The sequence below is a fragment of the Vibrio cholerae genome (genome assembly GCF_008369605.1).
Lineage (GTDB): Bacteria > Pseudomonadota > Gammaproteobacteria > Enterobacterales > Vibrionaceae > Vibrio > Vibrio cholerae.
Genome location: NZ_CP043556.1, coordinates 57672 through 115342, shown reverse-complemented (window position 1 = coordinate 115342; position 57671 = coordinate 57672). Strand labels below are relative to the sequence as shown.

Below are 57671 nucleotides of genomic sequence, written 5' to 3'. Positions count from 1 at the left end.
GACAAATCGCCGACCGCCTGTTTATTTCTGAATCTACCGTCAAAGTGCACATGAAAAGCTTACTGAAAAAGCTCGATGTGCCGTCACGCACCGCCGCCACGATTCTTTATCTAGAGCGGTATGCTAATGCTTAGCCTCAACAACAAGAGCTGACTTTTTGGGGGAGTGTCTTCCCCCAACCGTCTAGGATTTGAGTGTACTTTTACGTTGGATTAATTTGGTCGGCACCATTAATTTGACCAAGCTCTGATTCCTAGTGGTAATCTGATCCACAATAATTTTGACCGACTCGCGAGCTAGCCGCTTAAAATCTTGGGCAAAAGTGGTGAGTTGGTAACTGAGCCATTCTGTTTGAGGAATGTTGTCAAAACCAATAACTTGTATGTCGTCTGGTATCCGAAGTGAAAACTCGAATCTTGCAATGTCCATGACGGCCATCGCAAGGTTATCTGTTGCGCAGAAAATGGCCGCGGGTCGAGACGAGTCAGCAATCAGACGGCGTATGGTATCAAGTGATCCGGTGTAGTCATAAGTCGCTTTCACCACAGGCGGGGTGAAACCGGTCAGTGATTTGAATTCACTACAAAAACCTTGTTGGCGTTCATCATTGGTAAAAGTGGGTACTTCACCTGTTAAATAAACTGCAGATTGAGCTCCCGCTTGATGTAACAACTGAGCCGCTTGTCGACCTGCTTCATAGTTATCGCTGATCACATAGCTACTTTTGGTGCCTTCAACGACTCGCGCGTATTGCACAATGGGAATATTGAATTCTTCACACTCTTCATAAAGAGTTTTATTGAATGTTGCAGAAGCTGCAATCACGCCATCCACTCGATATTGGAAAATATTCGGAATGGAGTGGTTATCTTGTTCATCCACTTGCCAAGGGATCAGTACGGCCGAATAACCCACCTGTTGCAATTCGCTAGAAATTAACTGCAACGTTTTCATATGGATAGGGTAATCTGCATCTGGGAAAACCAAGCCGATCAGTTTGGACTCATTTGTGGTTAAACTGCGTGCAAACGCATTAGGCCGATAGTTAAGGACTTTAGCAGCTTCAAAGACTTTCTGTTTCGTTTTTTCAGATACCGAGCTACCCGGTACAAAAACGCGTGATACGGTAGATTGAGAAACCCCAGCTAACTTGGCAACATCTTTGGAGGTGACGGTGGCTTTTTCAGAATGCATAACTCGTGATTTATCAGTCATTAGAACCGACTACAGCCTAGCATAAATAGTTACGTAGTCATCAATTCAATTAACACAACGTCACATAATTTAGAGCGGTAAACGGTTATTCGCTGTTTATTTTGGGTTATACCCAAAATAAACAGCTCTGAGATATCCATAGTAAGAAGATCGCCTCGTCCATGAGGTGATATAGAGGAACTCTCCCAGATCTTAGGGAGAGTTCATTTCATCGAGAGAGTGTGAATCCAGATCGCAGCTTACAAGGCAGGATTCATGATCTTTTGAGTGCGTTCAAACACATCCAAACCTTGCTGTTTTAACCAATAAGGGAGGTCAATCAATACCCAGTTCTCAGAGAGCTTATTACCGTCGCGATAGTAGACATCAACAACCTGCATATCGGCGCGGATCTCTCCTCCCGGCATTCCCAAGAAACCGCCAATCGGCGTATTCGAAAGGTTTGGCCAACCAAAGAAGCACGCAAAATTACCCTCTGCAAATCGGCAGACATGGCCGTTAAACTTCTTATCTTTTAAGTTGTTACGGAAAGGTAATTGGTGTTGTTGTTGGTAGCGAGGGATAGTGTACGAAGCCCCAATCCCACAAGGACCATACCAAATCATGTCTTTTGACCAGCTTTTCTCAAGCACTTCCGGAGGACAGCCCATAGCACCGCTATCGTTCAGAGCGGAAAGGTCTGCAACCATTTGATTCACAAGATCTAAGGTAGCCACACCTTCTTCTGGAGCCGCATCTTCAAATAGCAGTCCATTATGATGACGTGGGCCAGGATAGACAAAATGCTTGCCCGTAGATGGCGGTAACGGATAGCAGCCCGCTTGATCCATAACACCCAATAGATCGAGGAAAAGTCCCGTTTTGCTGATCTTGCCATTTTCAACACAGTTAAACTCGGCATAACGAATATTCATGATTTTGCCAGTTGGACGCATGCCTAAGTATTCAGCATCGAACAGCCCCATAAAATGGCCCATGCTCATTACCCAAATTTCATCTGGATTAATTTCGTTATTACCTGCAATGAAAATATCTTGACGACGCTGCATTCGAGTCATGGATTTCATTAATGGAGCCCAAAAAATATCGGCCGCCGCTTGTGCACCTTGCTGTTCACGGAATGGATAAACACCACGCCATAAATAACCTTCGGTGGTATGGGCTTTTAAAACTTCAGCAACATTTTCATAGGATGCGTTTTCGATTGCATCAAAGTATTCACGAACAATGCGTTTTGCTTGTTGATATTTTGTCATAGTAAAACTCTCTTTTTGCTGTTTGAGTCAGCATGGGGAACAGGACTCATTGAGATGAAAGGGCGGATGAGAGTCATCCGCGCCTTGAATCAGGTTTACGCGTTAGCCGGTTGGTTGCTCTTACGTTTATCGAACAAACCGCCTTTTAATGTTTCTGGAAGAGATAGCCATAATAAGCCAGCCACTATCCACACAATCGGTGAGCCCCACATTGCAGTCTGTAAGTCGGTGCGCTCTTTGATAAAAATGAGAACCATAGGTGCCCACATTCCAATAATTCGCCCGCCGTGGAAGAGTGCAGCACCATAACTGCGCAAATGAGCAGGGAATAATTCTGAGAAGTAGCCACCCCAAACCGCTGAAGACGAGAGGCCAAAGTTATAAATTAAGCCCAAGATTGCCAGCATATTGAGGCTGCCAATCATCAGATCGCTCGGGGCGATGAAAAAGATAGAAGCCATGATGCCCGCAAGAATGAAGCCAAACGCATTCACTTTACGTCCAAATTTGTCGGCGACCGCGCCCCAAACCCAAGCTCCAAATAGAGAGCCAAAAGCGGAGATTGAGAAGATCACACCGATTGTTGCACCATCAAACTGACGAACTTCTTTCAAATACGTGGTGACGAAACCGCTAAAGAATTGAAAACCGTAAAAATTAAGTCCAGCTAGAAGCAAACAGGTGATGGTAAGGAGCCGATAAGGTTTGCTGAGCATTTCACCCCAAGAGCCTTTATTCGCAAGTGTGTTTTGCCCTGTATTAGCCGAGGAATCTTCTTCGCCGTAAGCGATGACGTTTTTATCGCTAGGTAAGACAAATACCATGGCAAATGCGGCAGCTAAAGGCGGAATTCCACCAACCCACATCAAACTTTCCCAGGGTGCATCAATGCTAGAGATAAAGGCCGCGTATGCCCCCATTACCATTAAAGCTACAGAGAACATGGATGAGGCAAATGCGGTCAGTTTGCCGCGAACCGTTGGGGTAAAGAGGCCAATCATTAAGCTGACAGCGACGGTAAAGTAGCCGCCCAGTGACAAACCTATGATGAAACGCATCGCTGCCCATGTCGCGTAGTCAGTAAACATCATGTTCACTATGGTTGCACCGCCGTTGAGTGCAGTAATCGTGATCAAGGTGTATTTCTTGCCAAAGCGGCCAGCAAACCAAGCGCAACTTAATGCGCCAATCAGCGCCCCAACGGATTGCCATGTATAGAATTGAGCAGTATCTGAGAGGCTAATGCCATCATAAGCCTCAACGATGTAAGGGCGTACGTAGTCAATAATTACAAAGTTATAACAATAGAAAAAGTAACCAACCAAGATCGCCAGATAGGCGGCTACTCTTTGAATCATAGGAACTTCGCTCATGTGTTTTTTGGTAGTCATGACCGATAAACCTCTGTTTTAAATTGATTTAAATATAATTCAACAGTGTGATTGAGACGGTTTCTCCATCTTTTTCAACCTTTACTTCGCGAAGAAGAATAGATTTATTTCGCGATAATGATCCGTGATCAAAATCAATTTAAAAATGAATGCGTACCCATTTTGTGTGTTTAGTTGATCGATGTCTCATAAATGGCTTGTTTTGGTCATGGTGTGGAAATTATCACTTATGATGAGCGCTATGTTTGCTCAATTTCGGTATTTTTTGGCCGGAATTATTGCTCGATTAGAAGCTTTTTAGCCGTGTAATTGATGAGATAGAGAACGGGAAAAATCATAATGGTTACGTATTCAACTTTTATTGTTATCGCGATTTATCTCATATTGACCATACTAATCAGCTGGTTTGTTAACCAGAGGAGTATTGGGAATACTGATTTTTCAACTGGTGGAAGACAGTTTGGGTGGTTTACCGCAGGCGTTTCTATTTTAGCGACATACATCAGTGCTATGACTTTTATTGGTATGCCGGGATGGGTTTATCAATCGGGTATGGAAGCGTTAAGCATCCATTTGAATTATCCGATAGTCATTTTTTTCGCAGTTGTATTTTTTATCCCCGTTTTTTATCGAATGGGTTTTACGTCCATTTATGAATACTTAGAACACCGCTTTGGTGTTTATGCCCGAACCATTAACTCCGTGGTATTCATATTGGTTCAATGTATTTCGTCTGGAGTTATTCTTTATGCTATTGCATTGATTTTAATTCAGATTTTACCCATATCTATTGTTGAAGCGATTGTTTACATCACTTTATTTACGGCTTGTTATACCTATGCTGGTGGTATCTCGACCGTTATCTGGACGGATATGTTGCAGTCAGCAGTATTAATTGCAGGGAGTGTGGCAATCTTCGTTCTACTCCTCCTTCAAGTCGATGGGGTACATGGAGTTTCTCGGGAGCAACTGAATATCATCAATCTTCAGTTCGATTTGGGTGTCGACACCACATTGTGGGCGGGAGTGGTGGCTGTCAGTTTCTTACACATGAGTGTGTACGGTACCAATCAATTGATCATCCAAAGAACATTAGCCACGAGATGTGAAAAAACGGCACAAAAGTCGATGTTACTGTGCGGTTATGGTGCTTTTTTTATTTACTTCTTTTTCGCTTTGCTTGGCGTCTTATTGAGCATTTTTTATCAAGAGCGACATTTTACAAACAGTAATGAAGTGATACTTGATTTTGTGTTTCACCATACAAACCCTTGGGTGATAGGTTTAATTATTTCTGCGCTAGCTGCGGCGGCAATGTCCACTCTGGATTCTACCTATAATTCGATGGCAACCGTTGCGACGTTTGATCTTTATCAGCGCTTTATTCGACGAAATGCACCTGACCATCACTATCAAGCGGTCGCTCGTAAAATGAGTTTGGTGGCCGCAGGCTTAGTGGTGATACCTGCTTTGCTCGCGGTATCGAATGAGTCAGTGCTTAAAACGATCGCGAGTTTAACCTCGATTTTTGTTGGTATCCGCCTAGGCTCATTTGTTCTTGGTCTTTTTTCAAATCAAGCCAATGAGAAAGGAGTTATCGTCGGCAGCATAATCAGTATCGCCGCCGTGCTTGGTGCTAGGCTCATGGATATTGCTTGGCCTTGGTTTGCTCCTATAGGAACCGTGTTTTTCTTGGTATCCGGAGTGGTGATAAGCCGATACTGGGGCGATAATTCTATTCAACAGCAAGCGTTTATTGCGCGTCAGAAGCATCTCTTCGCAACGCCGACGATGAGCCAGTATGGTTTGTTGGTTTTCGCGGCTGTGACAATTGCGGCTTGTGCCATCATACCTGATTGGCTTTATAACGCTTTATCTTAAGGGGAAAGTTATGCTCTCAATCTTTGATATTTACAAAATTGGGGTTGGCCCTTCCAGCTCGCATACCAATGGGCCGATGATTGCAGGTTACCGTTTTGTGCAGCAGTTATTGCCACAGCTGAATAAAGTTGCTCGCATACAAGTGGATCTGTATGGCTCGCTGTCTTTAACGGGGAAAGGGCACCACACTGATCGTGCGACCTTACTGGGCTTAATGGGGAATCAACCTGCCACCATCAAGATTGGTGACGCTAATCAGACTCTACGTGAAGCGTTGCAAACGGGTAAGTTGCGTCTCAATGGTCAGCATGACATTGCCTTCGATTACCATCAGGATCTTCTTTTTCATCAAGATAATCTGCCGCTGCACGAAAATGGTATGACGTTGAGCGCGTTTGATACTCAAGGACAACAGATTGATTTTGAAACCTATTATTCAGTCGGTGGTGGCTTTGTTGCGACCGCTGAGCAGTTGCAAAATGGTACCGCGACCGCCGATGTGACGGTGACTTACCCCTTTACCAGTGCCGATGAAATGCTGCACCAAGCTGAAAAACATGGTTTGAGTTTAGGTGGAATGATTCTGCGTAATGAACTGGCTTTTCAAGAGATGGCGGTGATTGATGCCAAGGCCGATCAAATCTGGCGAGTAATGAGCCAGTGTATGGAGCGTGGTTTTGCGACCGAAGGCATTTTAGAAGGGGGATTAAATGTCACTCGCCGTGCGCCGAGTTTGCTGAAAAAACTTGAAGCCAATGCGGCGATTGAAAATGATCCGATGGAAGTGATGGATTGGATTAACCTCTTTGCTTTTGCGGTGAGTGAGGAGAATGCCGCTGGTGGACAAGTGGTGACATCGCCCACCAATGGAGCCGCGGGCGTGATCCCTGCGGTTTTGATGTATTACCACCGTTTTATCAAAGCGCTCGATACCAAGCAGCTTAAGGATTTTCTCGCCGTGTCTGGCGCGATCGGTATCTTGTATAAAACCAATGCCTCCATTTCCGGTGCTGAAGTTGGGTGTCAGGGTGAAGTGGGCGTTTCTTCCTCCATGGCCGCCGCAGGCTTAACGGCTTTGCGTGGTGGCAGTAATGAGCAAATCTGCATGGCGGCAGAAATTGCTATGGAACACTCATTAGGGATGACCTGCGACCCGATAGGCGGTTTGGTGCAAGTGCCTTGTATTGAGCGTAACGCGATGGGTGCAGTGAAAGCGATCAATGCTTCGCGCATGGCGCTCAAGCGAACCAGTAAATGTCTGATTTCACTCGATAAGGTGATTGAAACCATGTATCAGACTGGGAAAGATATGAATAAAAAATACCGCGAAACTTCGCTCGGAGGATTGGCGCTAATCCATCTCGCGCCCCCTTGTGAATAATCCAGAATTGGACATGTTTTTACGAGTTGCTTATACGACTCAAAAAGAAAAGGGCGTGATTTCACGCCCTTTTGAATGTCGGTCATAACACGGACAGTTAAGCGTGCATAGGTACCAGCACCATAGTGCCGATGATCACCGTAACAAGACCCAGTAACACAGGCACAGAAGTACGCTTTACCACTTCGAATGGGCTGATTTTACCCATACCCGCGGTAGCTACTACCACACCAGAAACCGGAGAAATGGTACGGCCAAGGTTGGAGGCTTGCAGCATAGGAATAATCAGGAATGCGGGGTTGAGTCCCATTTTCGCAGCCAGTGACGGAGCCAATTCCACAAACGCATAGAAAGGCGCGTTACCTGAGCCGGTGGCAATCGCAGCGGCGACGGTTAAACCAGTCAGAATCAACATCAGAGCAATACCGCCAGCCCCCGCCACTTCTGCTAAGTGCAGTAGGTTGTCAATCGCACCAATTGACATCAAACCTTGTGCAAATACGCCTGCTGCAACCAACAACATGACTACGCCTTTAAAGGCATCCGCCATGCCTTCGTAACAGGCTTCAAGATCTTCCAACGTTTGCTTACCGTTGAAACGTTTAGTGATGTAGTCGACCAGCACGCCAATGAAAATTGACAGTACAACGATGGTATAGATATCCAGCGTAATGCCAGGCAGCGTTTCACCATTGAACACAAACACACCGATGATGGGTAAGAATGGCAGGACTGCATAATAGGCGGGTGATTTAACCTCCATTTCAGACAAATCCACTTTCTCCATTGGTGTATTGTCTTTCTTATCAAGGTATTGGTTCCAGAAATACGCGGCGGCCGCCATCACAATGATCGCGCAGATCGAAACAGGCAATACGGTTTCTACGGCGAATACGTGCAATGGCAAACCGGATTTTTCTGCCGCAATGACCACGTCACCTGAGGTAGGCGAGAGAATGATCGCAGCCGGGGAGGCACACACCGCTACCGCCGCAGGGCGAGAAATGCCCATCGCGGTCATCATTGGAAATAAGGTCGCCATTAATAACACGCCAAGGCCGGTGGCTGAACTCACTGCCAGAGACATCAAACAGGCAACAAGATAGGCCGCGACCAACAAGATGTAGGGTGATTTAATAAAAGAGAGTGGTTTAGAAAACTGTTTTACCACTACGTTGTTGGCACCGATGTGCGTCATGTATGACGCAAAACCACACAGCAACATAATTTGCATACCTAAGCCGCCGCCACGGTTTTGCAGCATGTATTTCACATACTCCATTGCATCGGTGAGTAGGTTACCGGTTGATTCCATTTGTCCAGGTAGGACTTTGTGTCCCAAGATACCGGTTAAAATGAGTAGCAAAATCCCTGCGGTGAGTAGGATACCCGCAGGCTTATAGCCTTTAACGATGAAATAGCCGACCGCAAAGGTCACGACTAAGCCAATCAGAAGCTCAAGCATAGCAATCTCCAAAAATGTCCGTTTATTTCAAACTGTAAAATGTATGTCAGGAATTTACTGAAAATTAATTTGTAGCACGAGTTCAACTTGCACTTTGCATGATCTAAAGCAATAAAAGTATCAATTAATATTGGTGATTAATTCTTGTTAAAGGCGGATTTTATTTGAATTTATCTGTCTTTTGGTTAGATTGTTGGTTATTTGCTCTGTGAATGGGTGTTTTTACGATGTTGGCATGACAAGGATGGATAAAACTTGTTCTATGGATAGCAGAGCATGCTACAACGTTTCACCAAGAAGCTGGATCGCTGTTCTATGCTCACCTCAGTCAAACAGAAAAAAAGAAGAAAGGCTCATCAAGAGCCTTTCTGTGAGTTCAGGAAAGTCAAGCTCAGTCACGATTGGTGCGAAACTCTGCAACCGCTTCATCCATTGCATGGGCTTGGCGTGACACTGTATCGACCTCAGTAAGGCATTGCTGTGCGGAGCGCATATTGTTGTCTGAAATCGTGTTCAGCTCAGCAATTGACTCACTGACATGGTTCATCACACTGCCTTGTTCTTCAATCGCTGCCGCGATGCGCTGTGAGTTATCTTGAATCGTATGCATGTCACGCAGGATCTGCTGCAAGCTTTCATCAAGTTGACGAGAGGCGCTTAGTGTTTCCTGACCTTGGTTGTTACACAAATCAATGTCATCGACCACTTGACTCATTTGTGACTGGATATTGGAGACAACGCGAGTGATCTCTTCCGTCGATTGATGGGTACGAGTCGCGAGTGAGCGTACTTCATCGGCGACCACCGCAAAACCGCGTCCTTGTTCACCGGCACGTGCGGCTTCAATCGCGGCGTTTAAGGCGAGTAGGTTAGTTTGTTCTGCAATCCCTTGAATGATGCTCACCGCACCACCGATTTTTTCAACAAAGGCATTCAATGAGCCGATAGAGTGTTGGCTTTTCTGTAGGGTAGAGGAGAGTAAGTCAATGTTTTTCACCGTAGTCACCACCACGCTGCGGCCTTGTTCCGCATTGCGCGCTGCCTGATTAACGCCATCGACAGCAATGTTAGTGCTTTCCGAAATCTCACTAATGGTCGATACCATCTGTTGTACCGATGTCGCCATCAAGCCCATGTGTTCAGATTGAACATTAAATTGCTCAATCACTTGCTCAAGCTCGTCATGCATGCTCGAAGTGCTGCTGTACAATTGGTGAGATTTGGTCTGTGAACTGCTGATCAAATGCTCAAATTTATCCAACAGGCTATTGAAATAGCGCGCCACGGCGGTGATTTCATCATTCCCTTTGAGCTCGGCGCGCAGAGAAATGTCGTTAGATTGCGCAATTCGTTGAATAACCAGCAACAATTGACTGACTTGTAAATTGATTGAGCGGCTGATTTGGAAAATCACCAACAAAATAATCAACACCACAGCGATGGTCACTGAAAGTTTAGTGGTGGTCATTGTTTTCTGTTTATCATCAACCGCTTGCGTTAGGGTTTTAGAGAAGGCTTTAAACATCTCTTCGACATCGTGAGAGTGGGAACGCGTGGCACCCAGTAAGCCTTCGTTGTATTTCAAGCCAATCACTTTTGCTTGGTTCACCACGGCTTGAGCGGATTTGATCAGGTCAGAAAATTGGTTCAACGCGCTTGAGTTGGCGGAGCCTGCTAATACCTGCTGATGGAAATCCACTAGGGCTAACAGCTCTTCAGCGGAGGCTTGTTGTTTGGCTTGCTCGAGCGCCTGATAGTAGCTTTTCCACAAGCCACTTTCCTGATTAAGGCCGAGGGTTTGATAGGCTTGCACTAACTGTTCAAAACCCTGTTTGTATTCCAGTAGGTCAGTACGTAAAGCGTTGGAGTCACCCAGCTCATATTTGAGCATGATGGCGTCGAGTTCAGTTTGTAAATTGAGGAACAGGTCAGTATTTTTTTGAAAGGTATCCAGATATTTGGCATCGCTACGCAATAAAAAGTCTTTTTCGTTGCGTCTTAAATTGAGTAACCTGACTTCCAGTTTATCGACTTGATTGATAGCTCGATTAAGTTCATCGTTGGTCTGGGCAAACTGTGAGGTTGTAAAGAAAATGGCGATGGAGCCCAGTATGGCAATGATGCCCAAAGTATAAAGTTTATGGCGAATATTCATGGTGTTACCTACTTGTTATTTTTATTCCATTGACATCCCATCAATGAGATAGGTGTCTGAGTGCAATGCGTGCAGCAGTGTACTGAGAATAATGAAACTATCAATACTAGTGTCGTTCATCGCTTTCAGCTTTATATGAAATATTAATGACAAATTTATTACAAAGAATTGGAGATGCTGTGACTGTTGTCAACTTTAGCCTTTATGAAGGATTCATATTTGATATGGATGGAACCCTGCTTGATACCATGCCTGCGCATTTAGCCGCTTGGGAAGCAACGGCGAAGCATTTTGACTTCCCATTTGATGCCCAGTGGCTCTATGGATTAGGTGGGATGCCAAGTGCAAAAATTACGACGCACATCAATAAAAAATTAGGCTTGGCGCTCGATCCCGATCGCGTCGCAGCCTACAAAATGGATTGGTTTGCCAGCATGGGGCTGCAAGCGGAAGTGATCCCCGCCACCTATGAATTACTCTACCAATGGCAGGGTAAGAAGAAAATGGCAATAGGGACGGGGAGCCAACGTGATAGCGCGCTGCGTTTATTAAGTAATGCGCAGGTGTTGGATAAATTTGATGCAGTTGTGACGGCCAGCGATGTGCAACAGCACAAACCGCACCCCGAAACCTTTCTGATGGCGTGTGAGCAACTCGGCTTGACGCCTAAACAGTGTTTGGTGTTTGAAGATACCCAATTAGGACTTCAGGCAGCGCACGCGGGTGGGATGGATTGCATGCTAGTGACCGAGCAAGGATTGGTTTTCTACCCCTTTGCTCATTGAGGTAGGCAGAGCGTGAGCATATGAGACAAAAAAGCGAGTGAAGGCACAGCGTTCACTCGCTTTTTGTTCAACGTGAGAACTTACTCAATCGCCAGTAGCTCGACGTCAAAGATCAGTACAGCAGAAGGTGGGATTGGGCCTGCGCCATTTTTGCCATAACCCAAGTTGCTTGGGATATAGAAGCGAGTCTTTTCACCGACTACCATGAGTTGCACGCCCTCTTGCCAACCTTTGATAACTTGATTCAAGCCAAAACTGATGGGTTCACCACGTTCAACCGAGCTATCAAACACCGTACCATCAAGCAACTCACCATGGTAATGCACTTTCACGCGGCTTTTGGGCCCCGGATGTTCAGTCCCCGTTCCCGCCTGCAGCACTTCGTATTGCAAACCACTATCGGTAGTGATGACGTTTTCGCGTTGTCCATTCTCAGCCAAAAACTGCTGCCCAGCAGAAAAATTGGCATCTGCCGACTTATGATTAGTCCAAGTACGGTAAATCATGAAACCTGCGAGCAAGAAAACAACTAAAGGGATAATAATTTTCGACATAAAATGTTTGACGTCCTTTAACAGCGATGACTTTCCCCGTTTAACAGTTAGCAGAGACGCGAGTCGCCAGCTTTACTTATGAGGGAATAATGAATGGCGAACATTCTAACCACGGATTATGTGATGGCAAGCAACCCATTTGTAAATTGTTGTTGATGACAGATAAAGTTTTTAGAAACATGCCGATAAACTATAAGAAGTTCAATAACTGAGTGTTTGAGATGAAATTCTGGGTGTTGTGCGTGACGTTTTTGCTAACAGGATGTGGTTCGCTGGTGACTGACCGCATGTTTAACGACAATCTGCTCGATGTTGCCCCGAAAGGCGATTTCGATGTGCGTTATCCAGAGTGGGGTTACGCACCGCAAAAGAACACCAGTGTGATGTCCAATGCAATGACCCAGCAGCGTTCGGCCAGTTACGAAGATTTACGTCAGTATTTATTGAGTAACGGCATTCAGCATGAAGTGGTGCCGGGTGACTACCCGATGATTAAGTTGAACAATACCGTTCGGTTTGAAACAGGTTCAGCGAAAGTCTCTATGGCTTCCAAACAATGGTTAGACACGGTCGCTCGATTTCTCGCTACCGAGTCAGGGATTGATATTGTACTCGAAGGGCATACGGATAATACCGGTTCAGAGAAACTGAACGACAAGTTAGCCGAGCGACGGGCCAATGCGGTCAAAGCGGCTTTAGTACAGAGTCGAATGGCACAAAATGCCATTTACACTCGTGGATTTGGTGAGAATGTTCCTGCGTGCACCAACAGTACTAAGAATGGCCGAGCATGTAACCGCCGAGTAGAGATCCGTTTCATCCTCGCGTCTAATTAAGGTTAATATTCAGTGTCTCTCTTTTGAGACTGTTCGCAGAACAAATCGAAATATCGCAAGAGTGGAATTTCATAGCATGAGGTTCCGCTCTTTATTCTTTTCTAAGTATTAACCCTAGTGTTTTTGATGTAATTCACGTTTGCGTTGCCCACGAGTCTCCAGAGTTTGAGTTTTTAATAACAAGTGTGTATACATTTGCGCTCATAAAAATAACCGAAGAACAACAAGCCGAAATGTCAGCCTATACTCCCTCTGCTCAACAAGAAGTCCTTGTCGGCGACCATGACCAATTGGTATCAACGACGGATTTAAAAGGTGTCATCACCTACTGTAATGATACATTTTGTCGTATTGCTGGGTTCCAAGCCGATGAGCTGCTAGGAAAAAATCACAATATCGTTCGCCATGCTTCGATGCCGAAAGCGGCGTTTGCCGATATGTGGCACCACCTTAAGCAAGGGCATGCTTGGCGCGGAATCGTGAAGAATCGCACTAAATCCGGCGGGTTTTACTGGGTTGACGCCTATGTAACGCCGATTTATCAACAAGGCCAACTTACAGGTTATCAATCGGTTCGGGTAAAAGCTGAGCGAAAGTGGGTAGAGATTGCCACCAAAGCCTACCAAGCGTTATTAGTGGCTGAAAAGGCCGGTAAAAAAATCCAATTTAAGCTGCATACTTCGCTGCGTTACGCCTTGTTGCTCGGTGCATTGATGTCACCAGCATTGGCACATGGGTTTCAAGCTCCTGAACAGTGGCAATGGTTAGCCAGTCTTTTACCAGCGGGAGTATTAGGTTTGTTGTTTCGGCAAGAGCTAGTGCGTACCCCGCAACAGCTCAAACAGTGGCAAAACGAGTATGACAGTATCAGCCGTTTGATCTATTCGGGCGCTGATGCTTTTTCTGTTGCCGACTACCATCTAAAAATGGCTTCCGCTCGGATCCGTACCATTCTCGGTAGAATGATGGACTCGGCGCGTCCATTGGGTGAACTGGCCAATCAGCTGCATTTGACGACGCAAGAAGTGCATCAAGCGTTGGCGGCACAAAACAGCAACATCCAAGCCGTAACGCAAGCCACCGATGCTGTCGAGAGCGCCGCTGAGCGGGTTTCGAGCCATACTCACTCGGCTCATCAATTGATTGATCAAGTGCAAAATCATTGTGCCGAGACCAAACACAGCATCAATGTCACCCATCAGAATTTACAGCGACTGGCTACGCAAGCTGAGAGTGCTGCCTTGACGACACTAAAACTGAGCGATCAAGCGCAGCAGGTCGGGCAATTAATGACTGAAATTGGCGGGATTGCTGAGCAAACCAATTTACTGGCGCTGAATGCTGCGATTGAAGCCGCTAGAGCGGGTGAACAAGGTCGAGGGTTCGCCGTTGTGGCGGATGAAGTGCGCGCATTATCGGCTCGTACTCAGCGTGCCACACAGCAGATCCAAACCAGCATTGATACTATGTTGTCCACTATTGAAGCGTGGCGAGGGGATATCACTGCAAGTCGTGATCAAACCGAGCAGTGCGCTCAAGATGCGAATACCACGCTGCAGCAGTTGCAGGATGTAGAATGCGTAATGAGTGACATGCTGCGAGTTATCGGTGAGGTCGCGAGTGCTGCGCAACATCAACGTGAGCTCACCTGCGAGGTTAACCAACATATCCACTCTATCGCCAGTGTGGCAACGCAAAATTCCGCGGCCACCCATACCGTAGAACAGTTAGCGATGGCGATGAGCGGTAAAGTGGCAGAATTTGGAGCGCTTTCGAAGCAGTTTGCACAAAAATAGGCTCGAGGAAGGGCATAGCCGATTCTGAGCCCAAAAGAAAAAAAAGAGAAAAAGACAAATGGCCACGTTATGTGGCCATTTCAGTTTCAGCGAGTGCTTGGATTTTACACGGTCGCTTTTAGCGGCTGATCAGCGTGGAATTTCTGCTGTAAATAGGACTCCACTTCCTCAACCACACTTGTATCGTGATTTAAGCCGAGTTTGCTTCTGCGCCAGAAAATATCTTGTGCATGGCGGGCAAACTCTTTCTCACACAGATAATCGATCTCTTTTTGGTAGAGCTCACCGCTGAACGCGATGCCGAGATCTTCAATGCCTGTCACACCTGCCAAAAGTTGCGTGGTGCGGCTGCCATAGCTGCGCAACCAACGCTCAATCACTGACTCAGTAATAAAAGGAAAGGCCACCACCAGCTGGTTTTTTAAGGCTGCATAGTCAAAGTTTTCACCACCTGGCAGAGGAGCATCCGCTGTCCAAGGGGCTTTCATTTTCGGGAAGAAAGGGGCGAGATGTTTCATCGCCGCTTCGCCTAGTTTGCGATACGTCGTGAGTTTGCCACCAAAAATGGACAGCAGCGGCGCTTCATCAGCTTGTTGATCCAGAGACAGTGTATAGTCACGAGTAATGGCCTGTGGCGAGTTCGATTCGTCATCGCACAGTGGGCGTACACCACTGAATTCAGCAATGATGTCTGAACGCGCGATTTCGCGCATAAAATGTTTGTTCACAATCGAAATCAAATAATCACGCTCAGCATCGGTAATCGCCACTTTTCTTGGGTCGCCTTTGTATTCGACATCGGTTGTACCAATCATCGAGTAGTCATCAAGATAAGGGATGACGAAGACAATACGTTTATCTTCATTTTGCAGAATATAGGCCTGCGGCTCATCGTGAATGCGCGGCACGATAATGTGTGAGCCTTGGATTAAACGAATGCCGTAAGGGGAACTGACGTGAGCATTCTCGTTTAAAAACTGCTTTACCCAAGGGCCTGCGGCATTCACAAGTGCATGACTACGGCGCTCAAAGCGTTGTTGAGTCTGCTCATCCAGTAGCGTCACATGCCACAAATCGCCCATACGCTCAGCTTTTTCGACGGTGCAGTAGTTCAATACTTCTGCCCCTTGTTCTTGAGCTTGCATGGCGTTGAGGATAACTAAACGAGCATCATCAACCCAGCAATCGGAATACTCAAAACCAATTTGCATTTCAGGTTTAGTCACGCTGCCCGCTTTTAAGTTGACTTTGTGACTTGCAGGTAGGGAAGTGCGTTTGCCCAAATTATCATAAAGAAACAGACCAGCGCGGATCATCCATGCTGGGCGTAAGAAAGGACGATGTGGCAAACGAAAACGCATCGGCGTTACGATGTGCGGTGCTTTTTTCAAAAGCACTTCGCGTTCCGCCAGTGCTTCACTGACTAAGCGAAATTCATAATGTTCTAAATAGCGCAAACCACCGTGTACCAGTTTTGAGCTGGCGGAAGAGGTTGCACTGGCAAAATCTTTGGCATCGTATAAGCCAACTTTTAATCCCCGCCCTGTTGCATCTGCGGCAATGCCAGCGCCATTAATGCCACCGCCAACAATAATCAAATCGAGCACTTCATCTTGGGTAAAACGTGTTGAGCGAGCGTTCATTTTCTATCTCCGCGCTTAATTGTTTTCGTTTTTGTTCTTTAATGTTCGTATGAAAGCATTAAAACATAGGAATGCGCAATATTTCTACTATGAATTTTGATCTTGATCATAAATGAACGAGGGAAATGGGTGTAATGAGCGCTCGAATATTCCATTTTTACTGGAGGCGCATGTGTGTGGCTGCTGTACCAATCCGTTTGGGGATGGGATGAGACGTGATGATTCTCCAGTTAGGTAACGTTCCCGAAAAAGTAAAGAGAAACTTACTATAGAGTTCACAATCTCTATTTAAGCTCACAGAAATGAGCAATTCCTGACCTGAACTCGAATATGGCAGTTTTCCCACTTGAAGGCTTTGGTTAGACTCAGCTCAAACCACATTTTCAGGAGTGATTCTATGTCAAGAGTATGGCTGACAGGCGATGCGGTGGTCGATCTGATCCCAGATGGGCAACAGCATTATTTAAAGTGTCCGGGTGGTGCACCCGCTAATGTTGCCGTCGCGATCGCCCGTTTATCCGGTCGCAGTGCTTTTTTTGGTCGAGTCGGGAACGATCCCTTTGGCCGATTTATGCAACAGACACTCACTGACGAGCAAGTGGATTGCCAGCACTTGCATTTCGACCCCGTACATCGCACTTCCACTGTGGTCGTTGACCTTGATGAGCATGGAGAGCGCAGTTTTACCTTTATGGTGAAACCGAGCGCGGATCAATTCCTGCAACTCAGTGATATTCCCTCTTTTCAAAAAGGCGAGTGGCTGCATGTTTGTTCGATTGCTTTGGCCAATGAACCGAGCCGCAGCTCGACCTTTGCCGCAATTGCGCAAATGAAAGAGGTGGGGGGATATGTCAGCTTTGATCCTAATCTGCGTGAAGAAGTATGGTCAGAGCCGCAAGAGTTACAGGCCACTGTCATGCGTGCCGTCGGTTTGGCGGATGTGGTGAAGTTTTCGGAGGAGGAATTACAGTTTCTAACCGGGACTCAGTCGATTGAAGAAGGATTACAGGCGATAGCTGACTTCCAGATCCCTCTTGTTGTCGTGACATTAGGCGCGAAAGGGGCGCTGGTGGTAACACCAAACTCGCGGCAAATTGTGTCGGGCAAGGCAGTCAAACCGATTGATACGACGGGCGCGGGAGATGCGTTTGTTGGCGGCTTGCTCTATCGATTATCCGTGGCGCAAGATTGGCATAACCAAGCCACGATTTTAGATGCGGTCAAATGGGCTAATGGCTGTGGCGCTTTAGCGACCACACAGAAAGGAGCCATGACCGCACTTCCGAATCAAGCGGCGCTGCATGCCTTTTTAGAATGAAATATGGCCAGAGTGAAGATTGACTCTTCGCATAGTGAGATATATCCCCTGCAACTTGAAGCGGCATACCTGCAGCTCCAAGTTGTTTGGGTATCATGGCTCAAGACTGCGCATTGACTTCTAGCTTAAATGGCGCAGATGCAGGAGCCATGTAGTACAGCCTTGCGTCTACGCTCGCGCCATGCAATGAAATACCGGTTGCATCCAGTGGGGTAAAGATGCGGCTGGTCATCACATGTTCGCCTTGATTGATGAAAATCTCTAATGAGGATTGATCAGCCAAGATGCGCAGCTCAACCGTTGGGCTATCGAGCTTCAGCTCCCGAATGGTGTCCCCTTGGCGAATTTGAGTCGCAGAGCGATCGAGGCGTAATAGTCGATTTTCTGCATCTAACGTTAGCGTGACGCAATACTGCGCATTTTGCATCAAGCGTAGCTCACATCCCCAAGGCAGAGTCACTTGCAGATCAAAGCTCTTGGTTTTTAGCTCAGTGACGGTGTCACTCAAAAGCAAGGTGTGCGGTTCACTTTGCAGTGTGTCGAGTTCACGCAATGGGTGCTGATAAATCTTGCCTTCACGCCACTCTAGTTCACGGAGTGCGGTCAGTTGATGAATCCAGCCTTGGTCACAGCTAGGGTGCTGCGTTTCATCGGGTAGCCCCATCCAGCCACACAATACTCGCCGTCCATCGGCAGTTTGCGCGGTTTGCGGTGCATAAAAATCAAAGCCTTCATCCAGTGGCCAACCCTGCAGTAACGCTATTTCGCCTTGTGCATTCTGGGTCGCTCGAAAGATCCGATTTTGATGTTCAATGGTGTGATGAGGATTCGCCGATGCGATGCCTTGTGGCCCGAACACAAAAAAGTCTTCACCTTGCAGTTCAAACCAGTCAGGGCACTCCCACATATACCCGTAATCGCCGAGTTCATCGCCATAGAGCTTATCGAAATGCCAATGGAGTAAGTCATCTGAGTGGTAGACCGCCAGTCGTCCTTGATGAGCGAGCGTTTGCGCGCCAATTAACATGTGCCACTTTCCTTGGGTGTAAATCACTTTAGGATCGCGGATATGTTCGGTCACGCCTTCAGGTAAACACCGAATCACAGGTCCTAATTTTTCAAACTCACCATTGGCGTTCATGCGCGCGGCGCACTGCATGGTTTGGCGTTGGCGATCTACGCCTAAGCGCGTGTTGCCGGTATAGAAAAGCCATAAATCTTGTTGATGACTGACCGCATGACCTGAGAATACCCCGTGGCTATCAAACCAATCCGAAGGTGTCAGGGCGACCGACTGCCACTGCCAATCGACTAAATCGAGGCTCTTAAGATGCACCCAGTATTTATCTTTGTGTTCGCAAGCGAAAGGATGCCATTGATAAAAGAGGTGGTATTCCCCTTGATGATAAATAAAGCCGTTGGGGTCGTTGAGTAAGCCCTGTGGTGGTGAGATATGCCACAGGGGCCGATAAGGGCAGTCTAAGGCTGTTTGATAAGGGAGCGTTTCAAGCTTTTGGCGCTCGGCAATTGCTTTACCTATCGCGGCGAGTTGCTGATCGGACACTTCAGCAGTGCGTTGGACAGAGAGTTGCCACTCTCCAAGTACCGATTGCAAACTCACATCATCAGGAAGGTGAGGGGTATGCGGGGGATGTTTTAGTGCCAAAACAATTTGCCCCTGTGGAGCTAAAATGCGCGTGACATTGTTTATTCCACCCACGAGTTCGAGCAGCGTATCTAATAACATGGACTTACCTAACCACTAAATTCGGGAACGTTCTCAATTTAGCGCTGCAAAATCGGGAAAGCAAGTGTTTCATGGTTAGACTGGGCAAGTCTCACGTTGAATGTTTTGGAAGGTCAGTACCACTTTGCTCATCTCTTGTCCACGTCCGGCGATGCGTTCTAATAGCATTTTTGCAGCGTTTTCTCCTGCCTTATCAAAGGCATAGTTAAAAGTGGAGAGTGGGGGATTGCTGACATAAGCCAACTCATCATTACCGACACCGAGCAGTTTGACTTGCTGTCCAACGTGAACCCCAAGCTCTTGCAAGGCTTTAATGGCGCCAACCGCTAGCCTGTCGGTGGCACAGAAAAGGCCATCGAGCTGTGGATAGTCAAGGTAGGCTTGTTTTGCCATTTGGTAGCCCGATTCTATTGAAAAATTACCGCGCGCATGAAACAGCAACGTTTGTTGATGGAACCCCAGAGCTTGCTGCAAGCCTTGTGAACGCAGCACATCAACTGCAATGTCATCACTTTGTACCCCAATGAAACCGATCTGTTTGCAGCCTGCTTTGACTAAGCGTTGTCCTGCTTCGAAGCCGACACGGTGATCGTCATGCACAATACTAGGAATGTTATACAAAGAGCCATCTTGGCCAACCAAAACCACAGGTACCGCCGAGTGTTGAATCGCATGAACCAGCGGCTGATCAAGGTGAGTGGCATAAAACACAATACCTTCTACACGCTTTTGATTAAATATCTGAATATATTCAATTTCCTTTGCATGGACTTGATGAGTATTGGCCAGTAAAACATGTTTACCTGCTTGCTCAAAGATAGCGGTAAGTCCATCCACGCCTTGTGCTGTTGCGTGAGAGGAGACGCGCGGCACAATCACGCCAATTAAGTTGGTTTTTTGTGATTTGAGGTCTTTAGCGACTTGATTGACCATATAGCCACACTGCTCAACCGCCTTTAACACTTTGATTTTTGTAGACTCTTTCACGCCATATTCATCATTAATGACGCGTGAGACGGTGGACTTAGAGACACCCGCTAAACGGGCGACATCATGCAAACTGGCCATAACGTATCCTGTAGGCTCAAAAACTGGGATGGATTGCAGAAATCAGTACAGCAATCAAACGAATGATCGGATTTTAACCCCGTTCTAAGGTTTATCCTCACGAAATTTGGCGATCCTATTCACATTTTCACTGTGTTTATTTTGACCATCACTCCGAAAAAGACAAGAATCAATTTTGCAAACGTTCCCAAAACCAATATCGAAACCAACGAATCATTCAATTACACAACAACATCCAAACGACTTGGAGCAGTAGGTAATACAATTCAAGTTGAAAGGGGATAACTACCGGGGTGAGTTATGGACTATCCAGTCATAGCAAAACAACTTCTTGAGAGCTTGGGTGGCAAAAGTAATATCCAAGCACTCGCGCACTGCGCGACTCGTTTACGTTTAGTGCTTAATGATGAAACGCAAATTAATGAGAGCGCCATTGAATCACTGCAAGGTGTCAAAGGACAATTTAAGGTTGCAGGACAGTATCAAATCATTTTCGGCTCAGGCATTGTCAACCAAGTCTATGCTGAGATGGCGAAATTGACCGGTTTGGTTGAGATGTCAACCAATGATGTCGCTTCCGCGGGTGCCGAAAAGCAGAACTGGGCACAGCGCGCAGTAAAGGGATTGTCCGATATTTTTGTCCCTATCATCCCCGCGATCGTGGCGGGTGGTTTATTGATGGGACTGTTCAACGTATTGACTGCCCCGGGACTGTTTATTGAAGGTCAATCGTTGATTGATGCCAATCCGGGATTGGCTGATCTCGCGAGCATGATCAACACCTTCGCGAATGCCCCTTTTGTCTATTTGCCTGTATTGTTGGCTTTTTCTGCCTCGCGCAAGTTTGGCGGTAACCCCTTTTTGGGCGCTGCGCTGGGTATGCTGATGGTGCATCCCGATCTCTTGAACGGCTGGGGTTTTGGCAGTGCATCCGTATCTGGCACCGTTCCAACTTGGAATATTCTTGGTTTTGAAATCGAAAAAGTGGGTTATCAAGGCTCGGTTTTGCCCGTGCTGGTTTCCGCTTACATTCTGGCCAAAATTGAAAATGGCTTACGCAAAATCGTACCGTCCGTACTGGATAACTTGCTTACCCCAATGCTGGCGATTTTTATCACGGGTTTTCTGACCTTTACTGTGGTCGGACCGCTAACGCGTGATGTCGGCTTCATGTTGGGAGATGCACTGAACTGGCTGTACGACTCGGCAGGGTTTGTCGGTGGCGCACTGTTTGGCTTTATCTATGCTCCTTTTGTGATCACTGGGATGCACCATAGCTTTATTGCGATAGAAACTCAGCTACTTGCCGATATCGTGACTACAGGTGGTACCTTTATTTTCCCTATCGCTGCGATGTCTAACATTGCGCAGGGTGCCGCGGCTTTAGCTGTGGGTGTGATGACGAAAGAGACCAAACTCAAAGGGGTTGCGATTCCTTCGGGTGTGACCGCGTTGCTGGGGATCACTGAACCTGCCATGTTTGGCGTGAATTTGAAATTGCGTTATCCGTTTATTGCTGCCATCTGTGGTGCGGCTTTAGCCAGTGCTTTCATCACCTTATTCAATGTAAAAGCCCAAGCGCTAGGCGCGGCTGGTTTGCCAGGGATCATTTCGATTAATCCACAGCAAATTGGTTACTACATCATGGGTATGGCGATCTCATTTGTGGCCGCCTTTGCGTTGACTGTCCTGCTTGCGATGCGTGAAAAAACCAAACAAGCGGCTCAGGTCACCGCGTAACTGCCTCCCCCTATCTTGGCTACACAGCCCACTCTTTGAGTGGGCTTTTTTGATAGTTCAATACCAAGGTGAATCTCTGGAAGATAGAAAAACGAAGGAGCGCTTTGGCGCTCCTTAGTTATCTTTTTGCCTTTCAAACACGAATATGCATGAGGGCTAGGTTTGCTTACTTAGCAAACACGTCTTTGAAGTCACGCTTCAGAATCGGGTCGCGGCGGGCTTTTTTGATCTGCTTAACCATGTCTTTCACACAGTTGTGTAGCACTTGATCAAGCAGTTGAGCGCGGTACGCGTCTTTATCTTCTTCGCTCATCTCTTTAGGAAGGTTCAGCGTTGGGAACTCTTCCATCACGTTTAGACCAGCAAACGCTTGGCTTACCGAGATCAGTGCGTGGAACTGTTCAAAGTTATCCAGAATGTTTTGCGCGCTCGCTGGCAGTGAATCCCATGCTTCGCGAACCACTTCTTCAGAGACTTCATGGATTGAAGTCACCATATGGAACATCGCTTCAGGCACCTGATCAAACTCTAGAACCTGACGCAGTTCAGGAGAGATGGATTCGAGATCCACTTTTGGTGTTTCGGTTTGGTTTGTCTCAGACATGGAAAATTCTCATTAGAGTAAAAAACGCCATGCTAAAAACTTATCCCAAAATGTCAATACAACAGCGATAAATTGCCGTTTAGAGCACGTTTAACGTTGCTTTTGTCACCAATGCCTTCTTTTATTCTGTCACTTAGCATGACGGGAGAGCATAAGGATCTCCATTTTCTTTTCAGAATCTTTTCTTTGTGGCGTTGAGTGCCTGAAATTTTAAATCCACCGATTCGGTCTAGAGTAATAAGTACAGTGAATGATTGGTTTGGATTGATTTATGGAAGCCGCTTTTAGCGAATGGCTCACCTTGCATAGCTGCTCACCCTTTTGGGTGTTTCTTGGCATCGTTGTGCTTTCTTATTTATTAGAAGATGTCGCGATCGTTACGGCGGCGGGGCTCGCCAGTCAACAGCTCACGCCCATGCCTTTCGCTTTGCTGGCGATATTTATCGGCATCGCAACAGGAGATATTGCGCTTTATTACCTTGGGCGTTACAGCCGTTATTTTCGCGCAATGCGCTACCGATTATTGACCAATCCATATTTTCGACAGGTCCGTCGCCGCTTATTAGCCAGACCTTTCATTAACCTGTTTACGATTCGTTTTATTCCGGGGCTTCGCGCGGTCGGCTATACGTTAAGTGGTTATGTCGCTTTGCCGCTGCGGCTATTTACGGCTGCGGTATTGATGGCAACCGCTTTGTGGACGGTGGTCGTGTTTTTCGCCATCTATCAATTAGGCAGTCAGGCTTGGTTTCAGGCCAGTGAATACCGCTGGTGGTGGCTGTGCTTATTGGTTGTGTTGTTACTCGTTTTTAATCGCGTCTTCAGTGCCAAAATGATTAAGGAAACCGCATGACAGTTCTTTCTCCCGTGGCATGTATTGCCGAGCATAAAGTGAATGCGGGTATGCCTCTTTTAGTTGAGGCCGCCAACGAACGGGCGATCTCGCCTTTTGAATTTCTGCCTAGCTGGTTTTGTTACGCGCCTGTGGTGGTGCAAAGTGTGCTGCTGGGGCTTTATTACCGTGATTTACGTCTGCCTTTGGTGGCGAATCCCACCATTTATTTAAGCGGTATGGTCGGTGAGTCCAAGCACGATATTTTGAGCCTAGCTGGCGACCAAGCGCGACGTTGGATCTCGCCGTTTATCACTTGCACGGTAAACGATCTGCCGCTCACCGAACAGGTAAAAGCCATTGAGCAACGTTTACATGACGCAGATTTGCGCTTTCCTTTAGTGGCTAAGCCCGATCTCGGTTGTCGTGGTGTGGGGGTAAAACTCATCCAATCCCATGAACAACTGAGCGAGTACCTACGCCGTTTTCCTGTCCAAGCGCGTTTTCTTTTGCAGCAAAAAGCGCCGTATAGCGCTGAAGCGGGGATTTTCTACGTGCGTTTTCCCGGTGACGCGCAGGGGCAAATCATCTCAATGACCTTGAAATACGCTCCGAGTGTGATGGGGGATGGCGTGCGTACGCTGCGTGAATTGATCCACGCTTGCCCGCGATCTGGACAACTGGCGCACCTCTATTTACCACGCCACCCTGACAAGCTCGACTGGGTAGTTCCGGACAAACAAGAGTTCCAATTAGCGTTTGCGGGCAGTCACAGCCGGGGTTCGATTTTTCGTAATGGCAATCGCTATATCACGCCTGCTTTAGTCGAAAAACTGGATGCGATATTTGACGATTTCCCCGGTTTTCACTACGGGCGACTCGATGTGAAATTCAGCCATATTGATGCGCTCATGCGTGGTGACGCGTTCACCATTCTTGAGGTCAATGGCGCGAGCAGCGAAGCGACGCATATATGGGATCGCGAAACGCGGCTCGGTGAAATCTTCACTACGCTACTTAAGCAATATCGGATTTTGTACGCGATTGGCGCTGAGCAGAAAAAGCGAGGCCACAAACCGCCAAGTTTGCGCGCTTTATTACGTGCTTGGCGGCAGGAAAAACAATTGATCCAGCACTATCCAGAGACAGATTAGCGGAACGCATGAGCGCCGAATGCTCTGGAATAACCATAACCAGATATTACAAAGACCGGATATTGAATAAGACATTGAAGGGGATTTTATGCTTGCTGTGACAACCTTAGCGCAACCATACCGATACTCAGCCGCCATTCATGGCTGTTTGGAGACACTAGAACAAGGGCGCGATTTTTTAAACATGATTGGAGACGATCACTATACCTACGTGGCGAAACCGCATGTGAGCAGCAGTATTGGCCAACATTTTCGCCACTGGTTAGACATTTTCCATGCGCTGTGCGCTGCGCCAAACACCGTCGATTACAACCAGCGTCGACGTGGGCATCCGGTTGAGTTATCCCGCCAAGTAGCACTCAAGGAGATTGATGCGCTCATCGCATGGTTAGAGTCTGATTTACTACAGTCACCTCAAATGGCTATTGATGTGGTGATGGAAGTGTCTTTATCGCAAACCGAAAGCTGCACCTTTCATTCAACCTTAGAGCGTGAATTGGCCTTCGCTGCGCTGCATGCGAATCACCATTTTGCGATGGCAAAAGTGGTGACCAGTTTACTGAACGTGCAAACGCCGAGTGATTTTGGTTTAGCGCCCGCGACTGCCACTTTTTTACGAGGCAATGCCTAATGTGCTCCGTCACTTGGTCTTTGAGCGACACCGGTTATCAGGTGTTTTTCAATCGCGATGAGCAAAAGAGTCGAGCCTTAGCGCTGCCTCCCGCCATCTATGATCGACAAGGAGTTTCAGTCATGATGCCGCTCGATCCGCAAGGTCAGGGCAGTTGGATTAGCCTTAATCAGTTCGGGTTATCGCTGTGTCTGCTCAATAACTATCAAGGCCGAGTGCCAGATGGAACGCTGATCAGCCGCGGATTGTTGCTCAAATCCCTTGCGGGATCCTCTTCGATTGAACAAATCACGCTTGCGTTTGAAAAACTGGCGTTGTCTCGTTTTGCTCCCTTCACTCTGCTGGCTTTTGATCCTTTGCTTACTCAACAGCAAGGTGAGGTATTGGCTTATGCATGGGATGGCGAACAATTTTGCTCAGGTGTGACTTCATCACCCCTTTTTTCATCCGGTGTTGCGCTTGACGAGGTGCAGCGCTATCGCACGCAGGTCTATCAACACCTCACTGCCGATGGAGTAACACCGGAAAAGTTGTTGGCGTTTCACTGCCATCGGCACCCACAGTGGCCGCATCTTTCGGTGGCGATGCAGCGAGATGATGCCCATACCGTGAGTTTTACTCACATCAAGGTCAGTGATGGACAACTGGGAATGAGTTATTTCTCTGGTCGCCCAACGCAACTGACAGAGCAGATATTGCATCAGCCGCAATATCCATTTCCTCAAATAATATCTTTGGTTTCTTAAGGAGTTCGTAATGAAATATTGGTTTGGTTTAATCCTGTTCTTTTTCAGCACATTCACCATGGCGCAAGATCCGATTTACACTGGCACGTTCAGCAATAAAGCGCTGGATGGGTATGACACGGTCGCTTATTTCACCGAAGGCAAACCCGTTAAAGGAGCCGCGCAGTTTAAAACTGAGTACCAAGGTGCCGAGTGGTTGTTTGCCTCTAAACAAAACCTGGACGCGTTTTTAGCTGACCCTGAAAAATACGCGCCGCAATATGGTGGCTACTGTGCATGGGCGGTATCTGAGAAGAAGGATTTCGCGCCTGGTGATCCACAATACTGGGCGATCGAAGACGGTAAGCTTTATCTGAACTACAACAATAAGATTAAAGGATTGTGGGAAAAAGATCGGGCGCATCATATCGCTCAAGGCGACCAAAATTGGCCTGCGCTGATTGGGACAAGCGAATGATGCAAACCCAGCCATTTCGATTGCCGCGCTTCACCCCATTTGGGGTGATAGAAAAGGGGGTAGAGTTAGCGACAGGGCTTAGTCAGCTAGAGCGCTATTACCAACAAAGGCCAACCACGCGTGATGGTTTTGAGTTTATGCGTTACACCCTTGAAGCGCTCAATGTGCATTACCAAGTGGATAGAGGCCGTGTTGAACAGATCCCCACACAAGGGCCGGTGGTGATCGTAGCTAACCATCCGCTTGGTGCCATCGAAGGGGTGATTTTGGCCGATTTGGTTGGGCAAGTACGCAAAGATGTCAAAGTGCTTGCCAATCAACTACTTAAACGCTTACCTGAAATTGAACCACTGTTCATTGGTGTGGATGTGTTTAATGGCGCGCAGGCGAGTAAAACCAATGCACGAGGTATTCGAGAAGCACACCGACATTTAGCGGAAGGTGGCGTACTGATCGTATTTCCCGCCGGTGAAGTTTCGACACCGCAAAAAGAAACCGGACAGTTGAGTGATATTGACTGGAGTCAATCCGTTGCAAAATTCATTCAGCGTAGTCAGGCGACATGCGTGCCGATTTACATTCATGGTCGTAACAGCGCGTGGTTTTATCGCGCTGGAAAAATTCATCCGCTGCTGCGTACCGCCATGTTAGGTCGAGAGCTTTTGAATAAAAGCGCGAGCACCATTTCTCTTTGCATTGGTCAGCCGATTCCTTATGCGGAATTAAAAGAGTTCACCGAAGATGAAGATGTGGTCAATTACTTGCGGCTCAATACCTATTTGATGAGCCCGCATGGCCAAGTTGAACCGGCAAAAGTCTCTTTTACGACTCCGGTGATTGATCCTGTACCTAAAGCAGATCTCATCGCAGAACTTGCTCAATTAGATATGCAAGCCAAGTTATTGGAGCAGGGCGAATTCACCGTGTACTGCGTACCTTCAAGCCACATTCCCTGCATGATGCAAGAAATTGGTCGTGTGCGTGAAATCAGTTTCCGCGCGGTGGGGGAAGGCAGCGGACAGGCTTGCGATGTGGATGCGTATGATCACCATTATTGGCAACTGTTCGTTTGGAATCGAGAGCAGAGCGAGCTGGTTGGTGCGTATCGCATGGGCTTGGTCGATAAAATTGTCGCAGAAAGAGGGCTGCAAGGCCTCTATTCCCGTAGCTTGTTTCATTACGATCACGCTTTCTTGGCGACCTTAGAGAATGCGATTGAGCTTGGTCGCTCAGTGGTGGCTGAACAGTATCAACGTAATCTCAACTCATTGCTTTTACTCTGGAAAGGCATTGCGCGTTTCGTAGAATTGAACCCACATTACACCCATTTGTTTGGCCCGGTCAGCATCAGCAATGATTACAGCCCAGCGGCTCGACAACTGATGGCTGCGACCTTATCCATCCATCACTATGATCAACATAAAGCGGCTTTGGTCAGTCCATCAACCCCTTTGCGTGCCGGAACAGAAGTGTTTTGGCAAAAGAGCTTGCTATCGGCACTCGCCAGTGTCTCTTTGCTCTCAAAAGTAGTTGCGCGGATGGAGCAGGGCAACGGGCTGCCTGTGTTGCTGCGCCAATACCTCGGTATGAATGGCAAGTTGGTCTGTTTTAACGTTGATCCTGCTTTTAACGATGCGTTAGATGGCTTGATTGTGGTGAATTTGAAGCAAGTACCACTGAAAACGTTGGCTAAATACATGGGTAAAGAGGCTGCGCAGCATTACCTTTGCTCAGTGACGTAGCAAAGATAAGACAGCAAAATCCACAGAGTTTGACTATGGTGATTGAGAATAGATTCGGTCTCGTGGATTCTCTGTTTTTCTGCGGGATAGGGACAATCAAAATAAAGGTGACATCATGCTCAATAATCCCGTAGGTTGGTTTGAAATTTATGTGAATGATATGGAACGTGCAAAAACGTTTTATGAGACGGTTTTGAAGGTTTCTTTGGAAGAAATGCCTAATCCAACGTCGATGCCGATTAAAATGCTCACGTTTCCTTCCAATATGGAAAAGTACGGGGCATCCGGCGCGTTGGTCAAAATGGAAGGCATTTGCGCTGGTGGCGGCGGTACACTGATTTATTTCTCGAGCGACGACTGTGCCGTGGAACAAGAGCGAATTGTTGCAGCAGGTGGTCAAATCCATACGCCGAAAATGTCGATCGGCGAGTATGGCTTCATTACTTTAGCGGTCGATACCGAAGGTAATCTGTTTGGTTTGCATTCGATGCAGTAAATGCAGCAAGCCGCACCATCAAAATAGAAAAGAGATGGCATGTGCCATCTCTTTTGACTTTCTGTGTTCCGATTCTGTCTGGGAACCCTAACTTTAAGCCTTAGCAAACTTGTAAGTACGGTAACCCCCAATCAGGTTGCGTGCTTTAAAGCCGTTATTGACCAGTTGACGGTACGCTACGTTACCGCGTAACCCAACTTGGCAATAAATCACAATCTCTTTGTCTTTTGGCAGCTCGTTCATGCGCTGGCGCAACTGGTCAACAGGAATATTGATTGCGCCGGGCAAATAACCCATGTTTTGTAACTCCATCGGGTTACGCACATCGAGCAGCACTTGCTCATCGGTGAGGTTATCAATCTCATCAAAATGGATCGCTTTCGCATCACCTTTCATCAGGTTGGTGGCGACAAAGGCGGCTTGGTTAATCACATCTTTCGCGCTACCAAACGGTGGAGCGTAGGTCAGTTCAAGGTGCTGTAACTGCTCAACCGTCATGCCTGCACGCTGCGCAACCGCCATCACGTCGATGCGTTTATCGATACCATCTTTACCCACGGCTTGTGCGCCGAAGATTTTGCCTGTCTGGGGATCAAACAACATCTTGAACGACACCACTTCCGCACCCGGGTAGTAGCTCGCATGGCTTGCGGTGTGCACATACACTTTTTCGTAAGCAATGCCTTCACGCTTAAGTTGCTTTTCATTTTTACCGGTCGAAGCGACCGCTAAATCAAAAATCTTACAAATCGCAGTACCTTGTGTGCCTTGGTAGCTTTCGTTGCGGCCAAGCATGTTATCTGCGGCCATACGACCTTGGCGGTTGGCAGGTCCTGCCAGTGGCACCAGCGTTTGTTTGCCTGTGACAAAGTCTTTCTCTTCAACCGCATCACCGACCGCGTAAATCGCCGGATCGCTGGTTTGCATCTGCTCGTTAACCCAAATACCGCCGAGTTCTCCGAGCTGCAAACCGGCTTCCGCAGCCAGTTTGGTTTCTGGACGTACACCAATCGCCATGATCAGAATGTCGGTAGTTAGCGTGTCACCGTTGCTGAGCACCAAATCCAATTCGCCTTCCACGTGTTTATGCTCAAGGGATTCCCCCGATTCCGTACTCGGTAAGGTGGCGGCGGGTCTGTATTCGACCGATTTCAAAGCCGCACCTAATCGTAAATCGATGCCTTTGGCGCGGATTTCAGCGTGAGCAAAGCCCGCCATTTCGCGATCGACCGGAGTCATCACTTGATCGGCCATTTCAATCAGCGTGGTTTTGATCCCAAGGTGATGGAAGGCTTCCATCATTTCTAAACCGATAAAACCTCCGCCAACCACGGTAGCATGCTCAGGCTTATTCATTTGCAGCGTCTGGATGATCTTATCCATGTCTGGAATATTGCGCAGTGAATGCGTCAGTGGGTTTTGAATCCCAGGAATCGGCGGGATGACTGGACCTGCACCGGGAGAGAGCAGCAGAAAATCATAGTTTTCATCATACTCAGATTGATCGAGCAGATTACGCACAGTAATGGTCTTTGCGGCGCGATTAATGCGTAGCACTTCATTCATGGTGCGCACATCCACGTTAAAACGCGCTAAAAAGCTTTCCGGTGTTTGCAGCAGCAAATTGCTGCGCTCTTTGATGTCACCACCGATGTGATATGGCAAGCCGCAGTTGGCAAAGGAAACGTAGGGGCCACGCTCGAACATGATGATTTCAGCGTCTTCGCTGAGTCGACGCGCACGAGCCGCCGCCGAGGCTCCACCTGCAACACCACCAATAATCACTATTTTCGTCATGAGTTACTCCAAGTCAGTTGCTAAAACCCTACACCGTTTCAGGATGGAAAGGGGTAGGGCTGTCATTAACGTAATCCTAGTTTCTTGAGAAAGAATGCGGCAGGACAAAAGCTTGTGAATGCACTTTGGATCAGGTTTACACCCACAAATACTGTTAACCACAGAAAGTTGGGGTGGACAAACCAAGTGAGAATGACTGAGAGCAGAACCATGCTGCCAGCTAATACTCTTACACCGTTTTCAATCGTCATGTTGCTAACCTCCGTTGTTGTTTGTTCAGAACTATACGCCTGAAAATTAGCTTTGTCTAATGTAAATTCAACTAAATTCAAAATGACTAAATAAGAATTGACTAATATAATTATTTTTGTATTATCTCGTTAAATTTTAGTTAGAGGATTCGCCATGCCAGAACCCACCACCATCAAGATTGAAATGGATGAAATGAAGAAAAATGCCGAAGAAGTGGCTGAATTACTGCGTGTGATGGCTCATCCAGAACGATTAATGGTGCTGTGCCAATTGACGCAGAGTGAGATGGGCGTCGGGCAGCTTCAACAAGGTTCGACGTTGAGTCAATCGGCCTTTTCACAACACCTTACTGTGCTGCGAAAGCACGGCATTATTCAAGCGCGCAAAGAATCGCAACAGGTGTTTTATCGCTTGGCGGACAGTCGGATCACGGCGTTGATTCAAAGTTTACAGAATGTGTTTTGTCGATAAATAAGTAGAGGAAAGTATGACGTTTTCTATTCCTTGGGATTCGTTAATTGGAGGGATGCTTTTAGGGATTTCAGCGACATTGATGTTGCTTATGAACGGAAAGATCGCAGGCATCAGTGGTATTTTGACGGGCTTGTTAACGCCTAAATCGCGGGATTTTGCATGGCGACTGCTGTTTGTGGTGGGCATGATTTCCGGTGGTGTGATCGGCGTAAAGCTCTTAGGCCATGCTGTGCCGACCGATTTTGGTGTGAGCGGTATTGTGCTTGCGACGGCAGGTTTATTGGTGGGCGTGGGGACACGACTGGCCAATGGCTGCACCAGTGGACACGGGATCTGCGGCATTGGTCGCTTCTCTAAGCGATCCATCGTGGCGACTTGTGTGTTTATGGTGGTTGCTGCTGTCACTGTTTTCGTTCGTCTTCATCTGATGTAAGTGAGTGGTTATGAATAAGCTGTTGTTTCGAGCAACTTCGCTCGTCGCTGGCCTGTTATTTGGCTTAGGAATGGTGGTATCTGGCATGGCGGATCCCGCTAAAGTGATCGGCTTTTTGGATGTGGCAGGCACTTGGGACCCCAGTTTGATGTTTGTGATGGGCGGTGCGTTAGCGGTATTCATGCCTGCTTATTTCTTACTCATCAAACCCAAAGCCAAGCCTGTTAACGCAGAAGTGTTTTGTCTGGCCAACAACACCAAGATTGATCGTCGCTTGATCTCAGGCTCAGTGATCTTCGGTTTAGGGTGGGGGTTGGTCGGCATCTGTCCGGGGCCCGTTGTCTCAAGTCTTGCGTTAGGCAATCTCGGTGCATGGGTATTTTTCCCTGCCATGATGGTTGGCTTAGGTGCAACTAATTTATTGATCTGTATTAGAAATCGTAAAGAAAGCCAAACACAAACCGCCTAATGCAACTAGGCTATTAGGCAGTATCTAGGCAATCACTCTCTGACCCGCTTGACGCGTTCGCGATACCGTGTGGCAACAAGCGGGAAAGTAGAATCTGCGAGGGAAGAGGATGAAAGCGTTAAGTTGGAGTATCGCACTGGTGCTTGCCAGTTCGGCCTATGCTCAAAATCAGGACAGTAACGAACGGTTTACTGTAAAAACAGAGTCGATCTCGCAGATAGTCGAATTGGACGGTGTGGTGCAGCCGGTCAATCAAGGCTCGTTAGCCGCGCAAACCTCAGGGCGAGTGGTTGGCTTATACGTCGATGTGAATGATTTCGTAAAAAAAGATCAGGTGCTTTTGGAGATCTCGGCGGTTCAGCAATCGGCCGCATTGGATGCCGCGCAAGCTCAATTGGCGAGTGCCACGGCACAAAACCGTGAAGCACAAGCCCAGCTCAATCGTTATCGTCAACTGTTCCCCAAAGGCGCGATTTCCAAAGATCAAATGGACAGCGCCGAAGCGCGGGCACGCAGTGCCGATGCCGCAGTGAAATCGGCACAAGCGGCGGTAGAACAAGCCAAAGAATCGCTAGGTTATACCAACATCACCGCACCTTATGATGGCATTGTTACTCAGCGCATGGTGGAACTGGGTGAAACCGTTGCACCGGGCACACCCCTGCTCCGCGGTTTTTCGCTCGATGAATTACGGGTTGAAACAGAAATTCCGCAGCGTTATCAGCCTTATGTGGCAGATGTCTCTCAATTTACCGTGCGCACTGCGCAAGGTGAGCAGCTGAAACCCGTCGAATTTAGCTTGTTTAGCTACGCCGATCCGCAATCGCACACCTTTAAAACTCGCCTTGAACTGCCGCAAAACAGCGCTGCTCTGGTGCCGGGCATGTGGGTAAAAACCGAATTTAATTATGGTCAGCGTGAAGTCTTAGTGGTGCCGAGCAGCGCCGTGTTACGTCGTGCCGAATTGAGCGCGGTGTACCGAGTCAATAACGGCCAACGTGCACTGAATCCTGTACGTCTGGGGCAAGTCTATGGTGACTACGTTGAAGTGCTTTCTGGGCTTGAATTAGGTGATGTGGTCGCTACACAGGCCGTCACAGCAAAAGGTGAATGATATGGAAAGTCGACTCGGTATTTCGGGTCGCATCGCTGCGGCCTTTCAAAATTCAGCCATGACACCACTGCTTGCCTTAGTCGGTTTGCTGATGGGGTTATTTGCGGTCATGGTGACGCCGAAAGAAGAAGAGCCGCAGATTGATGTGACGTTTGCGGATGTCTATATTCCGTTTCCCGGCGCTTCCCCTCGTGAAGTGGAAAGTTTGGTGACAACGCCCGCAGAGCAGGTGATCTCTGAGATTGAAGGGATTGATAAAATCTACTCATTCTCTCAACCGGATGGCGCGATGATCGTTGCCATTTTCAAAGTGGGTGTGCCACGTAATGATGCGGTGGTGCGCATCTACAACAAACTCTATTCCAATAAAGATTGGATGCCGCAAGGTGTTGGCGTGGGTGAGCCCATTATCAAACCGAAAGGAATTGAAGATGTACCGATTGTCACCATCACCTTGGCGGATAAGAGTGATCGCTTCGATCAGCAGCAACTGACGCAAGTGGCGCACGGTTTAGAAACCGAGCTCAAGCGCATTCCGGGCACGCGTGATATCTACACGGTGGGTGGACAAAATACCATTGTTGATGTGCGTCTTGACCCCGCCAAAATGAACGGCTTTGGCATCACCTTAGATCAACTCAATCAAAGTCTGCCGGCGGCGAATCAAAGTTCACCGATGCTGCGTTTAACCCATGATAACCAAGAGTTTCCGGTGCAAGTTGGCCAGTTTTTAACTCGGGTGGAAGAGGTCAAACAACTGGTGGTTGGGTTACATAACGGCAAGCCCGTTTATTTGGAAGATATTGCGAGCGTATCCTTTGGGGTTAATACGCCTACTCAAAATGTGTGGACAGGCGATCGCGACGGTATTCATCCAGCGGTCACCATTGCAATTGCTAAAAAAGGTGGGGAAAACGCAGTCGATGTCGCTAGAGCGGTGGAAGCACGTTTAGTCAGCCTTGAAAATCAGCTGATCCCACAAGGAATTGATGTCGATATTACTCGCGATTACGGACAAACCGCCGCCGATAAAAGCAACACCTTGATGGGTAAACTCGCTTTCGCGACGACCGCGGTGGTGATTTTGGTGCTGCTGACCATGGGCTGGCGTGAAGCGCTGGTGGTCGGTATGGCTATCATTGTCACCCTGATGATTACTCTATTCGCCTCTTGGGCATGGGGTTTTACACTCAATCGTGTGTCGCTGTTCGCGTTGATTTTCTCCATCGGTATCTTGGTCGATGATGCGATTGTGGTGGTGGAGAACATTCACCGGCATATGGCGATGGGCAAACGCAAGTTATCGGAGCTCATTCCCCCTGCGGTGGATGAAGTCGGCGGACCAACCATTCTCGCCACTCTTACCGTTATTGCGGCCTTGTTGCCGATGGCGTTTGTGTCGGGTTTGATGGGGCCGTACATGAGTCCAATTCCAATCAACGCTTCAATGGGCATGCTGATTTCTCTGGCCGTGGCTTTTGTGCTTTCCCCTTGGCTGGCGGGTAAATTCCTTAAGGCTGGGCATCATCAAGAAGAAGGCAAAGCGGCGAATGGCATTTTCCACAAAATCATGTCGCCGTTTGTTACTGCGCCAAAGCAGGGGCGTAACCGGCTGTTTTTGCTGCTGACCATTTTGGCGCTGATTGCTGGTTCCGTACTGCTGCCAGTGTTCCAAGCCGTGGTGTTGAAAATGCTGCCGTTTGATAACAAGTCGGAATTCCAGATTGTGCTGGATATGCCCGAAGGCAGTTCGCTAGAAAAAACGCAGCGGGTCTTGTTTGAGATGGGGGCGGCACTGAATGACGTTCCTGAAGTGCGGGATTACCAAATCTATGCCGGAACGGCCGCGCCAATTAACTTCAACGGTTTAGTGCGACATTATTTTATGCGTAACCAAGCGCATCAAGGCGATATTCAAGTCAACTTACTCGGGCGTAAAGAGCGCGACAGAGATAGCCACACCATCGCCAGCCAACTTCGCCCGCAACTGAATGAAATTGCGCAGCGCTTTGGCGGCAAAGTGAAAGTGGTGGAAGTACCGCCGGGGCCGCCGGTTTGGTCGCCGATTCTGGCGGAAGTGTATGGCCCAACTCAAGAAATTCGTAACGAAGCAGCACGCCAAGTGCGTGAAATTTTCCGTGAAACAAAAGATATTGTTGACGTGGACATGTACTTGCCGGAAAGGCATGAAAAATGGCAGGTGGTGATTGATCGCAGCAAGGCCGCACATCTGCAGGTGCCTTATGCCTCAATTGTCGATGCGTTGGCGACCGCGGTGGGCGGCAAACCCATCACTTACTTGCACAGTGAACACAGCAAGTACCCGATTCCGATCCAGATTCAAGCCACTGAAACCGCAAAGGTGCGTTTAGAGCAGGTGCTGAATATGAAAGTCGGTAGCCCAAACGGTCACGCTTATCCGCTTTCCGATCTGGTTGAGGTGCGCCAAACCCGCATGGATGATTACATCGTCCACAAGAACTTGGTGCCTATGGTGATGGTGGTCGGCGATATGTCAGGCGAGCTGGATAGCCCACTGTACGGCATGTTTGAGATTGGTTTTGCGCTGGATGAGCAAATGGGATTGGCGCAGTACTACATCCATCAACCCGATGGCCTAAGCGGTGTTGCGGTAGCGTGGGATGGTGAATGGACGGTGACTTACGAAACCTTCCGCGATATGGGTATTGCTTACGCAGTGGGTATGGTGCTGATTTATCTGCTGGTAGTCGCGCAGTTCAAATCTTACCTCGTGCCACTGATTATCATGGCTCCGATCCCGCTGACTATCATCGGCGTCATGCCCGGTCATGCCTTGCTAGGGGCGCAATTTACTGCCACCTCCATGATTGGGATGATAGCGCTGGCGGGGATCATTGTGCGTAACTCAATCTTGTTGGTGGACTTTATTAACCAGCAAGTGGCTCATGGCATTGAATTCTCTGAGGCGGTCATTCAATCAGCGGCGGTACGGGCCAAACCGATTATGCTGACGGCGTTGGCGGCCATGATTGGTGCGGTGTTTATCCTCGATGATCCTATCTTTAATGGTTTGGCGATCAGCTTGATCTTCGGGATTTTCGTCTCCACCGTACTGACCTTGTTAGTGATCCCAGTGCTCTATTATGTGGTGATGCGTAAACGCTTCGCGGCACATTAACCCAGAGTGACGAGACAATTTATGGATAGAGGCTGGCCACTGGAGTCAGCCTCTTTTTTTGATTAACGAGCCAGAAACGGCGATTGAAAAGTGTTAAAGGGTTTTCAAACCTCATTTTCAAGGCTGCATTATCAAATAATTTTTGAAAATGAATTAAGCAGAGGGTGGTTTCTTGTTTGGAGTCAGTCAGATATCTTAGCGTCATCTCGAAAGACATCATCCTTAGGAGTGAAACATGAACATTGTACAAGCGTCGCAGTCTCGCTATTCCACCAAAGCGTTTGACGCCAGCCGCAAGCTATCTGAACAGCAAGTCGCCGATCTCAAAGAGTTGGTACGCATGAGTGCCTCTAGCGTGAACTCACAACCTTGGCATTTTATTTTGGCCGGCAGTGATGAAGGCAAAACACGCATTGCCAAAGCCACGCAGGGCGGTTTTTCGTTTAACGAGCGCAAAATTTTAGATGCCTCGCACGTGATGGTGTTCTGCGCCAAAACCAGCATTGATGACGCGTATCTGCTCTCTCTGCTGGAGAACGAAGATAAAGATGGCCGTTTTGCGAATGAAGAAGCCAAAACTGGCATGCATGGCGCGCGTAGCTACTTTGTAAACTTGCACCGTGAAAATCTGAACGATGCTGAGCACTGGATGCAAAAACAAGTTTACCTCAACGTGGGTACACTGCTGCTTGGTGCTGCAGCCATGGGCATTGATGCGGTGCCGATTGAAGGCTTTGATGCTCAAGTGCTAAACGAAGAGTTTGGCTTAACCGAAAAAGGCTTCAACAGTGTGGTGATTGTGCCACTAGGTTTCCACAGTGAAGACGACTTCAACGCCAAACTGCCTAAATCACGTTGGCCGGCGGAAGCGGTCTTTACCGAGCTGTAAGTTATGATCCATTTACTCGCAGAAATCAAAGCCTTCCCCGATTCAGCGCAGCAAGTGCAAGCGCTGCTCGAAGCGCTCCTTGAGCCTAGTCGCAATGAAGAGGGGTGTTGTCAATATGAGCTGTATCGTGACAACTCGATTGAGGGGCTGTTTTTAATGCAGGAAATTTGGTGCTCGGAAGAGAGCTTGCAAAAGCACCAACAGAGCGACCATTTCCAGCATTTTCAGCAAAAGATCGGTGAGCGCGAGATGTTGGAATACCTGCAGTTACGCCCACTGACTTTTGTCGGCTAACGAGGATTTTGCTCTCGCTCTTGAATGGCTGTCAGCACCGCACGTCGTTGTTGGCAGCCTTTTTCACGAATGAACTCCTGAAAAGCGCGAATGGTTGGAGTGATCAAACGTCGATCGGCACACACCATATAAATGGGTACAGGGCCGCTTTCCCATTCCGGCAAAATCCGCACTAAACGCCCATCAATAATGTCCTGACTGATGTCCATCAGCGATTTATTGGCAATGCCTTTGCCTTTTACCGCCAATCTGTGTACCACTTCTCCATCATTACAGGCAGGATTGCCTTGCACCACCACACTGTGCGTTTCGCCATTGCGGCTCAAAATCCATTTGTTGTGCAGCGTATCGGCCAGCATAAAGCACAGACAGTTGTGATGCTGTAAATCGTCAGGATGCAGAATGGGCGGGTGAGTGGCCAAATACTCTGGCGAAGCACACAATACGCGCTCGTTAGAATCGCACAGCAACATGGCGACCAAATTGGAATCGGCGGGCTGACCATAACGAATCGCGATATCGACCGGATTGGCGTACATATCCGTCAGACGATCAGAGAGATCCAGTTTCATCGTGACATTCGGGTGCAGCGCGATAAATTCATCAATCCAGTCGAGCAGCAAATTACGCCCCAAATCGGAAGGCGCGCTGATGTGCAGTTGCCCAGCCAACTGGCCACGCGCACAAGCGATCTGATCCAAACCCTCTTGCAAGGTGGCCAGCGCGGTTTGGGTTTTGGCAAGAAAGATTTCGCCCTCATGAGTTAAACGAATATGTCGCGTCGAGCGCACAAACAGCGGAAATTGCACTTGCTCTTCCAAGCGGCGGATCGCAGCGCTCACGGCGGCGGTTGTGAGTGATAAGCTGTTGGCCGCTTTAGAAAAACTGCCTTGGCGCGCCGTTTCGACAAACAAATTCAAATCATTGAGTGCTTTCATCTTTCTAGCCTATTGAGCGAGTTCTAGAGTGGCATCCATCGATTGAAGGATCTCCACGGCCTGATACGCTTGCCAACGCTGCTCTGCGCCCGCATCACCGCCTTGTGCTTTGCGCTGATAGTGCTGTTGCAACTGCTGTAAATAACGCTGCGCGATCTTTGATTGATCTGTGTCGCTGACTTGCCACAGCGATTCACCGACCAAAGAGAGAGGGTGAGAGCAAGCCCCCGAACAGGGAGAGATCTGCACATGCAGCAGCTCATAAATGCGTTGGTTTTCTTCCACTAGAAGTTCGCATTTCAGCTCCGCATTCAGCGCGATTAACTGTTCGCGCAAGGTATAAGTGTGGTGAACCGGGCACAGCAGCAGATCAAACGTCATGTTTGGTTGACGCTTGGCAAGCTCGGCAATAAATTCCGTCATCAAATCTCCGCCTACTCCGGCGATGATGACGAGATGCGATCCGGCGTTGGCTTCGAGTGGCAAATCGCGTACATCAAGACAGTAAGTGCGCCAGCGTGGTGAATCGGTCGTGGCAGGAAAATAGCGGGTTAAATCGAGCGTCACCTTCTCAATCAAAGACGGAACGATATCGACAAAATGCACTGTGCTGCTTGGGTGCTGTTTGAGCAACGCCGCGCCGAGTAAGCCGTGGTCGCAGCAGCAATCCCAAATATGGTCGTAGTCGCGCTTTACCTGTTGGACTAACTGAGTCAGCCGTTTTCCTAATTTCATGCCGTACCTACATGCGGTAACTAAAAGAAGCCGCCGCTATCGGCCGCCGAATTAAAACAGAGGCGGCCATTTTACTCAGGTTCGGAAAAATGTTGCAGAGAAAATAACAAACTGGTTAATGAGCAGTTCTTCTTAACGGGAGAGTGATTTATAGTGGTTGCCTGTAACCTGTTCTGACAAAAGGAAATGTCATGGCGGCTTTGTTTTTCAAGTGCTTGCTTGGAGCGCTTGCGGTGTTGATCATTGCCCTGTTATCCAAAACCAAAAGCTTTTTTATTTCTGGCCTTGTGCCGCTGTTTCCCACCTTTGCTTTAATCGCCCATTACATTGTTGGCACCGAACGCACCATGGAAGATCTACGCACTACCGCGCTGTTTGGGCTGTATTCGCTTATCCCGTATGCGGCGTATCTTCTTGCGGTGTATTACTTTAGTTACCGCCTGAGCCTTACTGGCACTCTGGTTTGTGCCACCTTGGTTTGGCTGGTATTTGCTGCACTTTTACTGATGGGTTGGACTCGTTTACACCCGAGCATGGCCTAAGCTCACTCGCCATCATGAAACGGATTTAAGGAGAAAGCTGTGTCTGTAGAAAAAACCGAGCCTGTAGAAAAAAACGTGTCTGTAGAGAAAACGCCAACAAGATTGCCCGTGGCCGAATGTGTCTCTTTTTTGCTGGTCAAAGAGGGCAGTTGTCTGCTCGAACGTCGCTCAGCAACCAAAGCGAGCGATCCTAATATCATCGCGATCCCCGGTGGGCATATCGAAGCGGGAGAAAACCAAGCGCAAGCGTTGCAGCGTGAAGTGCAAGAAGAGTTAGGCGTGGACGCTACGCGCAGCGTTTATCTCTGCTCGCTCTATCATCCGACAGAATTTGAGCTGCAACTGCTGCACTATTACGTGGTGGATCAATGGCAAGGTGAGATCGCCTGCCACGAAGCGGACGAAGTTTTTTGGACGCCGATTGCGCCAAGCGCGGTGGAAACCATTGCCGATAAAATCGCGATTGAAGAGTTCCAACGCCTGTATCCACGCTATCTGGCGCTTTAAATTCGCGCTCAATCATTCGTCAAGGAGAGACTATGCCGTTAACTCGATTAACTTTGCAGGATGAAGCGGCGTTTGCCGAGTTCTTCCAAGATTTTCAGCGCAACGACCCGATCAATTGTGATTTTTACCGCCAAGGCGATGAGAATTTTGCCGACTACGTGCAACTGCTGGATGACCACGCCCACGGCCAAAACCTGCCTTGTGGCTACGTCCCTTGCAGCTATTTTTGGTATCAGGACCAACAAGGCAAGATTTTGGGTGCGCTGCGTTTGCGCCACCACATTGATACGCCATTTCTTACTAACGAAGCGGGGCATATTGGCTACGATGTTGCACCCAGTGCACGCCGCAAGGGCATTGGCCGCGAAATGTTGCGCCTTGGATTGATAGAAGCCAAACGCTTAGGTTTAAAACGCGTGTTGCTGGTTGCCGATAGCGATAATCACGCATCACGCCGAGTGATTGAAAGCAACGGCGGTGTGTTTGAAAGCACGATCACTGGAGAGTATTTCCCCTCTTTACTGACACGCTACTGGATTGACCTTTAACCACAAGGACGTGAGATGAAAATTGCGATTCTGGATGATTACCAAAATGTGGTGCGTGGCTTAAACGCCTTCCAATGCTTACAAGGGCATGACGTCACCGTATTCAATGACAGCCTGAGTGATGAAACGGTATTGATTGAGCGACTGGAACCTTTTGAGGCTTTAGTGCTGATCCGCGAGCGCACCCCAATCACTGAGAATCTTCTGGCTCATCTGCCGAATTTGAAACTCATCAGCCAGACCGGAAAAGTCAGCAACCATATTGATGTGCCTCTGTGTGAGCGTTATGGCGTGACCGTGTTAGAAGGCATCGGCTCTCCCGTTGCCCCAGCGGAGCTGTGCTGGGGTTTAATCCTTGCCGCTTCGCGCCATTTGCCAAGTTATATCGGGCAGTTACACGCAGGTCATTGGCAACAAAATGGCGGATTAGGCTTAGGTCGAACCCTCTCTGGTCGCACTTTAGGCATTTGGGGTTTAGGCAAAATCGGTCAGCGCATTGCTCAATTTGGTCACGTATTTGGAATGCCAGTCTTGGTGTGGGGCAGTGAAGCCTCGCGGCAAAAAGCGCTTGAGTTGGGCTATCAAGCCGCCACCGATAAAACCGAATTTTTTGCTAAAGCCGATGTGCTTTCACTGCACTTACGTTTGAATGACGCCACGCGTGGCATCGTAACCAAACAAGATCTGCTTGCCATGAAACCCGATTCGCTGTTTGTGAATACCAGCCGAGCGGAGTTAGTGGAATCGGGCGCACTCTACTCAGTGATGCAGGCTAACCCAACGCGCCAAGCCGCGGTCGATGTGTACGAAAACGAGCCCGCGTTACCCAGCAGTGAGCCGCTGCTGAGTTTGCCCAATGTGCTGTGCGCGCCGCATCTCGGTTATGTGGAGAAAAACAGCTACGAGATCTACTTTCAGGCCGCGTTTGAGAATGTGGTCAAGTTTGCTCACTCGGTCGCAAAAGCGTGACTGAGCGATAAGGCCTAAAGGAAACACAGCATGTCCGAAAGAGCTTCTTTCACACTCTTTATTCAAATCTTGATTATCGCCGCCGTGGCCGCGGGGGCAGGGATGCTACTCTCCATCCCTCTTTCTGAAATGTTTATTGCCTCGGGTTTGGTTATTGTGCTGCACAAGAAGCGTTGGCTAACTATTCATACGCCGCCGTGGCTGCTGCTATTTGTGCAAGTCGTGCTTGGGATCAGTGTCGGTGCGACCATCAGTTTGAGTGAGCTAGGTACCACCTTAACCTTGCCGGTGATCGTGGGGTTGGTGTGCTGTTTAACGCTGCAAATCATCAGTAGCTATTTGTGGCTAACCAAAAAAGAGGGGTGGACGCCGTTTGAATCTCTACTCGGTGCCGTACCGGGTGCGATGGCCGCGATTTTGGTGATCAGCGAATCAAGCGAAAAGCCTTCCGCCAAAGTGGTCTATTCCCACTCTGTGCGCCTGATGATCCTCACTTTGTTGGCACTGTTGATCTCCAACAGCGCGCCGGATAGCGCATCCGTAGACGGCAGCTTGACCGTTTACGCTTGGTTTATTTTCTTGGCTCTAGCGTTGATGAGTTTGCTACTGGGTAAAGCTTCCACCTTACTCGGCATTCCTGCGCCTTATATGTTGGCAGCGTTACTCATCACCGCCAGCTTTAATGGCTTTGCCACCGGCATTGATATGCAACTGCCGAAATGGATGGTGATATTCGCCACCGCTTTACTCGGCATTTTGATCGGCTCACGCATTGCCGATACCACACTGCGCGAAGCCATGGCATATTCCCGCGCAGGGGTAATGGTCACCATGATTGGCCTTTTGGTCGCGGTGGGTGTCTCCGGTGTCTTTTCTATTTTGATCGATAAATCATGGGTAGTGCTGCTGCTTTCTTGGGTTCCCGGCAGTGTAGAAGCCATGACCGCCGTCGCCTTGTTACTCGGCATGGAACCGGCGTTTGTGATGATTAACCACGCTCTGCGCCTGTTGTTGCTCTACTCGCTGCCCGCCATGCTGAAAAAGCAGTTAGAGGAGTTGAGAGGGAGGTGATGGGGGAATTCTTGAGTAAGAGCTAGCTGATGTGGTCAGTTCAGAAATGCCCCATTCTAATTTTACTCTGCTTGACTTCTCGCTTCGTTAAATCTTCATTTGTAGTGGCTTTGGTTTAGCCGCGACTATTGAGCTTCTCTTTCTGGGCTAACGAGGCGGACGGTTACTCAGCCTGCTTGCTCCTTAACATATCAATACGTTAGCGTGATTTTTGGATTGGAGTCCATGTTCGCATAGGATATCCTGTAACAGTTGGTAATCTTTTTATATATGCGTATTGAAGGAAACGTAGCGATGTACATCGAAAGAGTTAATATTTACAACTATAAATGTTACTACGGAAAGTTCTCTATCGAGTTTAACAAAGGTGTGAATATCCTTGTTGGGGATAATGGTTCAGGAAAATCAACCATTCTTGAAGCAATTCATTTGGCTCTTAGTGGAATATTACACGGCAAATACTTAAAGAATGAACTAAGCCAGTATTTATTCAATTGCAAAGCGGTGTCTGAGTACCTAGGCCAAGTGAACGATGGTGGTAGTACTACTTTACCTGAAATATGCATCGAGGTTATTTTCGACAAAGACAGTGTCCCTAAATTTAAGGGAACAGGAAACAAAGAACGGAGTGATGCTTGTGGCGTGTCATTCAAAGTCGAATTCGATGATACCTATGCAGAAGAGTACTCTGAGCTCATAAAGAGTGGAGGGAAGCTTAATACACTACCTATTGAGTATTATAAGGTTTCATGGACATCTTTCGATAGAGATTCAGTTACATCTAGAAGCATCCCTATTAAGTCTGTTCTAATCGACTCATCCTCAAACAAGTACCAAAATGGTTCAGATGTATACATTTCAAGAATCATCAGAAACGAGTTGGAGGACAAAGAGAAGGTCAAGTTATCTCAGGCATACAGAAAAATGAAGGATAGCTTTACTGAAGAGGAAGCAGTGAAGAGAATTAACGAGAAGATTGATAAAAAGTCAAAAGTTCAAGGGGAACACCTTAATATATCTGTTGATCTTTCTACTCAAAATTCTTGGGAGTCTAGTTTGATGACCTACCTTGGAGACATTCCGTTCCATCAGGTAGGTAAAGGCTCCCAGTGCGTGATAAAAACAAATCTTGCATTGGGTCATCAAAAGACTAAAGAAGCAAGTCTACTATTGATAGAAGAACCAGAAAACCATTTATCGCACTCTAAGTTAAATTACTTATTAAAAGAAATCATAGATGGTGTGAGTGATAAGCAAGTGATCATTTCAACGCATAGCAGTTTCGTAGCTAATAAACTAGGCCTTGAAAATCTTCTTCTCCTAAATAACCATAAAGTCACAAGGTTTACATATTTATCAAAAGACACTTTCGATTTCTTTAAGAAACTGCCGGGCTATCAAACCTTACGCCTGATTCTTTGTAAAAAAGCAGTGCTCGTTGAAGGTGATTCCGATGAATTAATTTTTCAAAGAGCTTATATGGATGCAAATAACGGAGCATTGCCTATCGAGCATGGTTTTGATGTGATATCTGTAAAACTTACATTCAAACGCTTTTTAGAAATAGCTGACAAAATTGATAAAAAAGTGGCAGTAATCACTGATAACGATGGTAATTACGACAATACGATCACCAAAAAGTATGAGGATTACCTTGAACACGCACACATCTCCATTTTTGCAGATGATCGTAATGACTTAAACACACTTGAGCCACAGTTTGCTGATGCAAACAAGGATGTATTACCCGCCTTATGCAAAGCCCTTGAACTGAATGTGAAAGAGTTTAATACCGTTGAAAAACTATCAGCAAAGCTACAAACACAAAAAACCAGTTGGTCTCTAAAGGTTTTTGAATCAAAAGATAAGTTTAGCTATCCAGAATACATCACTAAAGCAGTGGAGTGGTGTAATGAATAACAATCGCCTTGTAATTGCTGCTGCGGGATCTGGGAAAACAACGCTTTTAGTTAAAACGGCAGTAGAAAATCCTAATAAGTCAATTTTGATAACAACTTACACTGAATCAAATGAGCAGGAAATAAGAGATAAGTTTGTTAAAGAAGTCAGAACTGTACCGCCTAATGTCACGATTATCACATGGTTTTCATTCCTTCTTAAGCATTGGGTTAGGCCATATCAGTGCAAATTGAATGACTCTATAGCGAATGAAAGTATTGGGTTTATTCTGGTTAATACGCGCTCTGGCCTTAAGTATAAAAACAAGGATGGTAAAGGTGTATACTGGTCAGAAAAAGATAACTTCAAAAATTATTACTTCACTAAAGACTTCAAGCTCTACTCCGATAAAATATCCAAGTTTTGTTTTGAAGCCAATAAAGCAAGCAAGCAAGCAGTAATTAACCGAATATCAGCCCTATATGACATGATTTTTATAGATGAAGTGCAAGATCTTGCTGGGTTTGATTTAGAGTTGATCAAGCTTCTATTTAAGTCAAAATCAGAGGTTATGTTAGTTGGAGACCCAAGACAAGTTACCTACAAGACTCACCATACAACTAAGTATTCCGACTATGGAAACGGGAATATCAAAGGATTTGTGACATCTGATAAAACGTTGGGTAAATGGATATCTTGCGAAGTTGATGAAACAACACTGATTAAATCACACCGCTGTCATCAGGATATTTGTGACTACTCTTCTAAACTCTATCCTCAATTTAAAGCTGTTGATGCATGCCAGTGCAATGACTGCCGAAGAGAAAAAATCCTGCACCAAGGGGTTTTCATCGTCCCTAAGCACCTTTGTTCAGAATACTTAAAGACATATCAGCCAATGCAACTTCGCTGGAGCGCTAGATCCAAAGTTAATCCATCATATGAAGTTATGAACTTTGGCGAGTCTAAAGGGCTGACTGTTGATAGAGCTTTTATTTACCCAACCAAGGATATGGTCAATTGGATACGTAATCCCGAACGACCAGAATTACTTAAGAATCCCACTCGTGCAAGACTATACGTAGCGTTGACTCGTGCGCGCCACAGTGTGGCTATTGCGTTAGACCCTGAGGAAGGTGAAGTGTTCAAAGGAGCTACGATATATCAATAGAAAGGAAGATATCCATATCTTTTGGATTACGAACACTCAGGCAAATTGTATTAATTCGCCTTATTCGATAACACGTTTCTGTCCATAAACGCGTTATCCATTCACGTTCAGCCACAAAATCCAAATGACCGCAAATCCAGTTCCCTCCCTTTCTAGGGGAGGGTTAGGGTGGGGTATTTTAGTTATCGCTGACCTAAAAATCGCACACAGTTGAGTAAGGCTGGCGTGAAATACCCCCTCCCATCCTCCCCTAAAAGGGGGAGGGGCACGAAGTATTTTCGCTATTGCTAACGTAAAGAGTGAATGTGGTTTAGTTAGGCTGGTGTGAAATACCCCCTCCCATCCTCCCCCTAAAAGGGGGAGGGGCATAAAGCATTTTCGTTATCGCTCACGTAAAAAGTGAACGCGGTTTAGCTTTTCACCTTCAATCGATTTTTATTATCTCGATTGGCGATTACTTGTGCTTGATCGTCGATCTCACCGAGGCTTTTGGCTAAACGGTCATACAGCACAACATTGACGGTGGCGGCGAGGTTCATACAGCCGTGGGTGGGCACGTAAACCACATGATGCGCTTGATCGACCACTTCTTGCGGCAGCGAACCATCTTCGGGGCCAAACAGATAAATCGCTTGTTCTGGATGCGTAAAGTGAGGCAGCGCGGTTGCACCTACCGCCAGCTCGACACAGACGATTTTGACTTCACTATCCAATCCCGCGGTGAGATCGTCCATCTCGACCAATCCAATACGTTCATGGCTATTTTGAGTATCGGTCTGAAATTTCACGGCGCGAGCATAACGTGTACCGTTGTAACGCACTTGAGTGGCGTTGTAGCAGCCAGCAGCACGCATTACTGCGCCGACATTGGTTGGGCTTTTCGGGTTGTGCAATCCAATAATTACGGTGGAAGAGGTGGTCATTGCGGTGGTTCTACTTCTGTGTTGCTTTGATTTGAGCTTGGCTCTCGAATGGCGCGATTGTCGCTCTAACACGAGAGAAAAGCCAGTTGATCGCTCCATCTGAGCATTGACTCAGGAGAATTCATTAAGCAATCGATTGCTAATTTTGCTTTTGTTCGGTGGCGATAAATGGCTCAATCAGAGTAAATCGTGCGCAAACGATTGATCGTGTGAATGTTTGTGGGAGCAAGGTCACTAAAATCATTGTTACAAATTGTTGATAATAGTTATCAATTGCATCAGTATTCGTGCTTTATTTTTGACAAGGATCAAATTATGCAGTTGAAACCTCTGTTCACTCTTCTTCCTGTCGTTTTGAGTAGTGTCGTTCAAGCACAAGAGAATAACGAGCAAGCCGTCGATGAAACCGTTACGGTTCATGGTCAATCGATTCCCACCGATCAACGTACTCGTTCTGATTTAGATAAAGTGCGCGGTATTGCCAACGCGGATATTTTTTCCGGCATCACGAGTGTGCAGAGTAATAACATGCACAATGAAGCGGGGGCATTGGATATTGGCATCCGTGGTGTGCAGGGCGAGGGGCGTGTGCCGATCTTTATTGATGGGAGTTTGCAATCCACTCATACCTCTCGTGGCTATCAAGGGGTGAGTGATCGCACTTATATTGATACCGATTTGCTCAGTTCATTGACCGTCAATAAAGGGGCAACGATTGAGAGTTCACCTTATGCCAGTGGCGCGGTGGGCGGTGTGGTGAATGCCACAACATTGGGTATCAAAGACATCATCAAAGATGATCAAGCCTTCGGTGTGGTACTGAAAGCACGCGCCAATAACCATAACCGGACGCCTGATGTTTCGGGTGATTATTCGGAACAAGGCCAATACGCGCTTGATGAGCGAGGTGAGCATTCTGCATTTAAACACGGTTCACTTATGCTTGGATTGGGTTATCAGGCCGAATCGTTCAATACGGTACTGGCGTACAGTAAGCGTTCAAAAGGCAATCACTTCGCTGGCAAGAAAGGTTATGAGGAGTATCAAGAGCCTGTTGTTGGGCAAGGGCAAGAAGTCGTCAATACCAGTTTTGAGAGTGACTCTTGGCTGTTCAAACTCGCGAGCGACACTGGCACGGCACACAATGCCGATTTTAATTACCGTCACCATGCGCAAAAAGCGGGTGAAGTGCTGATGGCGTATTGGTACAAATCTTCAGAAGATTGGGAAGGGAACCCATACCCCGATGGCAAAGACAGAATGCCGCAGTGGGGGCTAGGAACCGCCAAAGTGAATACCTACAGCGCCAATTACTATTACCAACCGGATCATCCTTGGCTCAATTTAAATGCTAACTTTTGGTACACCGAGGCTGATCTGGCGCAATACAATGGGCTTTGGGCGCTAGGAACCAACGCGGAGCAATATTTTCATGCATATCACAATGATCGCTCTGGTCTGAGCCTGACCAATGAAACCTTACTGACTCAGTGGCCAGTCAGGCTGAATTATGGTTTGGCTCAGCAGAATGAGCGTTTATCTCCTGAAGAAGATGGGCAAACCCGCTTTACCAAGACGGTGACTTCCCGCCACGGAAAACGCACGGCGCAGAACCTGTTTGCAAATGCGGATATCGATTACTCGCCGTTGAGAGTTCAGCTTGGCCTCAATCTGCACAATGCCAAGTCAACCGATTATCAAACCAAGCAGCAGTTAGACTACAAGGAGAAGCTCGATCTGCTCAGTGAGTTCACCTACGCCTTAACACCTAGCACTCAGCTGTTTTTGAAATCCTCACGCACTTATCGTATGCCGAGCTTGTATGAAACAACGCTATCAAATGAGGTGTTCAGCTATAACCCATACAACCCGATCAAACCGGAACAAGCGTGGAACAATGAGGTTGGCGTGCAATTTATTGCGTCGGACAGTTTGCTGCAGGATGATCGTTTGAATCTGTCGGTGTCCTATTTCCGCAACAGTATTAAAGACTTCATTTCAGGTGGACGATTGGCGAAAACCCCGGGTATGTCTGAATGGCAGGCGAACTTTACTTTCACCAATTATGATAAGTTGCAACTCTCTGGTTGGGAGTTGGGTGCGCATTACCAATATGCTTGGTTGTACACCCACTTCGCGGCGACCTTATACAGCGAGACAAAGATTTGTTCCGTTCAACAAGCGCAATACGCGGAGAGTGATACCTGTAATTCGCTCGGATTTGCATGGGGATTAACCCCAACGCGTATTCCGCCAAAACAGAATTTGTACCTGAATGTGGGTACGAAATTCTTTAACGATACGCTCGATTCTGGGGTGAAAGTTTCTTATCACTCGGGCAAATCAAACCCTAGTGATTGGTTGGCGGGCACGGCGGCCAATCCGATCCTTGAAATCCCGTCCGATTACACGATTGATCTCTATTCACAGTACGAGTTGAATGCCAACACCCAGCTGTTCTTTGCGATCAACAACGTGACCGATCGTTATCAAGTGCGTCCGGGATCTGTGGTCAGCATGCCGGATCCGGGGCGAACCATTACGCTCGGATTTGAAATCTCTTATTAAGCGAATCGTTTAAGTCTCGTGCCATAAAACAAAAATCCCGCCGCAGCGGGATTTTTTATCGTCGATTTTTCTTTGCGTAACTTTGAAAAGAATCGCTTTTAATTACGCCAGCAGTTCTTTGGCTTGTTTCACTACGTTTTCAGTCGTGAAACCAAACAGTTTGAACAGCTCACCGGCTGGTGCTGATTCGCCGAAGCTGGTCATACCGATGATGCGACCACCAAAGCCGACGTACTTGTACCAGAAGTCGGCAATGCCCGCTTCAATCGCGATACGCTTGGTGACTGCCGCTGGCAGAACGGCTTCGCGGTAAGCCGCATCTTGCTTATCAAATGCATCGGTCGATGGCATAGAGACCACGCGAACCGCTTTGCCTTCGGCGCTCAGTTGCTCGTAAGCGGCAACCGCCAGTTCCACTTCAGAGCCGGTCGCAATCAGGATAAGCTCAGGTTGACCTGAACAGTCTTTCAGGATGTAACCGCCTTTGGCGATGTTCGCGACTTGCTCAGCGCTGCGTGGTTGCTGCGCGAGGTTTTGACGCGAGAAAATCAGCGCAGATGGCGCATCTTTACGCTCAATCGCCAGTTTCCAAGCCACTGCCGATTCCACTTGGTCACATGGACGCCATGTGCTCATGTTTGGCGTCATACGCAGCGAAGCGATTTGCTCAACCGGTTGGTGAGTTGGACCATCTTCACCCAGACCAATCGAGTCGTGCGTGTACACTTGGATGTTTTGCACTTTCATCAGTGCTGCCATACGCATCGCGTTACGCGCGTATTCCATGAACATCAGGAAGGTTGCACCGTAAGGCACAAAGCCACCGTGCAGCGCGATACCGTTGATGATGGCCGTCATACCAAACTCACGCACACCGTAGTGGATGTAGTTGCCTGACGCATCTTCTGCTGTGAGAGACTGAGAGCCAGACCACATGGTGAGGTTAGAAGGCGCCAAGTCAGCAGAACCACCCATAAATTCTGGCAGCAGTTTGCCGAACGCTTCCAACGCATTTTGTGATGCTTTACGCGATGCGATGTTGGCAGGGTTAGCTTGCAGGTTAGCGATAATCTCGCTGGTTGCTGCTTCCCAATTCGCTGGCAGCTCGCCCGCTACGCGGCGCTTGTATTCTGCAGCTTCGGCTGGGTAAGCTTTCGCGTAAGCGGCGAATTTCTCATCCCAAGCGGCTTCTTTGCTTGCGCCTGCTTGTTTTGCATCCCACGCTGCGTAGATGTCCGCAGGGATTTCAAACGGAGCGTATTCCCAACCCAAGAATTCACGTGCAGCTTTGATTTCATCGTTGCCCAGAGGCGCGCCGTGACAGTCGTGTGAGCCCGCTTTGTTTGGTGAGCCGAAACCGATGATGGTTTTGGTACAAATCAGCGTTGGACGAGAAGTTTCTGCTTTCGCCGCTTCAATCGCAGCGTTAATTGCGTCTGCATCGTGGCCATCAACCGCAGGGATCACATGCCAGCCGTAGGCTTCAAAACGTTTTGGTGTGTCGTCTGAGAACCAGCCTTCAACGTGACCATCGATAGAAATACCGTTGTCATCCCAGAATGCAATCAGTTTGCCAAGGCCAAGTGTGCCCGCCAGTGAACACGCTTCGTGCGAGATACCTTCCATCAAACAGCCGTCACCCATGAACACATAAGTGAAGTGGTCAACGATGTCGTGACCCGGTTTGTTGAACTGCGCCGCCAGAGCTTTTTCAGCAATCGCCATACCTACGGCATTGGTGATGCCTTGGCCGAGTGGACCCGTGGTGGTTTCGATGCCCGGTGCATAACCGTATTCTGGGTGACCCGGTGTTTTTGAGTGCAGTTGACGGAAGTTTTTCAAATCGTCAATCGACAGCTCATAACCGCTCAGGTGCAGCAGCGAGTAAATCAGCATAGAGCCGTGGCCATTAGACAGTACGAAACGGTCGCGGTCAGCCCAGTTTGGGTTTTGTGGGTTGTGGTTTAAGTGTGAACGCCACAGCACTTCGGCGATATCCGCCATGCCCATTGGGGCTCCCGGGTGGCCAGAGTTAGCTTTTTGAACGCCGTCCATGCTCAGGGCACGGATAGCATTGGCAAGTTGTTTGCGATTCATAGTGTTACTCATTTCAATAAAGGAGGTTGAACGGAGTGCGTTCAACAAAAATAAAAAGCAGAAAGAAGCGAGCCGGAGCTCGCTTCAAAATCAGGATTACAGCTTAGCCGCGATCATTGCTTCCAGTTTGCCTTGGTCAACCGCGAAGTTACGGATGCCTTCAGCCAGTTTTTCAACGGCCATAGCGTCTAGGTTGTGTTCCCACAGGAATTCGCTGTGCGTCATTGGCGCAGGGCGAGCTTTAGAGCCTTTTGAGTCAACCAGTTTTGCAACCAATTCGCCTTCAGCTGCTTCAAGCTCAGCCAGTAGCGAAGGTGCGATAGTCAGGCGGTCACAGCCAGCCAGTTCTAGGATTTCGCCGATGTTACGGAAGCTTGCACCCATCACGACAGTTTTGTAGCCATGCTCTTTGTAGTAGTTGTAGATCTTGGTGACTGACAGTACGCCTGGATCTTCGCTTGCCGCGAAATCACGACCTTCTTTAGCTTTGTACCAGTCCATGATACGGCCAACGAATGGAGAGATCAGGAACACGCCAGCTTCAGCACACGCACGCGCTTGTGCGAAAGAGAACAGCAGAGTCAGGTTACAGTTGATGCCTTCTTTCTCAAGAATTTCCGCCGCGCGGATACCTTCCCAAGTAGAAGCCAGTTTGATCAGGATACGATCGTTGCTGATGCCCGCATCGTTGTACATTTTTACTAGCTGACGTGCTTTCGCTACGCTGCGCTCGGTGTCGTAAGAAAGACGCGCGTCAACTTCAGTCGAAATACGACCCGGAATGGTTTTTAGGATTTCTTTACCGATGTTGACCGCCAGCATGTCACAAGTGTCTTGTACTTGTTGTGCTTTGTCGTTGCTTTGAGTTTTTGCGTAGGCGATAGCTTGATCAATCAGAGGCGCGTATTCAGCAATCTGCGCAGCTTTTAGAATCAGAGAAGGGTTAGTGGTTGCGTCTTCTGGCTGGTATTTTTTGATTGCATCAATTTCACCAGTGTCGGCCACGACTGTGGTCAGTTTACGAAGTTGCGCTAATTTATTGCTCATTTCGATCGTCCTATTTCGTTGGGCTTATCTGCCGATGAGGGTCAGATAGGGCAAGCAGTTGAATGACTCAATCATTTTAATCCCCTTCCTACTTGAAGCTGCAGCGGTGTTGGCTACGTTCGTTCACCCCAATCACATGGTGCATCTATGTTCATAGGGATGAACTCACTTGCCGCCTACCTGCAACTCCAAGTAGTTTGGGTAGATTTAGAGAGTGCGAGTCAGTAAATGCAAAATTTTCAGCGCCCGAACTTTTGCTCTGAACATTTGCTCGTTCGCTGAGTAAATGATGGAGCCATATTTATCCTATCTGTCGGGAAAGTCAATTCAACAACCCGGTTTATGACGCGTTGAGCGGAGTTTTTTTTCGCCTTCGCAGCCCTTGCTGCCATTAAATCGTTTGCTCAAATTTGGCCTCACCATGGGCTATCCATCAAAGGTGAGAAAATCACACTGAGAAAATGTTATGACCAAGATCATTTGCTCACTCCAAAAAGGCGAGTAACATAGCGCGCATGCTGATGTTGAGCTGAATGTTGAGCGCAATGTTGAGTGCTGCGGCATGCAAGGCCGCTGCCATAGAAGGATAGCCCATGAGCCAAATTCCAGAGATTTCGGTTGAAAGTACCGATCTGCTGACTGAAATCGCCGTCTCTTATTATCAAGATGGCGCAACACAGGAAGAGATTTCCAAAAAATACACCATTTCACGCGCCAAAGTGGGGCGGTTGCTCAAGCAAGCCCGTGATGAGGGGATTGTTGAAATTACTGTGAAATACCATCCGGTGTTCAGCGCCAAAATCGAGCAGCGCTTGATTGAGCGTTTTGGTGTGCGCCGTGCCCTGATTGCGCTCGATCAACCGAATGATGAAGCGCAGCGCCAACAAGTAGCGGGGTTGGTGTCCAACTATCTCACCAGTACGCTAAAAAACGGCATGGTGGTGACCGTTGGGCAGGGGCGTAATGTTTCAGCCGTGGCGCATCATGTTGGGGTGATCACGCCGCGAGATTGCAAATTTGTGTGCAGCATCGGCGGCATTCACCCACGCGGTGGTATGTTTAATGCTGACCACATTTGTCGCCAGTTAGCCAAAAAATACGGCGGCAGCTCGGAAACCTTGTATGCCCCAGCTTACGCAGAAAATCCAGAGCAGAAACGGGTATTCATGCAAAACAGTACGGTGAAGCAAACCCTCGATCTTGCTCGTAAAGCGGATATCGCACTGGTCGGAATTGGTGATATGAGTGAAAACAGCTACATGGTTGATCTTGGCTGGTTTACGCCGGAAGAGGTGGTGCAATCACGCCTGAATCAAGGTGTGGTCGGGGATTTCGCCGGGCATGACTTTTTTGATGTGCATGGACGTATCGCCAATACCGTGATGAATGATCGCGTGATTGGCTTGGGGATTGACGAGTTCCGCCCAATTGCCGAAGTGATCGCGATTGCGGCAGAAAACAGTAAACCGCTTGCTCTTTTGGGCGCACTGCGCACCGGTGCGATTGATGTGATCGCGACCAGTGTGAGTAACGCTTTGACAGTGCTCAACTTAGATGAGCAGATGCAAACGGCATTAAGTTCATAAGGTTGAATGAAATCGATGAAAAAGCGAGTCAGTTTTTAACACTGGCTCGCATGTTCTGCATGTTTTTTAGTCAAGTCTACGTAAATTTGCTGTATTGGATGCAGTGAAACGGAGGCTCTAAATATGAAAAAAACAGTCATTGCTACCGCGTTATTTACTGCATTGTGCAGCCATGCGGTGCTCGCTAATCAACCTGTAGTAGCGGGTTATTTTGCTGATTGGCAATACGCCAATTCAGCCAATCCCTACGTTGTAAAAGATATTCCTGCCGATAACCTGACCCATGTAATCTACGCGTTTTTGAGCATGTGTGGCCCACACACAGGTGCCAGTGAAACGGTACAAAAACTGGTCGCCGAGCAGTGTAAAGGCAAGCCAGATTTCACCGCCATTGTGGTGGATACCGAAGCAGCGTTGGAGAAAGACTTCGGCGCAGTCAAAGTGAATGTGCCTTATAAAGGCCACTTTGCTCAGTTAGCACAGTTGAAAGCGGATCATCCACAACTGAAAATCTTGCCTTCCTTTGGTGGCTGGACCATGTCAGAGCCATTCCATGCAATGGCGAAAGATCCTAAATCGATCGAGCAGTTTGCCAAAACGGCGGCACAGTTAATCGCGCAGTACGATTTCTTTGATGGTGTGGATCTCGATTGGGAATATCCCGGTGGTGGCGGCTTAACCACCTCACCTTGGAACCCAGACACCAAACTTAGCGAAGAGCAAATGGCCGCAGAAAAAGCCGCATTCACCCACTTAGTGAAAACTCTGCGTGCCGAATTGGATGCGTTAGGCAAAACCAAACAACGCGAGTATGAGCTTTCAACGGCGGTCGGTGTTGGTGCAAAAGCGGCGCAAATTGATTGGCCAGCCGCTGCACCGTATTTAACCAACATGTTTGCCATGACCTACGATTACCTTGGCGGATGGGGGCCACAAACGGGTCACGTTACTAATTTGCATGCCACTGAACGTAGTTGGTGGGGAATGGGCTCGGATGTGTTTATCAATCAGATGATCGAGCTGGGCATTCCACGTGAAAAATTGGTGATTGGTGCGGCTTATTACGGTCGTGGCTGGCAAGGTACCAAAGATTATGACGGTGGTTTGCCTACCGCAGAGTTAAGCTCCGAGCAGGGTGCGCAGTTCGGTACCACAGAAAATGGTTACTTCATGTATTGGGATTTGATGAAGAACTACACGGCGCAGCAAGGCTATCAATACCATTATGATGAAGCCTCACACGCACCGTATTTGTGGAACCCTGAGAAGAAAGTCTTCATCAGTTTTGAAGATGAACGCTCGGTAGCGGCGAAAGCCAAATGGGCGAAAGAGCAAAAGCTCGGTGGTATTTTCACGTGGGAACTCTCTGGCGATCCTTCCGACAAGCTGACTCAAACCATGTTTGAATCGATCAAATAATCTTACTCGACACAAGATAAAGGCCACTGAAGTGGCCTTTATCTCCTTCCTACTTGAAGCTGCAGCGGTGTTGGCTGCGTTCACTCACCCCAATCACATAGTTTGTCTATGCTCATGGGGATTATGAGAGCCATCCTTGGCTCTCACCAAAGGCCAGCCGATGGCTGTGCAAATTTGTTCCAGACAAATTTGTCACTCACTTGCCGCCTACCTGCAACTCCAAGTAGTTTGGGTATATTCTTTCTAATGTTTGTATGTTTAGACATTACTCAATCGGCAGATCTTGCCGTTGTCCCCATTCTGTCCACGAACCATCGTAAACCGAGAGGTTTTGATAGCCGCACACATACGCCGCGAGCAGCACAATACATGCGGTCACGCCTGAGCCGCAGCTAAACAGATATTCTTGTGCTGTCTCGGGCAACATATGAGTCAGTAGCGGGCGTAACTCGGCTTGCTCTTTTAGCTTGTGACCAGTGATGAGCTCTGCAAAAGGCAAGCAGGATGAGCCGGGAATATGCCCACTGCGCACGCCGGGGCGAGGTTCTGGCACTTCACCGAAAAAGCGCGCTAATCCGCGAGCATCAATGGTTTGGCTATGTGGATTATCGAGCTGTTTGAGAACATAACTCGCATCAACAAAGGCTTGTGGGTTGAGTTTGCCGTCAAAGTTCCCTTTTGTTGTGGGTTCACGATAGTTTTGAGTGACGTTGTAACCCTGAGCTTTCCATTCGGTTAATCCGCCATTGAGGATATACACCTTGTGGTGTCCCATGGCTTTGAACATCCACCATGCTCGGGGAGAAGCAAACGTGCCACTGTTGTCGTACACCACAATAAAGGAATCTTGGTTGATACCCAGTTCGCGAGCGAGAGTGTTAAAGCGCTCCTCAGAAGGCATCATGTGCGGCAAGGGCGAATCAGGGTCGCAAAAGACTTTGTCGTAATCAAAGCGCTGCGCATTAGGGATCTTGTTGACCCAATCTTTTTCAGACTCGGTCGGAATTTGAAACTCGATGCTGCTATCGAGTAGCACCAAGTTGGGGTCGTGCAGATGTTGTTGCAGCCATTGCGCCGTGACGAGTGGGGAGGTCATTGTTATTCCTTATTTTTGTGATTACCCAATACGTTGACCAATACGCCACAGAACATCACTCGGGTCAACTAAACAAAACTCCAACATGTCCCAAGGTTGAGTGATGAGATCAGTCACTTTGCTTTCAAAACGCTCTTCCAGTTGCAACGTTTTGACGTGATCGAACCAACTTTGTGCATCTTCCACTAGCAGATGCATCATGGTGTTGCCTTGATGGGGGCGCTGATGGGTGTTTTGCAGCAAAAAAGCGCATTGGCCTAAACGCAAATAAGCCACATCGCCAAATTCTGAAATCAGTTCAAAACCGAGGGATAAGTAAAACTGTTTGGACGTGGTGAAGTCCTGAGCGGGAACGAAAGATTTAATTTCCAAAACGTTGAGATTGGACATGGCTCAGCTCCTCTATTTGATCTTATTCCCATCCTGCTGAAGCTGCAGCCGTGTGAGCTGCAACTCCAAGTAGTGTGGGTATAACTTTAGTCGGCTTTAGAGGATTTAACTTCGCCATCTGGCACAGAATGGGTAGCCAGACCGTGTCAGCGTCGCAAAATTGTGACGTTAATACAGCAGACGTTAGCTTTGCGGGTGGCAAACTGGACACTGAGGTAGCTGCATCAGGTTCATTTCACGCCATGACATGCTCATCGCGTCAAGAATCAAGATCTTACCTTGCTTAGGTGTCCCCAAACTGGTCAACACCTTAATGGCTTCCATTGCTTGAACTGCACCAATAATGCCTACCACTGGAGCCATTATGCCCGCTTCAACACAACTGAGTGC

General features: G+C 47.8%; 52 protein-coding genes (2 of these 52 cut by a window edge). 32 read left to right on the top strand and 20 right to left on the bottom strand.

Features of this window, described 5'->3' with window-relative positions:
* Positions 1-134 carry the end of a response regulator gene (locus F0316_RS14695; RefSeq protein ID WP_148500697.1) on the top strand. 493 nt of this gene lie to the left of the window's left edge, so the window shows 134 of its 627 coding nt (coding positions 494-627); the start codon falls outside the window, past its left edge; the stop codon is at positions 132-134.
* A 49-nt stretch (positions 135-183) separates the two neighbouring features.
* On the opposite strand, the gene F0316_RS14690 is transcribed toward F0316_RS14695, so the two are convergent.
* The 3 genes from F0316_RS14690 to F0316_RS14680 form a co-directional block, all read right to left on the bottom strand.
* Positions 184-1194: a LacI family DNA-binding transcriptional regulator gene (locus tag F0316_RS14690; RefSeq protein WP_000555352.1), complete on the bottom strand. Its 1011-nt coding sequence runs from the start codon at positions 1192-1194 to the stop codon at positions 184-186.
* A gap of 260 nt (positions 1195-1454) precedes the next feature.
* Complete coding sequence (locus F0316_RS14685; RefSeq protein ID WP_000170557.1) at positions 1455-2471, bottom strand: nuclear transport factor 2 family protein; 1017 nt, start codon at positions 2469-2471, stop codon at positions 1455-1457.
* A gap of 95 nt (positions 2472-2566) precedes the next feature.
* Positions 2567-3862, bottom strand: coding sequence for an MFS transporter (locus F0316_RS14680; RefSeq protein WP_142740819.1), 1296 nt, complete (start codon positions 3860-3862; stop codon positions 2567-2569).
* A 339-nt stretch (positions 3863-4201) separates the two neighbouring features.
* Between F0316_RS14680 and F0316_RS14675 the strand changes: the two genes are divergently transcribed.
* Both F0316_RS14675 and F0316_RS14670 read left to right on the top strand, forming a co-directional pair.
* Positions 4202-5743, top strand: coding sequence for a sodium:solute symporter (locus F0316_RS14675; RefSeq protein ID WP_001906012.1), 1542 nt, complete (start codon positions 4202-4204; stop codon positions 5741-5743).
* Between the two features lie 10 nt (positions 5744-5753).
* Positions 5754-7124, top strand: a complete 1371-nt coding sequence (locus F0316_RS14670; protein WP_000948685.1) for an L-serine ammonia-lyase — start codon at positions 5754-5756, stop codon at positions 7122-7124.
* Positions 7125-7221: 97 nt separating this feature from the next.
* Here F0316_RS14670 and dcuC read toward each other — a convergent pair whose 3' ends face one another.
* Positions 7222-8589: an anaerobic C4-dicarboxylate transporter DcuC gene (dcuC, locus tag F0316_RS14665; protein ID WP_000891426.1), complete on the bottom strand. Its 1368-nt coding sequence runs from the start codon at positions 8587-8589 to the stop codon at positions 7222-7224.
* 391 nt (positions 8590-8980) lie between these two features.
* Entirely contained in the window at positions 8981-10744 is a 1764-nt protein-coding gene (locus tag F0316_RS14660; protein WP_149560646.1) for a methyl-accepting chemotaxis protein, read from the bottom strand.
* Positions 10745-10968: 224 nt separating this feature from the next.
* Here F0316_RS14660 and F0316_RS14655 point away from each other — a divergent pair, with 224 nt between their 5' ends.
* On the top strand, positions 10969-11529 hold the full coding sequence (locus tag F0316_RS14655) for a beta-phosphoglucomutase family hydrolase (RefSeq protein WP_001912269.1): 561 nt from the start codon (positions 10969-10971) through the stop codon (positions 11527-11529).
* A gap of 80 nt (positions 11530-11609) precedes the next feature.
* On the opposite strand, the gene F0316_RS14650 is transcribed toward F0316_RS14655, so the two are convergent.
* Positions 11610-12083 carry an FKBP-type peptidyl-prolyl cis-trans isomerase gene (locus tag F0316_RS14650; RefSeq protein WP_000034756.1) on the bottom strand — a complete coding sequence of 158 codons (474 nt, stop codon included), beginning with the start codon at positions 12081-12083 and terminating at the stop codon, positions 11610-11612.
* Between the two features lie 221 nt (positions 12084-12304).
* Here F0316_RS14650 and F0316_RS14645 point away from each other — a divergent pair, with 221 nt between their 5' ends.
* Together F0316_RS14645 and F0316_RS14640 are read left to right on the top strand one after the other, a co-directional pair.
* Positions 12305-12919, top strand: coding sequence for an OmpA family protein (locus tag F0316_RS14645; RefSeq protein WP_172626057.1), 615 nt, complete (start codon positions 12305-12307; stop codon positions 12917-12919).
* Positions 12920-13152: 233 nt separating this feature from the next.
* Positions 13153-14715: a methyl-accepting chemotaxis protein gene (locus F0316_RS14640; protein WP_001277448.1), complete on the top strand. Its 1563-nt coding sequence runs from the start codon at positions 13153-13155 to the stop codon at positions 14713-14715.
* Positions 14716-14819: 104 nt separating this feature from the next.
* Here F0316_RS14640 and glpD read toward each other — a convergent pair whose 3' ends face one another.
* The gene (gene glpD, locus F0316_RS14635; RefSeq protein ID WP_123162195.1) at positions 14820-16358 is read right to left on the bottom strand and encodes a glycerol-3-phosphate dehydrogenase; all 1539 of its coding nucleotides are present in this window, start codon (positions 16356-16358) and stop codon (positions 14820-14822) included.
* A 397-nt stretch (positions 16359-16755) separates the two neighbouring features.
* Here glpD and F0316_RS14630 point away from each other — a divergent pair, with 397 nt between their 5' ends.
* Positions 16756-17676 (top strand): aminoimidazole riboside kinase, encoded by a 921-nt coding sequence (locus F0316_RS14630; RefSeq protein ID WP_057563589.1) that lies wholly within the window; start codon positions 16756-16758, stop codon positions 17674-17676.
* A 100-nt stretch (positions 17677-17776) separates the two neighbouring features.
* Here the strand turns inward: F0316_RS14630 and F0316_RS14625 are convergent, their stop codons facing one another.
* Entirely contained in the window at positions 17777-19423 is a 1647-nt protein-coding gene (locus F0316_RS14625) for a glycoside hydrolase family 32 protein (RefSeq protein WP_149560643.1), read from the bottom strand.
* Between the two features lie 75 nt (positions 19424-19498).
* The gene (locus F0316_RS14620; RefSeq protein ID WP_000157570.1) at positions 19499-20491 is read right to left on the bottom strand and encodes a LacI family DNA-binding transcriptional regulator; all 993 of its coding nucleotides are present in this window, start codon (positions 20489-20491) and stop codon (positions 19499-19501) included.
* Positions 20492-20791: 300 nt separating this feature from the next.
* On the opposite strand from F0316_RS14620, the gene F0316_RS14615 reads away from it, so the two are divergent.
* A complete protein-coding gene (locus F0316_RS14615) occupies positions 20792-22231 on the top strand; it encodes a sucrose-specific PTS transporter subunit IIBC (protein ID WP_019827757.1) in 1440 nt (479 codons plus the stop codon).
* Positions 22232-22397: 166 nt separating this feature from the next.
* On the opposite strand, the gene F0316_RS14610 is transcribed toward F0316_RS14615, so the two are convergent.
* On the bottom strand, positions 22398-22835 hold the full coding sequence (locus tag F0316_RS14610) for a DUF3069 domain-containing protein (protein WP_000005282.1): 438 nt from the start codon (positions 22833-22835) through the stop codon (positions 22398-22400).
* A gap of 271 nt (positions 22836-23106) precedes the next feature.
* On the opposite strand from F0316_RS14610, the gene F0316_RS14605 reads away from it, so the two are divergent.
* From F0316_RS14605 to F0316_RS14575, 7 genes are all read left to right on the top strand, one after another.
* Positions 23107-23688, top strand: a complete 582-nt coding sequence (locus tag F0316_RS14605; RefSeq protein WP_149560642.1) for a DedA family protein — start codon at positions 23107-23109, stop codon at positions 23686-23688.
* A complete protein-coding gene (locus tag F0316_RS14600) occupies positions 23685-24821 on the top strand; it encodes an ATP-grasp domain-containing protein (protein ID WP_000217407.1) in 1137 nt (378 codons plus the stop codon). Before F0316_RS14605 ends, F0316_RS14600 begins: the two co-directional genes overlap by 4 nt.
* 88 nt (positions 24822-24909) lie before the next feature.
* Positions 24910-25452: a hypothetical protein gene (locus F0316_RS14595; RefSeq protein ID WP_148500710.1), complete on the top strand. Its 543-nt coding sequence runs from the start codon at positions 24910-24912 to the stop codon at positions 25450-25452.
* Complete coding sequence (locus F0316_RS14590) at positions 25452-26198, top strand: NRDE family protein (protein ID WP_149560641.1); 747 nt, start codon at positions 25452-25454, stop codon at positions 26196-26198. Before F0316_RS14595 ends, F0316_RS14590 begins: the two co-directional genes overlap by 1 nt.
* A 10-nt stretch (positions 26199-26208) precedes the next feature.
* Entirely contained in the window at positions 26209-26655 is a 447-nt protein-coding gene (locus tag F0316_RS14585; RefSeq protein WP_000878532.1) for a YHS domain-containing (seleno)protein, read from the top strand.
* The gene (locus tag F0316_RS14580; RefSeq protein ID WP_172626097.1) at positions 26655-28397 is read left to right on the top strand and encodes a lysophospholipid acyltransferase family protein; all 1743 of its coding nucleotides are present in this window, start codon (positions 26655-26657) and stop codon (positions 28395-28397) included. The genes F0316_RS14585 and F0316_RS14580 overlap by 1 nt, the downstream gene beginning before the upstream one ends.
* A gap of 115 nt (positions 28398-28512) precedes the next feature.
* The gene (locus F0316_RS14575) at positions 28513-28893 is read left to right on the top strand and encodes a VOC family protein (protein ID WP_000933880.1); all 381 of its coding nucleotides are present in this window, start codon (positions 28513-28515) and stop codon (positions 28891-28893) included.
* Positions 28894-28986: 93 nt separating this feature from the next.
* Here F0316_RS14575 and F0316_RS14570 read toward each other — a convergent pair whose 3' ends face one another.
* Positions 28987-30690, bottom strand: coding sequence for an FAD-dependent oxidoreductase (locus F0316_RS14570; protein ID WP_000161807.1), 1704 nt, complete (start codon positions 30688-30690; stop codon positions 28987-28989).
* A 65-nt stretch (positions 30691-30755) separates the two neighbouring features.
* The gene (locus F0316_RS14565; RefSeq protein WP_000151364.1) at positions 30756-30941 is read right to left on the bottom strand and encodes a YgaP family membrane protein; all 186 of its coding nucleotides are present in this window, start codon (positions 30939-30941) and stop codon (positions 30756-30758) included.
* Between the two features lie 154 nt (positions 30942-31095).
* On the opposite strand from F0316_RS14565, the gene F0316_RS14560 reads away from it, so the two are divergent.
* The 7 genes from F0316_RS14560 to F0316_RS14525 all read left to right on the top strand — a co-directional run bounded on the left by F0316_RS14560 (position 31096) and on the right by F0316_RS14525 (position 37775).
* Positions 31096-31413 carry an ArsR/SmtB family transcription factor gene (locus F0316_RS14560; protein WP_001114934.1) on the top strand — a complete coding sequence of 106 codons (318 nt, stop codon included), beginning with the start codon at positions 31096-31098 and terminating at the stop codon, positions 31411-31413.
* 55 nt (positions 31414-31468) lie between these two features.
* Entirely contained in the window at positions 31469-31849 is a 381-nt protein-coding gene (locus F0316_RS14555; RefSeq protein ID WP_000924163.1) for a YeeE/YedE family protein, read from the top strand.
* 10 nt (positions 31850-31859) lie between these two features.
* A complete protein-coding gene (locus tag F0316_RS14550) occupies positions 31860-32318 on the top strand; it encodes a YeeE/YedE family protein (protein ID WP_001037650.1) in 459 nt (152 codons plus the stop codon).
* Positions 32319-32427: 109 nt separating this feature from the next.
* Positions 32428-33432, top strand: coding sequence for an efflux RND transporter periplasmic adaptor subunit (locus tag F0316_RS14545; RefSeq protein WP_000646062.1), 1005 nt, complete (start codon positions 32428-32430; stop codon positions 33430-33432).
* A gap of 1 nt (position 33433) precedes the next feature.
* Positions 33434-36592 carry an efflux RND transporter permease subunit gene (locus F0316_RS14540; protein WP_172626056.1) on the top strand — a complete coding sequence of 1053 codons (3159 nt, stop codon included), beginning with the start codon at positions 33434-33436 and terminating at the stop codon, positions 36590-36592.
* A 235-nt stretch (positions 36593-36827) separates the two neighbouring features.
* A complete protein-coding gene (locus tag F0316_RS14530; protein WP_001028483.1) occupies positions 36828-37481 on the top strand; it encodes an oxygen-insensitive NAD(P)H-dependent nitroreductase NfsB in 654 nt (217 codons plus the stop codon).
* A gap of 3 nt (positions 37482-37484) precedes the next feature.
* Positions 37485-37775 (top strand): putative quinol monooxygenase, encoded by a 291-nt coding sequence (locus tag F0316_RS14525; RefSeq protein WP_000581563.1) that lies wholly within the window; start codon positions 37485-37487, stop codon positions 37773-37775.
* On the opposite strand, the gene F0316_RS14520 is transcribed toward F0316_RS14525, so the two are convergent.
* Together F0316_RS14520 and F0316_RS14515 are read right to left on the bottom strand one after the other, a co-directional pair.
* Positions 37772-38713: a LysR family transcriptional regulator gene (locus F0316_RS14520; RefSeq protein WP_000645862.1), complete on the bottom strand. Its 942-nt coding sequence runs from the start codon at positions 38711-38713 to the stop codon at positions 37772-37774. The genes F0316_RS14525 and F0316_RS14520 overlap by 4 nt on opposite strands.
* Positions 38714-38722: 9 nt before the next feature.
* Complete coding sequence (locus F0316_RS14515) at positions 38723-39448, bottom strand: tRNA (adenine(22)-N(1))-methyltransferase (RefSeq protein ID WP_108248475.1); 726 nt, start codon at positions 39446-39448, stop codon at positions 38723-38725.
* A gap of 191 nt (positions 39449-39639) precedes the next feature.
* Between F0316_RS14515 and F0316_RS14510 the strand changes: the two genes are divergently transcribed.
* The 7 genes from F0316_RS14510 (at position 39640) to F0316_RS14480 (ending at position 46155) form a co-directional block, all read left to right on the top strand.
* The gene (locus tag F0316_RS14510) at positions 39640-39990 is read left to right on the top strand and encodes a GlpM family protein (protein WP_057568633.1); all 351 of its coding nucleotides are present in this window, start codon (positions 39640-39642) and stop codon (positions 39988-39990) included.
* A 39-nt stretch (positions 39991-40029) separates the two neighbouring features.
* A complete protein-coding gene (locus tag F0316_RS14505) occupies positions 40030-40497 on the top strand; it encodes an NUDIX hydrolase (protein ID WP_088132574.1) in 468 nt (155 codons plus the stop codon).
* 32 nt (positions 40498-40529) lie between these two features.
* Positions 40530-41045 (top strand): GNAT family N-acetyltransferase, encoded by a 516-nt coding sequence (locus F0316_RS14500; protein WP_057568635.1) that lies wholly within the window; start codon positions 40530-40532, stop codon positions 41043-41045.
* Between the two features lie 15 nt (positions 41046-41060).
* Positions 41061-42014 carry a D-2-hydroxyacid dehydrogenase family protein gene (locus tag F0316_RS14495; RefSeq protein WP_142740814.1) on the top strand — a complete coding sequence of 318 codons (954 nt, stop codon included), beginning with the start codon at positions 41061-41063 and terminating at the stop codon, positions 42012-42014.
* A gap of 30 nt (positions 42015-42044) precedes the next feature.
* Positions 42045-43085, top strand: coding sequence for an AbrB family transcriptional regulator (locus F0316_RS14490; protein WP_142740813.1), 1041 nt, complete (start codon positions 42045-42047; stop codon positions 43083-43085).
* Between the two features lie 294 nt (positions 43086-43379).
* Positions 43380-45005, top strand: coding sequence for an ATP-dependent nuclease (locus F0316_RS14485; RefSeq protein ID WP_149560638.1), 1626 nt, complete (start codon positions 43380-43382; stop codon positions 45003-45005).
* Entirely contained in the window at positions 44998-46155 is a 1158-nt protein-coding gene (locus tag F0316_RS14480) for a UvrD-helicase domain-containing protein (protein ID WP_149560637.1), read from the top strand. Before F0316_RS14485 ends, F0316_RS14480 begins: the two co-directional genes overlap by 8 nt.
* A gap of 410 nt (positions 46156-46565) precedes the next feature.
* Here the strand turns inward: F0316_RS14480 and F0316_RS14475 are convergent, their stop codons facing one another.
* Positions 46566-47078 carry an RNA methyltransferase gene (locus F0316_RS14475; RefSeq protein ID WP_000213748.1) on the bottom strand — a complete coding sequence of 171 codons (513 nt, stop codon included), beginning with the start codon at positions 47076-47078 and terminating at the stop codon, positions 46566-46568.
* Positions 47079-47291: 213 nt separating this feature from the next.
* Between F0316_RS14475 and F0316_RS14470 the strand changes: the two genes are divergently transcribed.
* Positions 47292-49646, top strand: a complete 2355-nt coding sequence (locus tag F0316_RS14470; protein WP_149560636.1) for a TonB-dependent receptor domain-containing protein — start codon at positions 47292-47294, stop codon at positions 49644-49646.
* A gap of 102 nt (positions 49647-49748) precedes the next feature.
* On the opposite strand, the gene tkt is transcribed toward F0316_RS14470, so the two are convergent.
* Both tkt and tal read right to left on the bottom strand, forming a co-directional pair.
* Positions 49749-51743 carry a transketolase gene (gene tkt, locus F0316_RS14465; RefSeq protein WP_172626054.1) on the bottom strand — a complete coding sequence of 665 codons (1995 nt, stop codon included), beginning with the start codon at positions 51741-51743 and terminating at the stop codon, positions 49749-49751.
* Positions 51744-51839: 96 nt separating this feature from the next.
* On the bottom strand, positions 51840-52790 hold the full coding sequence (gene tal, locus F0316_RS14460) for a transaldolase (RefSeq protein WP_000066347.1): 951 nt from the start codon (positions 52788-52790) through the stop codon (positions 51840-51842).
* 593 nt (positions 52791-53383) lie between these two features.
* On the opposite strand from tal, the gene F0316_RS14450 reads away from it, so the two are divergent.
* Positions 53384-54376, top strand: coding sequence for a sugar-binding transcriptional regulator (locus tag F0316_RS14450; RefSeq protein ID WP_000078374.1), 993 nt, complete (start codon positions 53384-53386; stop codon positions 54374-54376).
* Between the two features lie 123 nt (positions 54377-54499).
* A complete protein-coding gene (locus tag F0316_RS14445) occupies positions 54500-55795 on the top strand; it encodes a glycoside hydrolase family 18 protein (protein ID WP_149560634.1) in 1296 nt (431 codons plus the stop codon).
* A gap of 265 nt (positions 55796-56060) precedes the next feature.
* On the opposite strand, the gene sseA is transcribed toward F0316_RS14445, so the two are convergent.
* From sseA to moeB, 3 genes are all read right to left on the bottom strand, one after another.
* Positions 56061-56891, bottom strand: coding sequence for a 3-mercaptopyruvate sulfurtransferase (gene sseA / locus F0316_RS14440; RefSeq protein WP_142541331.1), 831 nt, complete (start codon positions 56889-56891; stop codon positions 56061-56063).
* A 21-nt stretch (positions 56892-56912) separates the two neighbouring features.
* Positions 56913-57281 (bottom strand): VOC family protein, encoded by a 369-nt coding sequence (locus F0316_RS14435; RefSeq protein WP_149560633.1) that lies wholly within the window; start codon positions 57279-57281, stop codon positions 56913-56915.
* 183 nt (positions 57282-57464) lie between these two features.
* Positions 57465-57671, bottom strand: the 3' end of a protein-coding gene (gene moeB / locus F0316_RS14430; protein ID WP_172626053.1) for a molybdopterin-synthase adenylyltransferase MoeB. Its footprint extends 552 nt past the window's final position; 207 of the gene's 759 nt are visible here — the last part of the coding sequence; its start codon lies beyond the right edge, outside the window; the stop codon is at positions 57465-57467.

Bases quoted from the DNA above. Each gene is read 5' to 3' on its own strand.
- F0316_RS14570 (WP_000161807.1), bottom strand. From the start codon at position 30,690: ATGACGAAAATAGTGATTATTGGTGGTGTTGCAGGTGGAGCCTCGGCG.
- F0316_RS14485 (WP_149560638.1), top strand. From the start codon at position 43,380: ATGTACATCGAAAGAGTTAATATTTACAACTATAAATGTTACTACGGA.
- F0316_RS14640 (WP_001277448.1), top strand. From the start codon at position 13,153: ATGTCAGCCTATACTCCCTCTGCTCAACAAGAAGTCCTTGTCGGCGAC.
- F0316_RS14565 (WP_000151364.1), bottom strand. From the start codon at position 30,941: ATGACGATTGAAAACGGTGTAAGAGTATTAGCTGGCAGCATGGTTCTG.
- F0316_RS14435 (WP_149560633.1), bottom strand. From the start codon at position 57,281: ATGTCCAATCTCAACGTTTTGGAAATTAAATCTTTCGTTCCCGCTCAG.
- F0316_RS14555 (WP_000924163.1), top strand. From the start codon at position 31,469: ATGCTTTTAGGGATTTCAGCGACATTGATGTTGCTTATGAACGGAAAG.
- F0316_RS14500 (WP_057568635.1), top strand. From the start codon at position 40,530: ATGCCGTTAACTCGATTAACTTTGCAGGATGAAGCGGCGTTTGCCGAG.
- F0316_RS14595 (WP_148500710.1), top strand. From the start codon at position 24,910: ATGCTTGCTGTGACAACCTTAGCGCAACCATACCGATACTCAGCCGCC.
- F0316_RS14585 (WP_000878532.1), top strand. From the start codon at position 26,209: ATGAAATATTGGTTTGGTTTAATCCTGTTCTTTTTCAGCACATTCACC.
- F0316_RS14590 (WP_149560641.1), top strand. From the start codon at position 25,452: ATGTGCTCCGTCACTTGGTCTTTGAGCGACACCGGTTATCAGGTGTTT.
- F0316_RS14540 (WP_172626056.1), top strand. From the start codon at position 33,434: ATGGAAAGTCGACTCGGTATTTCGGGTCGCATCGCTGCGGCCTTTCAA.
- F0316_RS14605 (WP_149560642.1), top strand. From the start codon at position 23,107: ATGGAAGCCGCTTTTAGCGAATGGCTCACCTTGCATAGCTGCTCACCC.
- F0316_RS14645 (WP_172626057.1), top strand. From the start codon at position 12,305: ATGAAATTCTGGGTGTTGTGCGTGACGTTTTTGCTAACAGGATGTGGT.
- F0316_RS14620 (WP_000157570.1), bottom strand. From the start codon at position 20,491: ATGGCCAGTTTGCATGATGTCGCCCGTTTAGCGGGTGTCTCTAAGTCC.
- F0316_RS14580 (WP_172626097.1), top strand. From the start codon at position 26,655: ATGCAAACCCAGCCATTTCGATTGCCGCGCTTCACCCCATTTGGGGTG.
- F0316_RS14575 (WP_000933880.1), top strand. From the start codon at position 28,513: ATGCTCAATAATCCCGTAGGTTGGTTTGAAATTTATGTGAATGATATG.
- tkt (WP_172626054.1), bottom strand. From the start codon at position 51,743: ATGAATCGCAAACAACTTGCCAATGCTATCCGTGCCCTGAGCATGGAC.
- F0316_RS14630 (WP_057563589.1), top strand. From the start codon at position 16,756: ATGTCAAGAGTATGGCTGACAGGCGATGCGGTGGTCGATCTGATCCCA.
- F0316_RS14495 (WP_142740814.1), top strand. From the start codon at position 41,061: ATGAAAATTGCGATTCTGGATGATTACCAAAATGTGGTGCGTGGCTTA.
- F0316_RS14560 (WP_001114934.1), top strand. From the start codon at position 31,096: ATGCCAGAACCCACCACCATCAAGATTGAAATGGATGAAATGAAGAAA.
- F0316_RS14490 (WP_142740813.1), top strand. From the start codon at position 42,045: ATGTCCGAAAGAGCTTCTTTCACACTCTTTATTCAAATCTTGATTATC.
- glpD (WP_123162195.1), bottom strand. From the start codon at position 16,358: ATGAACGCTCGCTCAACACGTTTTACCCAAGATGAAGTGCTCGATTTG.
- F0316_RS14520 (WP_000645862.1), bottom strand. From the start codon at position 38,713: ATGAAAGCACTCAATGATTTGAATTTGTTTGTCGAAACGGCGCGCCAA.
- F0316_RS14515 (WP_108248475.1), bottom strand. From the start codon at position 39,448: ATGAAATTAGGAAAACGGCTGACTCAGTTAGTCCAACAGGTAAAGCGC.
- F0316_RS14650 (WP_000034756.1), bottom strand. From the start codon at position 12,083: ATGTCGAAAATTATTATCCCTTTAGTTGTTTTCTTGCTCGCAGGTTTC.
- F0316_RS14690 (WP_000555352.1), bottom strand. From the start codon at position 1,194: ATGCATTCTGAAAAAGCCACCGTCACCTCCAAAGATGTTGCCAAGTTA.
- F0316_RS14655 (WP_001912269.1), top strand. From the start codon at position 10,969: ATGGATGGAACCCTGCTTGATACCATGCCTGCGCATTTAGCCGCTTGG.
- F0316_RS14625 (WP_149560643.1), bottom strand. From the start codon at position 19,423: ATGTTATTAGATACGCTGCTCGAACTCGTGGGTGGAATAAACAATGTC.
- F0316_RS14675 (WP_001906012.1), top strand. From the start codon at position 4,202: ATGGTTACGTATTCAACTTTTATTGTTATCGCGATTTATCTCATATTG.
- F0316_RS14510 (WP_057568633.1), top strand. From the start codon at position 39,640: ATGGCGGCTTTGTTTTTCAAGTGCTTGCTTGGAGCGCTTGCGGTGTTG.
- F0316_RS14600 (WP_000217407.1), top strand. From the start codon at position 23,685: ATGACAGTTCTTTCTCCCGTGGCATGTATTGCCGAGCATAAAGTGAAT.
- F0316_RS14530 (WP_001028483.1), top strand. From the start codon at position 36,828: ATGAACATTGTACAAGCGTCGCAGTCTCGCTATTCCACCAAAGCGTTT.
- F0316_RS14480 (WP_149560637.1), top strand. From the start codon at position 44,998: ATGAATAACAATCGCCTTGTAATTGCTGCTGCGGGATCTGGGAAAACA.
- F0316_RS14670 (WP_000948685.1), top strand. From the start codon at position 5,754: ATGCTCTCAATCTTTGATATTTACAAAATTGGGGTTGGCCCTTCCAGC.
- dcuC (WP_000891426.1), bottom strand. From the start codon at position 8,589: ATGCTTGAGCTTCTGATTGGCTTAGTCGTGACCTTTGCGGTCGGCTAT.
- F0316_RS14545 (WP_000646062.1), top strand. From the start codon at position 32,428: ATGAAAGCGTTAAGTTGGAGTATCGCACTGGTGCTTGCCAGTTCGGCC.
- F0316_RS14470 (WP_149560636.1), top strand. From the start codon at position 47,292: ATGTTTGTGGGAGCAAGGTCACTAAAATCATTGTTACAAATTGTTGAT.
- F0316_RS14445 (WP_149560634.1), top strand. From the start codon at position 54,500: ATGAAAAAAACAGTCATTGCTACCGCGTTATTTACTGCATTGTGCAGC.
- F0316_RS14660 (WP_149560646.1), bottom strand. From the start codon at position 10,744: ATGAATATTCGCCATAAACTTTATACTTTGGGCATCATTGCCATACTG.
- F0316_RS14475 (WP_000213748.1), bottom strand. From the start codon at position 47,078: ATGACCACCTCTTCCACCGTAATTATTGGATTGCACAACCCGAAAAGC.
- F0316_RS14680 (WP_142740819.1), bottom strand. From the start codon at position 3,862: ATGACTACCAAAAAACACATGAGCGAAGTTCCTATGATTCAAAGAGTA.
- F0316_RS14550 (WP_001037650.1), top strand. From the start codon at position 31,860: ATGAATAAGCTGTTGTTTCGAGCAACTTCGCTCGTCGCTGGCCTGTTA.
- F0316_RS14685 (WP_000170557.1), bottom strand. From the start codon at position 2,471: ATGACAAAATATCAACAAGCAAAACGCATTGTTCGTGAATACTTTGAT.
- sseA (WP_142541331.1), bottom strand. From the start codon at position 56,891: ATGACCTCCCCACTCGTCACGGCGCAATGGCTGCAACAACATCTGCAC.
- F0316_RS14450 (WP_000078374.1), top strand. From the start codon at position 53,384: ATGAGCCAAATTCCAGAGATTTCGGTTGAAAGTACCGATCTGCTGACT.
- F0316_RS14610 (WP_000005282.1), bottom strand. From the start codon at position 22,835: ATGTCTGAGACAAACCAAACCGAAACACCAAAAGTGGATCTCGAATCC.
- F0316_RS14525 (WP_000581563.1), top strand. From the start codon at position 37,485: ATGATCCATTTACTCGCAGAAATCAAAGCCTTCCCCGATTCAGCGCAG.
- F0316_RS14615 (WP_019827757.1), top strand. From the start codon at position 20,792: ATGGACTATCCAGTCATAGCAAAACAACTTCTTGAGAGCTTGGGTGGC.
- tal (WP_000066347.1), bottom strand. From the start codon at position 52,790: ATGAGCAATAAATTAGCGCAACTTCGTAAACTGACCACAGTCGTGGCC.